Origin of the sequence: Aliiruegeria haliotis (assembly GCF_003003255.1) — a bacterium.
In the GTDB taxonomy this organism is placed as follows: domain Bacteria; phylum Pseudomonadota; class Alphaproteobacteria; order Rhodobacterales; family Rhodobacteraceae; genus Tropicimonas; species Tropicimonas haliotis.
In genome coordinates, this window is the sequence record NZ_PVTD01000013.1 from 1 (window position 1) to 54,963 (window position 54,963).

At 59.0% G+C, this 54,963-nt stretch carries 60 protein-coding genes and 4 pseudogenes (1 of these 64 only partly in view); 30 read left to right on the forward strand and 34 right to left on the reverse strand.

The annotated features are described in order from the left end of the window. On the reverse strand, positions 1-204 hold a 204-nt coding region (locus tag CLV78_RS20755), incomplete at its 3' end, for a putative quinol monooxygenase (protein WP_146136743.1). 102 nt (positions 205-306) lie between these two features. Here CLV78_RS20755 and CLV78_RS20760 point away from each other — a divergent pair. Next, positions 307-1,215, forward strand: coding sequence for a LysR family transcriptional regulator (locus CLV78_RS20760; protein ID WP_106207655.1), 909 nt, complete (start codon positions 307-309; stop codon positions 1,213-1,215). A 238-nt stretch (positions 1,216-1,453) separates the two neighbouring features. Here CLV78_RS20760 and CLV78_RS20765 read toward each other — a convergent pair whose 3' ends face one another. The 11 genes from CLV78_RS20765 to CLV78_RS20815 form a co-directional block, all read right to left on the reverse strand. After that, positions 1,454-2,083, reverse strand: coding sequence for a 2-dehydro-3-deoxy-6-phosphogalactonate aldolase (locus CLV78_RS20765; protein ID WP_106207657.1), 630 nt, complete (start codon positions 2,081-2,083; stop codon positions 1,454-1,456). Next, complete coding sequence (locus CLV78_RS20770) at positions 2,076-3,083, reverse strand: 2-dehydro-3-deoxygalactonokinase (protein ID WP_211301046.1); 1,008 nt, start codon at positions 3,081-3,083, stop codon at positions 2,076-2,078. The genes CLV78_RS20765 and CLV78_RS20770 overlap by 8 nt, the downstream gene beginning before the upstream one ends. A gap of 13 nt (positions 3,084-3,096) precedes the next feature. Next, entirely contained in the window at positions 3,097-4,398 is a 1,302-nt protein-coding gene (locus tag CLV78_RS20775; RefSeq protein WP_158263621.1) for a TRAP transporter large permease, read from the reverse strand. Further along, entirely contained in the window at positions 4,398-4,958 is a 561-nt protein-coding gene (locus CLV78_RS20780) for a TRAP transporter small permease (protein WP_158263622.1), read from the reverse strand. The genes CLV78_RS20775 and CLV78_RS20780 overlap by 1 nt, the downstream gene beginning before the upstream one ends. Positions 4,959-5,157: 199 nt before the next feature. Beyond that, positions 5,158-6,174 (reverse strand): TRAP transporter substrate-binding protein DctP, encoded by a 1,017-nt coding sequence (dctP, locus tag CLV78_RS20785; RefSeq protein WP_106207665.1) that lies wholly within the window; start codon positions 6,172-6,174, stop codon positions 5,158-5,160. A 219-nt stretch (positions 6,175-6,393) separates the two neighbouring features. Next, positions 6,394-6,849 carry an OsmC family protein gene (locus tag CLV78_RS20790; protein ID WP_106207667.1) on the reverse strand — a complete coding sequence of 152 codons (456 nt, stop codon included), beginning with the start codon at positions 6,847-6,849 and terminating at the stop codon, positions 6,394-6,396. Positions 6,850-6,993: 144 nt separating this feature from the next. Next, on the reverse strand, positions 6,994-7,884 hold the full coding sequence (locus CLV78_RS20795; protein ID WP_106207669.1) for an SMP-30/gluconolactonase/LRE family protein: 891 nt from the start codon (positions 7,882-7,884) through the stop codon (positions 6,994-6,996). After that, positions 7,881-8,090: a tautomerase family protein gene (locus CLV78_RS20800; protein WP_106207671.1), complete on the reverse strand. Its 210-nt coding sequence runs from the start codon at positions 8,088-8,090 to the stop codon at positions 7,881-7,883. Before CLV78_RS20800 ends, CLV78_RS20795 begins: the two co-directional genes overlap by 4 nt. Before the next feature lie 165 nt (positions 8,091-8,255). Beyond that, positions 8,256-8,987 (reverse strand): response regulator transcription factor, encoded by a 732-nt coding sequence (locus tag CLV78_RS20805; protein WP_106207673.1) that lies wholly within the window; start codon positions 8,985-8,987, stop codon positions 8,256-8,258. A gap of 29 nt (positions 8,988-9,016) precedes the next feature. Then, on the reverse strand, positions 9,017-10,246 hold the full coding sequence (locus CLV78_RS20810; RefSeq protein WP_106207675.1) for a GAF domain-containing sensor histidine kinase: 1,230 nt from the start codon (positions 10,244-10,246) through the stop codon (positions 9,017-9,019). 441 nt (positions 10,247-10,687) lie between these two features. Continuing rightward, positions 10,688-11,581, reverse strand: coding sequence for a LysR family transcriptional regulator (locus CLV78_RS20815; protein WP_106207677.1), 894 nt, complete (start codon positions 11,579-11,581; stop codon positions 10,688-10,690). Positions 11,582-11,666: 85 nt separating this feature from the next. Between CLV78_RS20815 and CLV78_RS20820 the strand changes: the two genes are divergently transcribed. The 5 genes from CLV78_RS20820 (at position 11,667) to tnpB (ending at position 16,434) form a co-directional block, all read left to right on the forward strand. Next, positions 11,667-12,284 (forward strand): glutathione S-transferase family protein, encoded by a 618-nt coding sequence (locus CLV78_RS20820; protein WP_106207679.1) that lies wholly within the window; start codon positions 11,667-11,669, stop codon positions 12,282-12,284. Positions 12,285-12,341: 57 nt separating this feature from the next. Next, the gene (locus CLV78_RS20825) at positions 12,342-14,426 is read left to right on the forward strand and encodes a 2Fe-2S iron-sulfur cluster-binding protein (RefSeq protein ID WP_106207681.1); all 2,085 of its coding nucleotides are present in this window, start codon (positions 12,342-12,344) and stop codon (positions 14,424-14,426) included. A 15-nt stretch (positions 14,427-14,441) separates the two neighbouring features. Further along, positions 14,442-15,344 carry an MBL fold metallo-hydrolase gene (locus CLV78_RS20830; RefSeq protein WP_106207683.1) on the forward strand — a complete coding sequence of 301 codons (903 nt, stop codon included), beginning with the start codon at positions 14,442-14,444 and terminating at the stop codon, positions 15,342-15,344. Positions 15,345-15,671: 327 nt separating this feature from the next. Beyond that, positions 15,672-16,250 (forward strand): IS66-like element accessory protein TnpA, encoded by a 579-nt coding sequence (gene tnpA / locus CLV78_RS24620; protein WP_245925218.1) that lies wholly within the window; start codon positions 15,672-15,674, stop codon positions 16,248-16,250. Further along, a complete protein-coding gene (tnpB, locus tag CLV78_RS20840; protein WP_281261160.1) occupies positions 16,159-16,434 on the forward strand; it encodes an IS66 family insertion sequence element accessory protein TnpB in 276 nt (91 codons plus the stop codon). The genes tnpA and tnpB overlap by 92 nt, the downstream gene beginning before the upstream one ends. Positions 16,435-16,605: 171 nt before the next feature. Here tnpB and CLV78_RS20845 read toward each other — a convergent pair. From CLV78_RS20845 to ctlX, 3 genes and pseudogenes are all read right to left on the reverse strand, one after another. Beyond that, positions 16,606-16,998 (reverse strand): annotated as a pseudogene (locus CLV78_RS20845) (Tn3 family transposase); the annotation flags it as partial. 127 nt (positions 16,999-17,125) lie between these two features. Continuing rightward, complete coding sequence (locus tag CLV78_RS20855; protein ID WP_106207689.1) at positions 17,126-18,190, reverse strand: ornithine cyclodeaminase; 1,065 nt, start codon at positions 18,188-18,190, stop codon at positions 17,126-17,128. Positions 18,191-18,199: 9 nt separating this feature from the next. After that, positions 18,200-19,138 carry a citrulline utilization hydrolase CtlX gene (gene ctlX, locus CLV78_RS20860; protein WP_106207691.1) on the reverse strand — a complete coding sequence of 313 codons (939 nt, stop codon included), beginning with the start codon at positions 19,136-19,138 and terminating at the stop codon, positions 18,200-18,202. 129 nt (positions 19,139-19,267) lie between these two features. On the opposite strand from ctlX, the gene CLV78_RS20865 reads away from it, so the two are divergent. After that, complete coding sequence (locus CLV78_RS20865) at positions 19,268-19,693, forward strand: Lrp/AsnC family transcriptional regulator (protein WP_106207693.1); 426 nt, start codon at positions 19,268-19,270, stop codon at positions 19,691-19,693. Positions 19,694-19,698: 5 nt separating this feature from the next. Here CLV78_RS20865 and CLV78_RS20870 read toward each other — a convergent pair whose 3' ends face one another. The 6 genes from CLV78_RS20870 to CLV78_RS20895 are packed head-to-tail and all read right to left on the reverse strand — an operon-like array spanning position 19,699 to position 25,189. Then, positions 19,699-20,601 carry a DMT family transporter gene (locus tag CLV78_RS20870; protein WP_106207695.1) on the reverse strand — a complete coding sequence of 301 codons (903 nt, stop codon included), beginning with the start codon at positions 20,599-20,601 and terminating at the stop codon, positions 19,699-19,701. A gap of 19 nt (positions 20,602-20,620) precedes the next feature. After that, on the reverse strand, positions 20,621-21,253 hold the full coding sequence (locus CLV78_RS20875; protein WP_106207697.1) for a cysteine hydrolase family protein: 633 nt from the start codon (positions 21,251-21,253) through the stop codon (positions 20,621-20,623). Positions 21,254-21,266: 13 nt separating this feature from the next. Continuing rightward, positions 21,267-22,070: an ABC transporter permease gene (locus CLV78_RS20880; RefSeq protein ID WP_106207699.1), complete on the reverse strand. Its 804-nt coding sequence runs from the start codon at positions 22,068-22,070 to the stop codon at positions 21,267-21,269. A gap of 1 nt (position 22,071) precedes the next feature. Further along, positions 22,072-23,019 carry an ABC transporter permease gene (locus CLV78_RS20885; protein WP_106207701.1) on the reverse strand — a complete coding sequence of 316 codons (948 nt, stop codon included), beginning with the start codon at positions 23,017-23,019 and terminating at the stop codon, positions 22,072-22,074. Further along, positions 23,016-24,080 (reverse strand): ABC transporter ATP-binding protein, encoded by a 1,065-nt coding sequence (locus tag CLV78_RS20890; RefSeq protein ID WP_106207852.1) that lies wholly within the window; start codon positions 24,078-24,080, stop codon positions 23,016-23,018. The genes CLV78_RS20885 and CLV78_RS20890 overlap by 4 nt, the downstream gene beginning before the upstream one ends. 23 nt (positions 24,081-24,103) lie before the next feature. Beyond that, positions 24,104-25,189 carry an ABC transporter substrate-binding protein gene (locus CLV78_RS20895; protein ID WP_106207703.1) on the reverse strand — a complete coding sequence of 362 codons (1,086 nt, stop codon included), beginning with the start codon at positions 25,187-25,189 and terminating at the stop codon, positions 24,104-24,106. 137 nt (positions 25,190-25,326) lie between these two features. On the opposite strand from CLV78_RS20895, the gene CLV78_RS20900 reads away from it, so the two are divergent. Continuing rightward, on the forward strand, positions 25,327-26,220 hold the full coding sequence (locus tag CLV78_RS20900) for a LysR family transcriptional regulator (RefSeq protein WP_106207705.1): 894 nt from the start codon (positions 25,327-25,329) through the stop codon (positions 26,218-26,220). 339 nt (positions 26,221-26,559) lie between these two features. Here CLV78_RS20900 and CLV78_RS20905 read toward each other — a convergent pair. Both CLV78_RS20905 and CLV78_RS20910 read right to left on the reverse strand, forming a co-directional pair. Continuing rightward, positions 26,560-26,942: pseudogene (locus CLV78_RS20905) on the reverse strand (integrase core domain-containing protein); the annotation flags it as partial. Continuing rightward, positions 26,923-27,507: pseudogene (locus CLV78_RS20910) on the reverse strand (IS30 family transposase); the annotation flags it as partial. The pseudogenes CLV78_RS20910 and CLV78_RS20905, both read right to left, overlap by 20 nt. Positions 27,508-27,884: 377 nt before the next feature. On the opposite strand from CLV78_RS20910, the pseudogene CLV78_RS20915 reads away from it, so the two are divergent. Continuing rightward, a pseudogene (locus tag CLV78_RS20915) lies at positions 27,885-28,645 on the forward strand (IS5 family transposase). A 146-nt stretch (positions 28,646-28,791) separates the two neighbouring features. On the opposite strand, the gene CLV78_RS20920 reads toward CLV78_RS20915, so the two are convergent. Together CLV78_RS20920 and CLV78_RS20925 are read right to left on the reverse strand one after the other, a co-directional pair. Beyond that, entirely contained in the window at positions 28,792-29,553 is a 762-nt protein-coding gene (locus CLV78_RS20920; RefSeq protein WP_106207709.1) for a helix-turn-helix domain-containing protein, read from the reverse strand. A gap of 7 nt (positions 29,554-29,560) precedes the next feature. Next, positions 29,561-29,845 carry a putative quinol monooxygenase gene (locus CLV78_RS20925; protein WP_106207711.1) on the reverse strand — a complete coding sequence of 95 codons (285 nt, stop codon included), beginning with the start codon at positions 29,843-29,845 and terminating at the stop codon, positions 29,561-29,563. Between the two features lie 499 nt (positions 29,846-30,344). On the opposite strand from CLV78_RS20925, the gene CLV78_RS20935 reads away from it, so the two are divergent. The 3 genes from CLV78_RS20935 (at position 30,345) to CLV78_RS20945 (ending at position 32,887) form a co-directional block, all read left to right on the forward strand. Further along, the gene (locus CLV78_RS20935) at positions 30,345-30,971 is read left to right on the forward strand and encodes a class I SAM-dependent methyltransferase (RefSeq protein ID WP_106207715.1); all 627 of its coding nucleotides are present in this window, start codon (positions 30,345-30,347) and stop codon (positions 30,969-30,971) included. A 204-nt stretch (positions 30,972-31,175) separates the two neighbouring features. Further along, positions 31,176-31,871: a hypothetical protein gene (locus CLV78_RS20940; protein ID WP_245925222.1), complete on the forward strand. Its 696-nt coding sequence runs from the start codon at positions 31,176-31,178 to the stop codon at positions 31,869-31,871. Between the two features lie 443 nt (positions 31,872-32,314). Further along, positions 32,315-32,887 (forward strand): GNAT family N-acetyltransferase, encoded by a 573-nt coding sequence (locus tag CLV78_RS20945; protein ID WP_106207719.1) that lies wholly within the window; start codon positions 32,315-32,317, stop codon positions 32,885-32,887. 19 nt (positions 32,888-32,906) lie between these two features. On the opposite strand, the gene CLV78_RS20950 is transcribed toward CLV78_RS20945, so the two are convergent. The 4 genes from CLV78_RS20950 to CLV78_RS20965 all read right to left on the reverse strand — a co-directional run bounded on the left by CLV78_RS20950 (position 32,907) and on the right by CLV78_RS20965 (position 35,884). Continuing rightward, complete coding sequence (locus tag CLV78_RS20950) at positions 32,907-33,770, reverse strand: DMT family transporter (protein ID WP_281261159.1); 864 nt, start codon at positions 33,768-33,770, stop codon at positions 32,907-32,909. Positions 33,771-33,953: 183 nt separating this feature from the next. After that, positions 33,954-34,244, reverse strand: coding sequence for a cupin domain-containing protein (locus CLV78_RS20955; protein ID WP_106207723.1), 291 nt, complete (start codon positions 34,242-34,244; stop codon positions 33,954-33,956). A 60-nt stretch (positions 34,245-34,304) separates the two neighbouring features. Beyond that, on the reverse strand, positions 34,305-34,931 hold the full coding sequence (locus CLV78_RS20960) for a LysE family translocator (protein WP_106207725.1): 627 nt from the start codon (positions 34,929-34,931) through the stop codon (positions 34,305-34,307). Then, complete coding sequence (locus CLV78_RS20965) at positions 34,928-35,884, reverse strand: DMT family transporter (RefSeq protein ID WP_106207727.1); 957 nt, start codon at positions 35,882-35,884, stop codon at positions 34,928-34,930. Before CLV78_RS20965 ends, CLV78_RS20960 begins: the two co-directional genes overlap by 4 nt. A 64-nt stretch (positions 35,885-35,948) precedes the next feature. On the opposite strand from CLV78_RS20965, the gene gcvA reads away from it, so the two are divergent. After that, positions 35,949-36,866, forward strand: coding sequence for a transcriptional regulator GcvA (gene gcvA / locus CLV78_RS20970; protein ID WP_106207729.1), 918 nt, complete (start codon positions 35,949-35,951; stop codon positions 36,864-36,866). Between the two features lie 94 nt (positions 36,867-36,960). Further along, a complete protein-coding gene (locus CLV78_RS20975; protein ID WP_106207731.1) occupies positions 36,961-37,623 on the forward strand; it encodes a VOC family protein in 663 nt (220 codons plus the stop codon). A gap of 58 nt (positions 37,624-37,681) precedes the next feature. On the opposite strand, the gene CLV78_RS20980 is transcribed toward CLV78_RS20975, so the two are convergent. The 3 genes from CLV78_RS20980 to CLV78_RS20990 form a co-directional block, all read right to left on the reverse strand. Next, positions 37,682-37,909, reverse strand: coding sequence for a hypothetical protein (locus CLV78_RS20980; RefSeq protein ID WP_106207733.1), 228 nt, complete (start codon positions 37,907-37,909; stop codon positions 37,682-37,684). 167 nt (positions 37,910-38,076) lie between these two features. Next, positions 38,077-38,334 carry a helix-turn-helix domain-containing protein gene (locus CLV78_RS20985; protein ID WP_106207735.1) on the reverse strand — a complete coding sequence of 86 codons (258 nt, stop codon included), beginning with the start codon at positions 38,332-38,334 and terminating at the stop codon, positions 38,077-38,079. A 124-nt stretch (positions 38,335-38,458) separates the two neighbouring features. Next, positions 38,459-38,710 carry a hypothetical protein gene (locus CLV78_RS20990; protein ID WP_106207737.1) on the reverse strand — a complete coding sequence of 84 codons (252 nt, stop codon included), beginning with the start codon at positions 38,708-38,710 and terminating at the stop codon, positions 38,459-38,461. A gap of 211 nt (positions 38,711-38,921) precedes the next feature. Between CLV78_RS20990 and CLV78_RS20995 the strand changes: the two genes are divergently transcribed. The 16 genes from CLV78_RS20995 to CLV78_RS21065 are packed head-to-tail and all read left to right on the forward strand — an operon-like array spanning position 38,922 to position 51,822. Next, a complete protein-coding gene (locus tag CLV78_RS20995) occupies positions 38,922-39,275 on the forward strand; it encodes a hypothetical protein (protein ID WP_106207739.1) in 354 nt (117 codons plus the stop codon). Positions 39,276-39,318: 43 nt separating this feature from the next. Continuing rightward, positions 39,319-39,939, forward strand: a complete 621-nt coding sequence (locus CLV78_RS21000) for a lytic transglycosylase domain-containing protein (RefSeq protein ID WP_106207741.1) — start codon at positions 39,319-39,321, stop codon at positions 39,937-39,939. Then, the gene (locus CLV78_RS21005; RefSeq protein ID WP_035252599.1) at positions 39,936-40,229 is read left to right on the forward strand and encodes a TrbC/VirB2 family protein; all 294 of its coding nucleotides are present in this window, start codon (positions 39,936-39,938) and stop codon (positions 40,227-40,229) included. The genes CLV78_RS21000 and CLV78_RS21005 overlap by 4 nt, the downstream gene beginning before the upstream one ends. After that, a complete protein-coding gene (locus CLV78_RS21010) occupies positions 40,222-40,500 on the forward strand; it encodes a VirB3 family type IV secretion system protein (RefSeq protein ID WP_008327373.1) in 279 nt (92 codons plus the stop codon). The genes CLV78_RS21005 and CLV78_RS21010 overlap by 8 nt, the downstream gene beginning before the upstream one ends. Then, positions 40,490-42,853 carry a VirB4 family type IV secretion/conjugal transfer ATPase gene (locus tag CLV78_RS21015; protein ID WP_106207743.1) on the forward strand — a complete coding sequence of 788 codons (2,364 nt, stop codon included), beginning with the start codon at positions 40,490-40,492 and terminating at the stop codon, positions 42,851-42,853. The genes CLV78_RS21010 and CLV78_RS21015 overlap by 11 nt, the downstream gene beginning before the upstream one ends. After that, entirely contained in the window at positions 42,850-43,017 is a 168-nt protein-coding gene (locus CLV78_RS24220) for a hypothetical protein (RefSeq protein WP_170111683.1), read from the forward strand. The genes CLV78_RS21015 and CLV78_RS24220 overlap by 4 nt, the downstream gene beginning before the upstream one ends. Then, positions 43,007-44,161 (forward strand): lytic transglycosylase domain-containing protein, encoded by a 1,155-nt coding sequence (locus tag CLV78_RS21020; protein ID WP_211301048.1) that lies wholly within the window; start codon positions 43,007-43,009, stop codon positions 44,159-44,161. Before CLV78_RS24220 ends, CLV78_RS21020 begins: the two co-directional genes overlap by 11 nt. After that, positions 44,161-44,970, forward strand: a complete 810-nt coding sequence (locus CLV78_RS21025; RefSeq protein ID WP_011102862.1) for a type IV secretion system protein — start codon at positions 44,161-44,163, stop codon at positions 44,968-44,970. The genes CLV78_RS21020 and CLV78_RS21025 overlap by 1 nt, the downstream gene beginning before the upstream one ends. Positions 44,971-44,986: 16 nt before the next feature. Further along, positions 44,987-45,640, forward strand: coding sequence for a VirB8 family type IV secretion system protein (locus tag CLV78_RS21030; RefSeq protein WP_106207745.1), 654 nt, complete (start codon positions 44,987-44,989; stop codon positions 45,638-45,640). Between the two features lies 1 nt (position 45,641). Then, positions 45,642-46,337, forward strand: a complete 696-nt coding sequence (locus tag CLV78_RS21035; protein WP_106207747.1) for a TrbG/VirB9 family P-type conjugative transfer protein — start codon at positions 45,642-45,644, stop codon at positions 46,335-46,337. Further along, positions 46,334-47,713 (forward strand): TraB/TrbI/VirB10 family type IV secretion system protein, encoded by a 1,380-nt coding sequence (locus CLV78_RS21040; RefSeq protein ID WP_106207749.1) that lies wholly within the window; start codon positions 46,334-46,336, stop codon positions 47,711-47,713. Before CLV78_RS21035 ends, CLV78_RS21040 begins: the two co-directional genes overlap by 4 nt. Positions 47,714-47,717: 4 nt before the next feature. After that, positions 47,718-48,704, forward strand: coding sequence for an ATPase, T2SS/T4P/T4SS family (locus CLV78_RS21045; RefSeq protein ID WP_106207751.1), 987 nt, complete (start codon positions 47,718-47,720; stop codon positions 48,702-48,704). Then, positions 48,701-48,895: a DUF4177 domain-containing protein gene (locus tag CLV78_RS21050; protein ID WP_067261120.1), complete on the forward strand. Its 195-nt coding sequence runs from the start codon at positions 48,701-48,703 to the stop codon at positions 48,893-48,895. The genes CLV78_RS21045 and CLV78_RS21050 overlap by 4 nt, the downstream gene beginning before the upstream one ends. Further along, complete coding sequence (locus CLV78_RS21055; protein WP_106207753.1) at positions 48,892-49,305, forward strand: hypothetical protein; 414 nt, start codon at positions 48,892-48,894, stop codon at positions 49,303-49,305. The genes CLV78_RS21050 and CLV78_RS21055 overlap by 4 nt, the downstream gene beginning before the upstream one ends. 12 nt (positions 49,306-49,317) lie before the next feature. Then, positions 49,318-50,394, forward strand: coding sequence for a TrbL/VirB6 family protein (locus CLV78_RS21060; protein ID WP_064260170.1), 1,077 nt, complete (start codon positions 49,318-49,320; stop codon positions 50,392-50,394). 30 nt (positions 50,395-50,424) lie between these two features. After that, positions 50,425-51,822, forward strand: coding sequence for a hypothetical protein (locus tag CLV78_RS21065; RefSeq protein ID WP_146136745.1), 1,398 nt, complete (start codon positions 50,425-50,427; stop codon positions 51,820-51,822). A gap of 53 nt (positions 51,823-51,875) precedes the next feature. On the opposite strand, the gene CLV78_RS21070 is transcribed toward CLV78_RS21065, so the two are convergent. Continuing rightward, complete coding sequence (locus tag CLV78_RS21070; protein ID WP_106207757.1) at positions 51,876-53,141, reverse strand: GIY-YIG nuclease family protein; 1,266 nt, start codon at positions 53,139-53,141, stop codon at positions 51,876-51,878. Positions 53,142-53,146: 5 nt separating this feature from the next. Next, positions 53,147-54,963, reverse strand: the 3' portion of a protein-coding gene (locus CLV78_RS21075; RefSeq protein ID WP_106207759.1) for a DEAD/DEAH box helicase. Its footprint extends 244 nt past the window's final position; 1,817 of the gene's 2,061 nt are visible here — the last part of the coding sequence; the start codon falls outside the window, past its right edge; its stop codon occupies positions 53,147-53,149.

Below are 54,963 nucleotides of genomic sequence, written 5' to 3' on the forward strand. Positions count from 1 at the left end.
CATGTGCTCTTGCCACAAATCGCGGCTTTCCCAGTTTTCATAGAAAGTGAAATGGGCGGGGTTCTCATTGTCCTGGTGCAGGTCGTAGTTGATGCACCCCTTTTCGCCGCGGGTGATCGGGATGAGCTTTAAAAGCTCGGCTTTCACGAGGTCGATCTTGTCGTCATTCGCATGGATGTTTGCGACGATGGTCAGCTTGGTCATGGTATGTTCCTTCGCGTTTGAACACTGTGCATCTAACCTAGCCGCTTGCCCCTACCGGATAAACGGCCTAGAAACGGGCATACAATCCGGAAAATCCGTTCAATGTTGATCGACAATATTCGCCTGTTCCAGGTAATCGCGGTGAAGGGAAGCCTTGTTGCCGCCGCCCGCGAAGTCGGGCTGTCGAGTACCACCGTGTCGGAACGACTCGCCGCATTGGAGGCGCACTACGGCGTTGTGCTATTCAATCGTACCACACGCTCGCTCAGCCTGACAGAAGAAGGGCGGACCTTGCTCGACGGTGCAAAGTCGGTGCTGGCCGAGATCGAAGATCTTGAAACGTGCATCAGGCATGGCGCGGATACGCTTTCGGGGCCGATCCGCATCAGTGCTCCGGTCGACCTTGGGCGCAGTATTGTGTCCGACATTGTCGAGCGATTTTCACAAAACCATCCCGCGATTTCGGTCGAGTTGTCCTTGTTTGACGGCTATGTCGATATCGTGGGGCAGGGATTTGATCTGGCCTTGCGGTTCGGTTCGATCTCCGACAGTTCTTTGCGGACCCGCAGGATCGGTAGCTATCGTCGTATCGTGTGCGCCGCGCAATCCTACCTGGAACAACATGGCACTCCGCAAACACCAGCTGATCTGACAGGCCACAACTGTCTGATCATGAGGTTCGGCAGCAGCCTGGATAACGTATGGCGCTTCGGAACCGGCGCGTCGGCACAGGAGGTTACGGTGCGGGGCGACAAAGTCGTCAATGATGGCTATCTGGTACGCCGCTGGGCTTTGGCAGGCCATGGCATCATTCTGAAATCCGAGCTTGATGTCAGAATAGACTTGTCAGCTGGCCGGTTGGTGGCCCTTCTTGAAGATTTCGCCGCGGCTCCGAATCCACTACAAGTCATGTTCCCGCCGGGTCGCGCTCAACCTCGCCGTGTTGGCGCCCTCGCAGACGCTCTTCGCGAAGGGTTCCGAGACTTCGAAAAGAATGCAAGTCGCGCTTGAATGATTAGAAAAACATGGCAGGCAGCAGGTCTTGTTGCCTACAGTACGGTTTGGCTTGAACAGCCCCTTGCATCGTGGGCGCCTACTACGTGAAACTTGCGGCAATAGGGCCATGATGCACGTCGAGAATTCATTGATGAGCTCTTGCACAAAACAGCTCATCAGACCACGGTGCTGGCCCCACCCACAATATCAGTCAAGACCTTATCTAAGTGTTAAGGGACCACCACATTCACCATCATCTCTCTAACGCCAAAGCGGCATCGACGAATTCTCTGGCGCGTTGCGCAACGTCTTCTATGGAATACTCTGGCTTGAAGAGAGCAGAACCAAGCCCGAATGCATTGGCTCCGGCTCGTCGATATTGGGTCATCCGGTCCGCAGTTATCCCACCAACAGCGACAAGCTGAGCACCTTTTGGCAGGACAGCGCGCATTGCTGTCACTGCCGACGGCGGGATCATTTCCGCAGGGAAAAGCTTCAAGGTTCCAGCTCCGATTTCAAGTGCCGCAAAGGCTTCACTGGGTGTCAATACACCTGGACACCAGGTAAGGCCCTTCGCCACCGCTGCAGAACCAAGAGCTGGGTTCATGTTCGGAGCTACGATTACGCGACCGCCTGCATCAGCCACCGAATACATATCACGTTCCGAAAGAACAGTTCCAGCTCCAACCAGTACCGTGTCCCCGAACCGCCGGGCGATCCGTTCGATGGATTCCAGTGGTGAGGGCGAATTGAGAGGCACCTCGATGACCCGAAATCCCGCTTCGACAAGCGTCTCGGCGGTCTCGATCGCTCGTTCGGGCTTAAGGCCGCGAAGTATGGCGATCAACGGCGCTTTTGCGAGTGCTACAGAAAGCTCACACATTGACTATCTCCGCTGCCCGCGCAATCAAATAGTGTCCATGCGCTACTGTGTCCTCTGAGAGGCGTTGGCTCGTTTTGCCGGCGATTTTTAACGCTGTCTCGTATCGGTCCGCTAGATCACAGCGGCCGACGATTGTAATGGTTTCATTTGTGTCGCCCCGAATTTGCGCAGCCTTGACCTCCGCGCCGATCAACATACCAGACAGAAAATCGGCGACAGCATTTCCCGCCATGCGACCCAGCAAAGGCAATGTCCGGACACGAAACAAATCGTGCAGGAGGTACGACTCTCTGGCAAGACCACACGAGACGCCCTGAGCAAATCCTTCAGGGTCGAATGGTCCGTCTCCAATCAAGGTACCCAGAATTGTGTGTCCTTTCAAGGCAGCGAAGACTTCGCCGGTCATGTAGGTTGCAAAGTCCTCTATCCTGCCTGCAGATACACGAACCCATTTACTATGAGTGCCTGGCATGACGAATATCCCGTCGGACATGCCAAATGCCTGCGCCCCGATGATTTGGGTTTCCTCTCCGCGCATGACATCCGCACCCGAAGCGTGATCTATGACAGCCCCGGTGATGAAATGTATATTCATCCGGCTTTCAGTATGGTGGGGAACAAGGCTTTGCGCCAGGCCGACAGTACCGAGCGGAAGTCGGGAGTAGGGTGTCTCAACCCAGCCATTGCGACTTGTGATCATCCCGGAGGCCAAGACCGGAAGCCCTCCGTAGGTGCTCCAACAGGCGATGAGCTGGTTCAGGACACTATCGAATGCACGATCCGGGACACTCGTAATGCCGCGTGACGATGCCACCTTATCCAATACCTCGCCGCCTGCACCAATCAGATAGGCTCGCAACGACGTGGTGCCCCAGTCAATGCCGATTAGCGCTGGTTCTGGTGAGATTTGTGACAAAGCCTTCGCTTCATGACCCTCGTCCCCATGCGAATGATGTTTGCGTGGCGTGGTGGGTCTGAAACTGGGAATTGGGTGGTTCATGTATTAAGACCTCTCAATATGCAAGCTCAGGCAGGAAGGTGGCGATCGCCGGGATCATGATGATCAGGACCAGGGTGATCACCTCCACCTGCAGAAACCACCAAATCCCGCCGAAGATCTCTCGCAGGGAGAAGGAGGGCACCACGCCTTTTAGCACGAAAGCGTTCAGGCCGACGGGCGGGGTGATCAGACCGATCTCCAGCGTCTTGACGATCACGATCGCCAGCCAGATCGGATGCGCCCCCAGCGCCACCAGCGGCGGCACGAAGATCGGCACCGTCAGGAACATTACAGACACCGGATCCACCATGCAGCCGAGCACCAAGAGCAACAGCACATAGATGCAGACGATCCCCATCATCGGCATATCAAGCGAAAGGATGAACTGCGATACCGCGCCGGAGGCCCCGCTGACCGCCAGATAGGACGAGAAGATCAGCGCACCAACGAGGATGATGAAGATCACCGAAGTCGTTTGTGCGGTGTCCAGAAACACCTCCCGCAGCATCCCGAAGGACAGCCGCCCGCGCAGCAGCGCGATCAGGAAAGCGCCCACGGCCCCGATGGCCCCGGCTTCCGTCGGCGTGATGATCCCGGCGTAGATCCCGCCGATCACGACGCCACCAAGGGCCAGAAAGCTCCAGACGCCCTTGAGCGAGTGCATCCGCTCCTCGATGGAGGCTTTCGGCAGCGCGGGGGCCAGCTCCGGGTTCCGGCTGACGCGAATGTAAATCATGACCAGATAGGCGAAGGCGGTAAGCAGGCCCGGAATGATGCCCGCGATCAGCAGCTTCGGGATCGATTCCCGCGCGATGATCCCGTAGACGATCAGGTTGATGCTGGGCGGGATCATCCCCGCCAGCGTGCCCACGGTGGCCACGCAGCCGGCAGCCAGCTTGCGGTTGACCTTCAGGCTCAGCATTTCGGGGATCGCGACGCGCCCAAAGACGGCAGTGGAGGATGTGGTCGAACCCGAACAGGCGGCGAAGGCAACGGCGGCGACGGTGGTTGCGAACACGACGCTGCCCTTCATATGCCCCAGCCAGGCGCGGGCGGCGCGGTAGATGTCCTGCGTGATCCCGGCCTTGGCGGCCACATGGCCCATGAGCAGGAACAGCGGCACGGCGCTTAAGGCGTAGCCTGATCCGATGTCAAACAGCCGCCCGCCGATGGTGTCGAGCGTGATCGTCGTGCCGCGGATGAAGGCAAAGCCCATTGCACCGGAAAGCAGCAAAGAGATGCCCACCGGCACACGCATGACCATCAGCAGGGCCACCGTCCCGAGCACGAGCGGAATTTGGAAGGTCTCGATCATCAGTTTGTCTCTTCTACGGCGGCGCCTTCGGGCGCGCCTTCGGCGGCGGCGGCTTCTTCGAGCAGCACGTCGTTCTTGATCAGGTCGATCAGCTGGATGAGGAAGCGGGTAGAGAACAGCGCCAGCCCGACGGGGATCCCGGCGCGCGCCCACCATGTCTTGACCTCGATGATGCCCAGAACGGTGTCGCCCATCACATAGGCGCTGAAGGCCGAAACGCCGCTTGTCCAGGTGAGGGCCCCAAAGAACAGGCAGGCGATGAGCAGATAGAGCCCCTCGACGATCTTCTTGGCGCGGTGGGGCATGTGGTCATACAGGATGCCCACGGTGATATGGGCGTCGCGGCGTTGGGAAAAGCCAAGCCCGAGGTAGATCAGGTAGACGAACATCAGGCTCACATATTCATAGGAGCCCGGCACGCTGATCCGGAAAAGCGCTCTTGCGAACACTTCGAGCACGGTGATCGACATCATCGTCGCCACGGCCATGGCAGAGACATAGCAGGCGATTTCTTCCAGCTTTCTCTGCAAAAGTAAGGCATTGCTTGCAAACGTTGCCATCGACGCATCCCCTCTCAAGGCCCCAGCCCCGATCCCATACCGCATTTCGCAGCCAGTCCCGAGTGTGCTGAGCCTTGCCGAATATCCTGGTGTTTCTTGTGATGTCTTCGTGGTGTTGCGCCACCCGCGCCTTCTTTGGCTTTGGCGGGCGGCGCATCTGGTGGTCTGAAGATAGCGCGAGGCTCAAATGCTCGCGATGTCAGCCACCGTGTTTGCTCAGGATTGCGCGGAAGTCGTCCAGCACAGCCTGACCGGGCAGGCCCTCGGCCTCACGGGCATCAGCCCAGTGCTGCCAGGCGGCATCGCGCACCGCGTCCATCTTGGCCTGCTCGGCGGGCTCCAGATTGACGATCTCGGTCTGCTCCATCAGGGCCGCGCGCGCCTCGACTTCTTCGGCCTCCAGAAGCGTGCGGGCTTTCTCGACGGTCTCGTTGCCGACCTGCTCCATGATCGCTTGAACGTCAGCGGGAAGCGCGTTCCAGGTGTCAAGGTTGATGGAAACCGGCATCGGGAAGTAGAACCAGTCCACGTTGTCCCAGTAGCTGAAGATCTCGCCGAAGCCGAAGGCATAGGCATCCGCCGGTGCGCCGATGATGGCGGCCGTCACCACCTTGCGCTCGGCAGCGGCGGGCAGCTCGCCCCACGGGATACCGTACACGGTGATGCCCAGCTCTTTCAGGATCTCAGCCGCACCGCCATGGGCGCGCACCTTGGCGGCCTTCAGATCGTCGATCGTGCGGATCGGGTCATGGGAAAGCAGCTGGATCGAGCCCCACTGGCCCGGAAACAGGTACTTCTGATTCATCGCGGTGAATTCGGCTTCCACCGCCGGAGTCTTGAACATCTCGTGGCCAGCCTGCGCGTGGGCCATCGGGTTGTCCGTCATGAAGGGCAGCGAGGTCACGTTAGCCAGCGGGAAGAGGCCCGGATTGTACACGGGGGAGAACTCGCCCATGTCAAAGGCACCGACCTTGATGTTCTCCGGTTGGCCCGACAGCTTGCCCAGCGGGCCGCCGAAGATCCGGGTGAATTCGACCCTTCCTTCGGTGCGTTTCTCCACCTCGTCCATGAACCAGCGCGTGGCAAGGTTCGACGGGCCAACTCCGGCATAGGCGTGGTACTTGAGGTTGATTTCCTCGGCCACTGACAGCGTCGGCGCGGCCAGCGATGCGGCTGCCGCCAATGCGCCGGCGCAGAGTGTCTTGATCAGTTTCATGTCAGGTCTCCTCCCTGGGGTCGTTCAGTATGGGTGACGATGTTTCGTCGTTTGGAAAGGGGCCCTTGGGGCAACCGGTACGCTCCCTTCGTGCGGAGGCCTGTGGGCTTGGTTTTCCTGTTGCTTAATCTGAAGGCAGTGGCTCTGGTCGGATACGGGGGATCACGCCCGGAAACTGCGGAAGCCCGCAGCCTCCGCGGGGCACATCCGCAAACCCGCTCACTTGCGCACCCAGCTTTCGCGGATCTCGCATCCGGCGCGGCGCAACAGGACGGAAACAGGGCATTTTTCCCCGGTGATCCGCTGCAGTTCGGCGATCTCGGCATCACTGGCGTCAGTGTCCAGAACCACGCGCAATTCGATCACCGGGAAGGGGGTGCCGATCTCGGCCTTGCCAAACACCCCCCGCGTATCGAAATGGCCGCAGATCTCAAGCTCCATGCCGCGCAGCTTGATCTTCAGAAGCCCCGCCACGTAGTTGGCGATCACATTGGTGCAGCCAAGGAAGGACGAAAGCATCGTCTCCAGTGGCGTGGCGAAGAGGTTGGTGCCGCCGCGCTCCGGCGGCTCGTCGGTCGTGACCACCTTGCCGCGCGCCACCATCTCGGTGCGGGCATGGGTGATCGCGTGGCCTTTCACGTCGATCTTGAACAGGTCTGGCATCACGTGCGCCATGTGTCTCTCCTTGTTTGGCAGGGCGGCCCTGCGGCTGGGGGCGTGCGTTCCGGCAACGGATCTCGGGTTGCACAAGCGGGAGGCTACACGCCACGAAACCCGTTGCCGAAAGGCCGGGCGGTTGCCCGCCCACCCCTTGCGCGCTCAGAACAGCGGCAAGCCCGGTGTCTTGACCTTGATGCGATAAAGCGCGGTGGATGAGGTGAAGTAGAGATCCGTCAGATCCGCGCCGCCCCATGCGAAATTCGCGGTGAACTCGGCCATGCGGATCACGCCCAGCGTCTCGCCCTCCGGCGTGATCACATGAACCCCGCCCGGCCCGGTGCAATAGACATTGCCCTTGCTGTCGATCTTCATGCCGTCCGGGTGGCCCTCGCCTTCGCCTTCCGTCACCTCGACCCAGACATCGCCGCCCGTCGCCGCGCCGTCCTGGGCAATGTCGAAGCGGCGGATATGCTTGCGCTCGGTGTCGTTCACGTAAAGCTGCTTGTGATCCAGCGAGAAGCACAGCCCATTGGGCTGCGCGAAATCATCGGCTAGCCGAGTGATCGCCTTGCCATCGGGCGTCACGCAGTAAACCCCCTGTGCCCCCATCTGGAGCGGCCGCTCGACGCCGAAATACTCCATCCGCCCGTAGGTCGGATCGGTGAAATAGATCAGCCCGTCCCGGCGCACGACGATGTCGTTGGGGCTGTTCAGCTCCTTGCCGTCGTAATGGGTGGCCAGCGTGGTAAGGCTGCCGTCCGCTTCGGTCCGTGTCACCGAGCTCGTGGCGTGCTGACAGGTCAGCATCCGCCCCTCGGCGTCATAGGTGTTGCCGTTGCCCATGTGGCTGGGCTTGCGGAAGGGCGCGACCTTGCCGTCCGCGCCAAGGCGGTAGAGCGTGTTGCCGGGAATGTCGGAGAAGGTGAGATGCTGCGCGACCGGGTGCCAGATCGGGCCTTCGGTGAACAGGAAGCCCCCGGCCACGATCTCCAGTGCCGCATCGGCATCGACGATCTCGTGCATCCCCGCCTTGCGGATCTCGATGCTCATGCCCCGGCCCTCAGTTCCTTCACGCGCGCGCCGCCCGCGAACCAATCGGTTTCATCGACCTCCTCGAAGGTGACCCAGACGTTCTCCTTCGGAATGCCCACCGCCTCGGCGATGGAGTCGGTAACCGCGCTCTGCACCTTGTCCTTGATGCCCTCCGGGTCATGTTCGATCACTTGTTTCACGATGCGGATATTGACGAATGGCATCGGCGCCCTCCCTTGGCCTCAAAGCTGCGCGGCCCCGGATGCGTGGCCGCCTTGTCCTGTGTCTAAGCCTCGGGAGGGGGGGTGGTCTGCGGCGAGTCGCGCAGGAATTTCGCGGAGACGCACGGCAGATTTGCGGGAACCCGCAAAAGGCGCTCGGGCGGGCCTTCAGCCTTGGTGGCGGCCGATCCAGACGCGCAGGTTTTCTTCTTCCTTGCGCAGGGCATCGGCGTTCAGGATCCCCCGCGCGAAGGCGAGCGAGATCGCCCGCGTGCGGGAATTATAGGTCGGCCCCCACTCGCCAGAGGGGATATCGCCCTTGTCCAACCCCAGCTTCTGGTAGAGGTGCTGCAACCGGCTCTGCGCGCCCCGCAAGGAAACATTCCGCCGCGCGGCCATGGCCTTGTCCGTCAGGCCAAGGCAGAGATCCACCAGCGCTTCATACTCAAGCTCGCTCAGGCCCTGCAGCCTGTCGCCCGCGCGCTGCTGCACCACGCGCACTTCGCGATCGATCACGCATTGCTCGGCGATGAACACCCCCTGCAGCGCCAGCTTCAGCTGCTCCGCAGGGGCGGATTTCAGCACGTAGCCATAGACAGCCGCACTGGGCACGATCTTGGTGATGCCGCGAATGTAGGCTTCCTCGGTGTAGTTCGACCAGAAGAGGATCTTGGTGTCGGGCTTCTTCGCCCAGATCGTTTTGGCCACCTCTACACCGGTGGCGCGCGGCATCTGCAGATCCAGCACCACGGAATCATACGCGCCGGCGTCAAAGGCGGTGATCGCCCTCTCGCCATCCTCGGCCAGGGTCAGCGCCTCCAGTTCCGCAAGCGTGTTGCGCGCGACCTTCTCAAGGAAATCGCGGTGGAGCTTGTCGTCCTCTGCAATCAACAGACGCATGCCTGGCCTTTCCGTTTCAGCGTTCAGAGTCACACCGGCAGCCCGTCGCCAGCCGACATTGGCACGCTGATTTCCACACGCGTGCCTTTCGGCGCCGGCAGCCGCTCGAAGCGCACGGTCGCCGATATCAGATCGGCCCGCGTCTTGATATTGCTGATGCCTCGGTTTGACAGAAGATCGGCTTCCGCGATCCCGGTGCCGCTGTCATCAATCTGCACCACCATCCTGTCGCCATGCTGGGCAATCAGCACATCGATGCAATCGCAATCGGCATGTTTCAACGCGTTGTTCACCGCCTCCTGCACGATACGATACATCGCCGTGCGCACCGTGTCCTGCAGCGTGTCCATCTGGTCGTCGGTCTCGTCCTGCACCGTCATTTCGATGCTGCGGCGCATGTGCTTCTGACAGCGCAGCAGATGCGCCTCGACGGCCTCCGCGAAACCGAACATCTGCAACACGCCCGGCTTCATGTTCTCGACGATCCCCCGCACCTCGTCGAGGCAGTGATCCAGCTCTTCCTGCAGAAGGTCGATCTCCTTCTGGGCCGCCGCCGAGCCGCCGTCGATGCGCGACAGCCGCCGACGGATCCGGGCCAGATCGGCCAGCGTCTGATCGTGCAGATCCATGCCAAGGCGCTGCCGTTCACGCTCCATGCCCTCGGTCAGCCGCAGCGCACCCAGCCGCAGGGCCGCCTCCCGCCCGTTGGCCTCAAGCTCCGCCATCGCTGCCTCCTTGGCCTCTTTGCCGCGTTCCAGCGCGAACAGATAGGCCGCCACCAGATCCGCCGCGCCCTGCGCGAGCCCTACCAGTTCTGCGTTGTAGAAATCGATCCGGTGGCTGGAAATTGCAACCGATCCGATCAGCACCCCCTGCACACGCAGGGGCACAACAATACGGCTATGCAAATTGGCGTCAAACAGCGGCTTGCTGTCAGAGCCGTCGAAATGCAGCCGTTCATCGGTCCAGGCGTCGCCCGTCAGGATGAAGGGCGTATTGCCCAGCAGCACGTCGCGGATTGGGCTTTCAGCGGTTGGCTTGGCGGGGTTCTGCGTATGGCTCCAAGAGGTATGCATCCGCGCCTCGTAGCAGATCTGCGTGCCCGAGGGGTGCAGCAGCACGATGTCCAGATGGTCATGGGCGATCAGCGCCCGCAGGCGGCTGGCAAAGACTTCCAGCACCAGTTCGTAGTCCGTTTTGCCGGCAATGGCCTGCGCGATCGACAGGTAGCACTCCAGAGCCTCTTCCGCGTTTGGCATAGATGCAATAAATCCTTCGCCCGCTTTTGAGCACGGAATGTATACTGTTTCCTGATTCACTTGAAACCTCTTGTGAAACGCGCGCTTTACAAGTTGGGCTAGTGACGCACTAAACGGCACCTTGCCACCCCACCAACTACTTTGGAACAAAGTCTTGAATGTCGGTTCGCTTCCAAGGTGAGAACAGTAAAGCCCGCACTTACCGTGCGGGTTTCCGCACGATATGTGGATCGAAAGCGGCGTGGGGGCGCCTGACGGATCAGCTCAGCGATCTAAGCTTGGGTAACTGTATTGCCGTTCTGACAATGGGTCTTGAAAAGGTCCCTACAGAAGTAGCGTGGAGGTAAATCCAAACCTCCTACCCGATCATCGTGAGTAGAAAGCGAAACTCGCTGCGGAGAAAGAAACTAGGTGGATTGAATATAACTTCTCGCGACGATTCTATGGTTTCGCAATGTCAGTCAACGTATTACGCCAGTATCTATGCCGCTCTGAGGTTTGATTACGAGTGTGCCAAATCAATGCCAAATCCAAACCATTCTGCTTCCATGGTGGCGATACGCTCGAGAGGTCAGGCGGTGCGAGCGGGGCAGGGAGGGTGGCGATAAGTGGCGTACCTCGGATCATGGCGAGCGCTGAGTCAAAATCGGCCACTTGCATCGCAACTTTACGTTTGCGGCCAAGTTTTGCAAGGCGGCGATCAATGTCAAAGCCTGCATCCGGCCCAAAGCCAACCCGCACATGGGCGCGCGCGCAGAACGCATCCAAGTCGTTTTCTTCTAAGGGATGCTTGGGATCAAAGAAAACAACATCCTTGGTCGAAAAAAGGTGCCGCCGCATCAACCCGTCACCCTCAGCAACCTTAGGCGGCATGATGGCCGCGTCCAAACTGCCGTCACGCAACTGGTCGATTACTTGATGGGCCGATCCAGTGGAGCGTAATTCGATGCTTAGATTGGGAGCGACTTTGATGGCATGTTCGATCAGCGGCTTGATCAAGAGCGCGCGTTCCACCGCAGTCGTTGCGATGCGTAGAACTCCGTGGTCGTTCTCCGGCACGTAAATCTGCGGTTCAAAAATTGCCTGTAGCTGCGCAAGGGCCGCTTCGGCAGCGGGAAATAACTCCTTTGCACGCTCGGTTGCCACAACGCCGTTGCCCTGGCGCACAAACAGAGGATCGCCCGTGCGCTTGCGCAAAAGTTCCAGCCAATAACTGACTGTGGATTGGTTCATATCCAGCATCTTCGCGGCACCGGATAGCGAGCCAGCTTGTTGAATCGTCAGCAGGATTTGAAGCTGCTGGCCGTCGATTGCAAGGTAATCAGAATTTTCCATAGTTCAAATCAACTTCATCGGATTTCCCGAAATCATAGCGCGCGTTAAACCGTCGGGCAACGGCTTCAACATCTAGGACATCACAATGAAACTTTACGGACACCCGCTGTCAGGCAACACCCACCGCGTTCAGGCTTTGCTTGAGCTTCTTGGCGCTGAGTATGAATACGTCACCGTTGATTTGAAAACCGGTGCTCATAAAGCCCCTGAATTTTTGGCTATGAACCCATTGGGTCAGGTGCCTGTTCTGACTGACGGCGATCTGGTGCTGCGGGATTCCACTGCGATCATGACTTACATCGCTGGCAAGTTTGATGAGGCAGGCCAGTGGTTCCCAAAAGACGTCACAAAACGCGCGCAGGTGCAGGAGTGGCTTTCCACGGCGGTCAATGAAATCCAGAACGGTCCATTCCTTGTGCGTGCGATCAAACTCTTCGGAGCGCCTGCGGATTTGGAAACTGTGACGGCGAAAACCGACGCGCTGTTCAAAGCTCTGTTTGAACCTCATCTGTCAAAACAAGAATGGCTGGTCGGTGACAGTGCGACAGCGGCTGATGTGGCGTGTTACGCCTATATCGCGCGCGTCACAGAGGGTGGTTATGACCTCTCTGCATATCCTGCGATCTGCAAATGGATTGAGCGTGTTGAGGCCATTGAAGGTCTGCCAAACATGGTGCGTATCGAAGACTTGATGGCGGGATAACCCTGTTTCTCGGGGTCGCTTTGGGCGGCCCCTTCGGTCCTTTGGCGGAGAATAATCATGGCATTGACAGGTTGGGATAAAGACGTTTCCCCGTATCACTCTGGGGAAATTGCGCTGCACCGTCGTCTGGGACGGGAAGCGAAGCAGGAAAAGATGGGTCGGTTCATTCACCGCCCTTATATGCCTGATCAGCACCGAGAGTTCTTTGCGCAGCTGCCGTTTTTCATAGCGGGAAGTGTTGACCAAGACGGTTGGCCTTGGGCGTCGATCCTGTTTGGCAAACCTGGATTTGTGTCGACACCTGATGACCGGACATTGCAAATTGCCGCGCTGTCTGTGGATGGGGACCCGTTTTTGGAAAACGCAGGCGAAGATGCGCCTGTAAGCTTTGTGGGCATTGAGTTGCCAACCCGCCGTCGCAATCGCGTCAACGGCGTCGTGCGCTCTGCGAAAGATGGCGTGGCCGTCGTGGATGTGGTGCAGTCCTACGGGAACTGCCCGCAGTATATCCACACGCGCGAGTTGGAATTTCACCGCGATCCAAAAGCTCCGGTTGATATCAAGCGTGAGGCTTTTGACAGATTTGATGATGCATCACGCGCGGTGATTTCAAAGGCCACAACCTTCTTTGTTGCAAGCCATAACCCGTATGATGATCAACGCGTGAATGGTGGCGTCGACGTCAATCACCGAGGCGGAAATCCGGGGTTTGTGAAGATCGACGGGAATACGCTGACGATCCCCGATTTCATCGGCAACTTTGCCTTTAATACTCTGGGCAACTTCATGGTGAACCCGAAGGCGGGATTGTTGTTCATCGACTTTGAAACCGGCGATCTGATTCAGCTTGTCGGACGCGCCGAACTGTTGCTGGACAAAGACGACGACATTGCCGCTTTCCAAGGAGCAGAGCGCGCATGGCGCTTCCATCTGGATCACGGACATCGTCTTGTGGGGGCATCTCCACTGACTTTCGCTCCAGGGGAGGCGTCTCCGAACACAAAACTTACCGGGGATTGGCAGCAGGCCCAAGAACGGTTGGCCGCAGAAAAGAGCCGCAATGATTGGCGCGCGTTTCGCGTGGTCAAAGTCGAAGATGAAAGCAGCGTGATCCGCTCTTTCTATCTGGCACCAGAAGATGGTGCCGCGACTGTAAGGCCCAAACCCGGACAATACCTGACGATCAAAACGCAACCTGAAGGAGCGGAGCGCCCGGTTATTCGGACCTATACACTGTCTTCTGCGCCATCTGATCCGCACTATCGCATTTCAGTGAAACGCGAAGATGCGCGCGGGGACCGGCCGGCGGGGATTGTTTCCAGCCATCTGCACACGACCCTGAATGAAGGCGATCTAATCGAAGCGCGAGCGCCAAAAGGGCAGTTCGTGTTGGATACGTCTGAGGCGCGGGCGGCTGTTCTGATAGGGGCAGGGGTGGGGATCACCCCGATGATTTCGATGGTGCGGCAGGCGGTGTCTGACGGGTTCACTCGTCGCTATCTGCGCCCGTTGACTGTCATCCATGCGGCCGCCAGTACTGCGGAGCGTGCTTTTGTTGGTGAGTTCAGCAAGCTTCAGAGAGAGACAGAGGGGAAGTTGCGCTACCTTTCTCTGATCGAAAACCCTGCCGAAGGTGAGGAAGCGGGTCGCGAATTTCATGTTGAAGGCCGTTTAAGCGCGGAGATACTTCAAAGTGTGTTGCCTTTGGCAGACTATGATTTCTTCCTTTGCGGTCCTCCGACCTTCATGCAGGCGGCTTATGACATTTTGATTTTGCTTGGGGTGCGCGATGGGCGCATTCGGGCGGAAGCCTTTGGGCCTGCGTCGTTGAAGCGGAAAGTGGAGATCGTGGACCAACCCGCGCAGAAAGAGCCAGCGCAGGCCGAGGTTCGCTTTGTCAGCCAGCCCACGGCGAAGACGTGGACGCCAGCGGACGGCACTCTTTTGGAGTTTGCCGAAACACAGAGGCTGACCCCGAACTTTGGTTGCCGCAGCGGTTCCTGTGGAAGCTGCTCAACCAAAATTAGATCCGGTGCGGTGAGCTACCGCAATCAACCGGAATTTCCGACCGAAGCCGGGGAGGCGCTGATCTGTTGCGCTGTGCCGGCTGATGACACGACCCCACTTGAACTCGATCTCTAATCAAGGAGTTAAGACATGACGACGCTTTCACGCCGTTCCTTCATCTGCACGAGCCTTGCCGGCATGGCTGCGGCAATCGCAACACCCGGTTTTGCATCCGGCACTCTAGACTTTGGCAAGGGTACATTGGTTGCTTTGTCCGATGGGTCGTTGACCGTACCGGGTCAAATGTGGCTAGGCGCAAGCGAGGCGGAGCAAGCTGAGCTGGGCGGCAAAGTTAAAATTGGCGCAAACGTATTCTTGGTTCGCCAAAATGACCGCATCATTCTCATCGATGGCGGTGCCGGTAATGGTGACTTTGTGACACAACGTTTTGATGATCTGGGCCGTTTGCCTGCGGCTTTGGCGGATGCGGGCATTGCGCCATCTGACATCACTGACATTGTCATCACACACATGCATATCGACCACTCTGGTGGCTTGATCGCAAATGGCAAACCAGCCTTTGAAAACGCGACGATCCACATCGACCAAGCGGAGTGGGGGTTCTGGACACGCGAAGGTTTTGCAGAACAAGCGCCAGAAGATTTCCGTCCAATGGTCATCGAAATTCAGAACATCGCTAAGATCATTGGTCACCAGATTGAGACCCATGACGGCACCAAAGATTTTGGCAACGGTTTGCGTGCAGTTCGCACATATGGTCACACACCGGGTCACAACAGCTTGGAGCTGGATCTGGGTGATGAGAAGCTTCTCATCATGGGGGACATTGTTGTGTCTGACAGCATCCACTTCAAAAACCCAAATGTGGGCTGGGCGCTGGATGGTATTCCTGAAGTTGCCATTCAGACTCGTCATCAGGTGCTTGGCCGTGCCGCAGATAAAGGCCTCGTGATTGCCGGAAGCCACCTGACTGCACCAGGTCTGGGTCGCGTTAAACGCGCAGGCGATGCTTATGAATTCCAGCCGCTGTAACGACGGCACTTGCGGGCCGGGCGTGTCCCGGCCTGCTACCAAGACTTAGTGAGACAGGATCATCTTTACGCGGTGGTCTAGGTCACGGCTGAGGTCTTCTGCGCTCCAACCAGCACGTCCGCGGAACATATACGCTCGTGATCATTACAACGCATGGCTGTGTGTGCCAGAGATAGGGCATCGTGGGACCAAGGTTCTAAATCTGCATACGATCGTGGATCCGTACACCAACAACTATTTACTAGCTGGGGTCCAGATTCATTGGCTTTCGCAGCCAGAACAAAACGGTTTCGTCGATTGTGATCATCTTATTCTCAGCCCTCTTGTATGCCTCCGGCGGAGGCCGTCCGACGAGATTACGGTGCTGGTAATAAGCCCGACCTTTTGGCCGACCAAAAGTTCAGACCTGAGATCGAAGTCCTTTCCGCCGTTGACGCTCCGCGCCGGCAGCAATGGAGCGATGTAGGTAAAATCCGGATCGTGGAGGAAAGCTTTGTGGGGCATCGCCAAGTCGCAGCGACAGCGCAGCGGCATGGTGTATCGCGCTCTCCTTTGACGATATGGCGGCGGCAATACCGGGACGTGGAACTTTGCGACGAGACCTCACCGGCATTTATCCCGTTGACGCTTTCGCCAGGGACGCCCGTGCCAACACCAGTCGCACAGTCTGGAGCCGACGATGTCCAGCTCGAAATCGTACTGAGCAACGGGCGTCGGCTCTTTGTCCCCTCCACAGTGGACCCCGAGATGCTGCCGGGCTTCTTCCGGTGCTGGAGGAGTGATGATCGCCTTCCCGGCGGGGGTACGCGTTTGGATCGCTGTCGGAGTGACCGACATGTGGCGCGGCATGAACACCCTGGCTCTGACTGTTCAGCAGGGTCTTGGGCGCGACCCGCATGCTCGTGAAATTTTCTGTTTCCGAAAGCGCAAGGGCGACCTGGTCAAACTGCTTTGGCACGATGGTGTCGGCATGTCGCTCTATACCAAACGGCTAGAAGCGGGGAAGTTCATCTGGCCAACCAGCGGGACCAGCGAAGCGGTGCAGATCTCGGCTGCCCAGCTCGGATATTTGCTGGAGGGGATCGACTGAGGTAATCCGCGCTGGACACAACGCCCCGCAAAGGCGGGATAAATTGGCCTCATCAGCCCCATTTTTATAGGTTTTGCGGTGCGTACGTATTAGGGTTCGGCGATCTCAGATGGCGTCCGTTGCGGATAGGGGCGGAGTCCTGCGCTAAGGGATTATTGGGGTGATTCTGGGTCATCTATACTCGCCGGTGATCAGTATGTGCGCCCATCCGAGCGGGGAGGCATGTGATATCAGGTCTTCTGGATCGTAAACTCCGGCTCTCCTGCGTTTGGCGATGATTTGACCGAGCTGATCTGTGTTCCAATAAATGATGAGCGCGGCCACGAGGTTCAGCCCGGCTCGGCGGTCATCCTGATCTCGGCTGGAACGGTCACGGATTTCACCCTGGCGATCGATGCGCAGGGCGTTTTTCAGAGCGTCGTACGCTTCACCTTTGTTCAACCCAATCTGAGCACGACGCTGCAATTCAGTATCGGTGAGCCATCGCGCGATGAAGACGGTGCTCTCAATACGCCCGACCTCGCGCAACCCCACAGCCAGTGCATTCTGGCGCGGATAAGATGATCATCGAATCGGCCGTAGGGATGGTCGGCAACGGGCGGGTGAAGCCCTCAATGTAAATCAAACCAATGGCCCAGCCGATTTCGAACAAGCCGACCAAAAGCAGGAACACCCATCCCAACTCTATCCCCTATGCTATGGTGATTTCGGGCTTTGCGCGCTGGAACATCCCGAACAGGTCGCGCGGATCGTCGGGATCTGCGATCATGTCGAGGCGGGTAAAGAAGGGCGTGCCCCGGATCGCCCTGGCGACATAGCGCAGGGCGCTGAAATCCTCGATGGCGAAGCCTACGCTGTCGAACAGGGTGACCTGCTGGTCATCGTTGCGGCCCTGCGCCTGACCGGTGATCACTTGCCAAAGCTCGGTAACAGCGTGATCGGGGTCCAGCTGCTGGATTTCGCCTTCGATCCGCGTCTGGGGCGGGTATTCGACAAAGATCGACGACCGCAGCAGGATGTCACGATGCAGTTCCGTCTTTCCGGGGCAGTCGCCGCCGATGGCGTTGATGTGCACGCCGCTGCCCACCATGTTATCGGTCAGGATCGTGGCATACTGCTTGTCAGCGGTGCAGGTCGTGATGATCTGAGCGCCTTCGATCGCCTCCTCGCCAGAACGACATTCGACCACTTTCAAACCGCTCTGCGCCAGGTTCGCCGCACAGCGCGCGGTGGCCGAAGGGTCGATGTCAAAGAGCCTCACGGTATCGACACCGCAGACGGCCTTGAAGGCAAGGCACTGGAATTCCGACTGCGCACCGTTGCCGATCATGGCCATGGTCCGCGCTGATCTGGGCGCAAGATGCTTTGCGGCCATGGCGCTGGTCGCGGCCGTCCGCAGCGCGGTCAGAAGAGTCATTTCGCTCAGCAATTTCGGATAGCCTGACTCGACATCCGCCAAGAGGCCAAAGGCCGTCACCGTCTGCAAGCCTTCGGCGGTGTTCTTGGGGTGACCGTTGACATACTTGAAGCCGTAGGTCTGCCCGTCCGAGGTCGGCATCAGCTCGATCACGCCCACATCGGAATGGCTGGCGACGCGTGGGGTTTTGTCGAACAGAGGCCAGCGGCGGAAATCGGCTTCAATCTCGGCAGCCAGGTCGATCAGCACCTTTTCGACGCCGATGTGATGAACCAGACCCATCATGTGCTCAACGGAGACAAAGGGAACATAGGCAAGTTTCGAGGGTAGGGGGGACATGGGGTTTCCTCAGGCCGTTTGTGGGGTGCGGGCGCTCAGATGCAGCCCGGCAATCATGCAGCGGACGGATCCGCCCGCGTGTTCGATAGTAGGAATATCCAGCGGTAGCAGGGACACATGGCTCTCCAGCGTTTCGCGTTGTTCGGCATCGAGCGACCGCAGCGCCCGCGACGACAGCGCCAGAACCAGCCCCTCTCGCCCCTGCAACTCGATTGCATTGCCCGCAAAATCTGCGATCTGGGCATGGCTCAGTTCGATGATGTCACGTTCGCCACGGCGGAGCCGTTCGGCCACCTCGCGGCGGCGCGGTGCATCGGGAATGGAGTCGAGCCCGATCATCGCGAAATCGGTGCCGATGCACATCAGAACATTGGTGTGATAGATCGGCTTGCCATTTGCATCGACGGCATCAAAGACCACCGGTTCATAGTTGAAATGGGTGCAAAACCGCTCCAGCAGGATCTCGCTAGTCCGTTTCGACCGAGCGGCATAAGCGACCCGCTCCAGGTGGTCGATGACCATGGCGCCGGTGCCTTCGAGGAAGAGGTTGTCCTGTTCCAGCCCGGAATAGTCGATGATGTCCTGCACGCGGTAGTCACGCTTGAGCATCTCCAGCACATCCTGTCGCCGTTCGCCCCGACGGTTTGGCGAATACATCGGGTAGACAGCGACGTGCCCTCCGGTATGGGTAGAAAACCAGTTGTTCGGAAAGACTGAATCCGGGGTGTCGGTGCCCTCGTCCTCGAACAGGTGAACATGCACACCGACAGCCTGCAATGCCTCGGCGGCGCGGGTGACTTCGGCATGGGCGGCTTGTGCCATGGATGCGGCATCGCTGGCGGTATGCGTCTGGAAATGGTTGTCGAGTGCGGTTTCCGCGTTCGGGGTGAAATGGTGCGGGCGTATCATCACGACCGAGGTCGGGGCCTGAAGCGAGGAACGGGGCATGGGGCGAGGCTTTCCTGTGCAAAACTGTTCCCAAAACCTATCCGGCCGGGTTGACGAATTGCATTGCCAAGATGATAGTTTTGCGAAAACAAATTGCACAAATTGCTTACACGGGATGTGAGAGTTGCTATGCACGTCTACGACGATCTCGACCGCAGGCTGATCACTCTTCTGCGCGAAGACGGGCGGGCGCCCGTATCCAAGCTGGCGACAATCCTCGACGTGTCCCGGGCAACGGTACAGGCGCGGATCGACCGGTTGCTGGACAGTGGCGCAGTGCTGGGCTTCACCATCCGCGCCCGCGAGGACAGCGGACCGCAGGGCGTGCGGGCGATCATGATGATCGAAGTCTCGGGCCAGTCGACGACGCAGGTGATCCGCTCTTTGCGCGGTATTCCGGCTCTGCATCAGCTGCATTCTACCAATGGCAACTGGGACCTCGTCGCACAGCTCAGCGCTGAAAGCCTGGCAGATTTCGACCGGGTGCTGCGCGAGGTGCGCGGCATCCCAGGCATCACCAACAGCGAAACCTCGATCCTGCTGAGTTCGGTCTAGGTGTGTCATAAGCGAGCGTCCGGTCTCATGTCCGGTAGCCTGGCCACTATCAACCCCGAGACGAAGATGATGGCGATGCCGATCCAGCTGGTTGCATCCATCGCGATGCCCCACAGGGCCAGGCCCCAGAAGGCCGCGAAAACAAGGAAAGAATATTCGTATACGGCAACCCGAGCAGGTCTACCGATCCGATAGGCTTGCGCGATCAGCGTCACGGCAATCACCGCGCCCGCCGCCTGAAACAGGGTCAGCCACAGGAAACGGAACGTCACCGGTGCCCACGGACGCGTCAGGAATGTCTCGCCCGGAGCAAGCATCGTGACGCAGACCATTCCAAGGCTGAACAATCCGATGGTGGCAAAGACGCCAAGCGCCAGTGCCACGGGGCTTTCCTGTGCACAGATCTCGCGCGTCAGGAGCATTCCGAAGCCGTAAAGCGCCCCCGCCGCGAGGGGCAGGACAGTCATGACTGACAGCGCCGCCGCGTCGGGCCGCAGGACCAGCAGCGCCCCACCAAAGCCGCCAAGGACGGCCAGCACATGCAAGCCGCCGATCCGGGCGCCGAACACCATTGAGGACAGGAGCAACACCCAGATCGGGGCGCTGAAGAGACCCGCACCCGCCTGAGCCACCGGCATCGTCCCAAGCGAGGCAAAGTAAAACAGAAGACCTGCCGATACTGCGGCACTTCGCAGGGCAAGCCGCCCCCAGTGTTTCGGTCGCACCGAAACACGCAGGGCGCGCCCCAGCAATAACAGGAGCGGCAGCGCGAAAAGCGTGCGGAAGATCTGGAACTGCCACAGCCCGGCCTCCTCGGCGACCGATGCGACGAAGGTGTCGATCAGACTGAGGATCGCAGAGGCTGCCAGCGCCAGAGCCGCTGCCTGAAGTTTGGTATTTGCCGTCATGGTCTCTTGGCTCGGGAAATCAGGTCGCCGCTTTTCCGTCCATTGCGGCCAGAACTTCGTCCAGCGATCGGATGGCGCCATGTTGCAGGTATTCCATCGCGTTCAGCGAGGCCTGATGTGCCGCAAGGCTGGAACCTGCGACGCAATCCTCGATCACCCGGCAGAAGTAATCGCCCTGATGCCCGTCCACGAATGTGTAATGCACGCAGACATCGGTAAGCCCGCCGGTGAGCAGCAGGGTGTCGACCTTGAGACCGCGTAGCAGGATTTCCAGGTCGGTACCGTAGAAGGCCGAATAGCGGCGTTTCTGGATCTTGTAGTCATCGGGGCGGATGCCGAGTTCGTCGCTGGCCAACTCGGTCAGCGGATTGCTGTCGAGGCAGTGGACATCCTCGTCGCCGTCGGTTTCGCGGCCCATGTCCACCAGGTCAGCCCGGTGGATCTCCTGGATGAAGATGACGGGAACGCCGACCTCGCGCGCGCGGTCGATTGCGATTTTGGTGCGCGCCATGCGGTCCGCATAGTCTGGCATATGCGCGATGGAACGCTTGTCATCCGGGATCGGCGCAAAGGTCGATTTCTGGATGTCGATGACTATCAGGGCGGCTTTACCCTCGATCAGGGCGCGTTTGTTGGGTTTGCCGTTCAGCATGGTAGTTTCTCCGTCAGGACGATTTGCTTGTATCGGCCCCAAGCAGTTGGGGCAGGTTTCCGAACCGCGCGATCAGGGAAAAGACCAGCGCGGAAATTGCGAGGAAGGTAATGGCCCCGACGGCCATGGTCGGGGTGAACCCGTTCCGCAGCGAGTTGAAGATCTGCACCGTTACGGTCGAGTATCCCGAGGCCGAGACGAAGAAGATCACGATGAACTCGTTGAAGCTGAGCACGAGCGCAAAGAAGAATCCCGATGCGGTAAAGGGCATCATTTGCGGCAGGATGATGGTGCGAAAGGCCGTGGTCTCGCTCGCGCCCATGGTCGCGGCCGCATCCAGATGGGCACGGTCGATGGATTGTAGCCCGATCGACAGCGTGGTCAGTGGCAGGGCCAGGAACAGGATCGTATGGCTGAGAATACCGGACCACAGGTCGCCAAGCGCACCCAAATATCCCCAGAAGAACACCAGCCCGACACCGAAGACGATGGGCGGCAAAGCAAAGGGCATCGATGCCAGGCCTGCGACAAGCTTTGAGGCTCGGCTGTTGCGGCGCCAAAGAGCGTAAGCGATCGGCCATGCAGTCAGCACAGCGAGCGCCGCGCTGGAGAAGGCCACGACGAAGGAGGTTTGCAGCGAACGGACCCAGATTTCTTCGATCAGGAAGAACTCGGCAAAGCGGGCGAGTGTAGGGTCTTCGGGCGGGAAGAACATCGTGCGCCCGCCATTCAATGCCGCAAGGCAGACGACAAGAATCGGAAAGATGATCCAGAGCGCGGCAAATCCCATGAAGGCGCGTGCAAGGAGTTTTCCCATCTCAGTGACCTCCGGTCTTGGCAGACAGGAAGCGCTGTCCGATAACCAGAACCGCTGCGGCTGTCAGCAGGAGCACCACCGCCTGCGCGGATCCGAAGGGTGCGTTCAGCGTCGATCCCCGCACCGCCTCGTAGACCGAGATGGACAGCGTGTGCTTCGACGGATCGGCAAAGACGGCGATGGTGACGTAGGCACCCAGCAGGAACACGAAGAGCAAGAGTACGGCGCCCACCAGCGGCGTCCGGACCATCGGCATGACCACTGTGCGGACGACCGTGAAGGGGCTGGCGCCCATGGTGCGGGCGGCCTCGACGACCTCGCGTTCGATTTTCGAGATCGGCGGATAGAGCAGGATCACAGCGTAGGGCCAAACCAGATAGGTCAGCGTCAGGATTGTGGCGAATTCGCTGGGCTTGAAACGCACGTTGCGCGGCGTCGCCAGCCCCCATTCGCGCAAAAGATCCAGGCCGCCATTTTCTTTCAGCCAATCGGTCAGCCCCGTTTCCTGGAACACCATCGGCAAGCCAGAACGGTTCGACATCAGGATGTCCCAACCCATGACGATGAAGACTTCGGAGAAGGTCAGGCTGCACAGGAAGAAGACGAGCCAGACCGTTTGCGCCCGGCGCGAGCCCCGCGTCATCAGCCAGACAAATGGGAAGGCGGTGGCAACAGCGAGGATTGCGGCAACAAGCGCATACCATACCGAATACCAGAGGTATTTGAGGTACAAGAGCGACACACTGTCGGGATAATCGGTGCCGACGAAGAAGCGGCGGTAGTTGGTCAGCTCGAAACCCCAGACCCACGCCGCGCCCTCGACCTTGTGGCCAAAGCTGATCGCGAAGACCAGTAGGAACGGCACGACGGCCAAGACCAGAACCGCGGCGACATGCAGCACGCCAATGCCCCTGAGGACGGAGCGCTGTGGAAGGGTGGACGCGGTCATGCTGCCTTGCTCTCGATTGCCGGCAGCAGGTGCAGGGTGTCGGCGGGAAATTCCACATGCACGCGGTCGCCGATGCGGACGGTTTCATGGAAGCTGCCGGGGATCTCCGCCGTGACGTGTCCGGCCGGTGTATCAAGATGAACCTCGCGCGCCACGCCTTCGTCGCGCACGAATGTCACCGTGCCGGGAAGGCCGTTCGCGGCCGGTACGCTATCGGACAGGCGCACCGCTTCGGGGCGGCAGAAGAGGGTCACCGCACGGCCCGCGCCAAAGCCGCCGTGATCGGCGACGGCAAACTCGGTGTCACCCAGACGGACGCCGCGCTCGGTCGACAGACCTTGCAGCAGATTGGCATTGCCGATGAAGGAGGCGACAAAGGCGTTGGCGGGTCGATGGTAGATTTCCTGGGGGGTGCCGACCTGTTCCACGCGGCCATGGCTCATCACTACGATCCGGTCGGCCATGGTCATCGCCTCGCGCTGGTCATGGGTGACGACAATTGTGGTGATGCCAAGCCGCTGCTGCAAGAGCCGCAACTCCATCTGCATGTCATTGCGCAGCTTGGCGTCCAGTGCGGACATTGGTTCGTCGAGCAGGAATATTTCGGGCTCCTGCGCCAGCGCGCGCGCGATTGCCACCCGCTGACGCTGACCGCCGGACAATTCGCCGACCCTGTTCTGCCCCTTGTCGCCGAGCTGCACCAAGTCCAGCAATTCTTGAGCCCTTGCCCGTCGGGTCGCAGCATCTACCCCGGCAATGCGCAGACTGTAGGACACGTTGCGCGCCACGTTCAGGTGAGGAAAAAGCGCAAAAGACTGGAACACCATGCCGAACTTGCGTTTTTCTGCCGGCAGTGGCGCGATGTCTTGCCCGTTCAGCAGAATGCGTCCCTTCGTCGGGCCTTCCAGACCGGCGATCATCCGCAAGAGCGTGGTCTTCCCGCAGCCGGAGGGGCCGAGAAGCGCCGTTAGTTTTCCCGCCTCGAATGTCAGGTTCGCGCCCTGCACGGCGACGAAGCTGCCAAACTCCTTGCGGACATCTTCGAGAATAAGATCAGACACTTCCTCGGCCCCCTTCATCCGCATCAGGCCTGAGAGACCATGCGGTCCCAGGCTTCGTTGATGAAGGTCTCGTCATCCAGGTAGACCTCGTAGGGCACATGGATGGCGGGTGTTCCGGTCACGGCGGCCAGTTCGTCACCCGACAGTCCGGTCGACGCAGCATCGACGACCGGGGCGGTGCCGATCATGCGCGACATGATCGCCTGCGTTTCCGGCTGGCAGGAGAAGGCCATGAATTCATAGGCTTCGTCCTGCTTGTCCGAGCCTTGCGCCAGCGTCCAGGAATTGAAGTCGATCACGTTGCCCTCGCGCGGGAAGATCGACTTGACCGGGTGGCCATCGGCGGCCATCAGCCCCGCGACGTCGTGGAAATACATTCCACCCACCACGTCGAAATTCTTCAACGCCTGTTCCATCTGGCTTTCGCCAGTGTACCACAGCGCGACGTTCTGGTGCAGTTCGGCAGCCTTCTCAACGGCGGCGATGATACCGTCGTGGGTCCGCAGCGCGTCGGTGCCGCCCAGGAAGGTTGCGGCGACCACCTCGAGGAAGTGGAAGTTAACACTCTTGGGTAGGCCGAGGCTGGCCTCGAAACGGCTCGAGTCCCAGAAATCCGCCCAGCTGCTCGGTTCTTCGGTGATCTCGTCGGTATTGATGACCATCGAGTAGAAGAAGCTCAGCGCACCGACGCCAAGTAGACTGTCACCCTGGCGAGAAAGGAAGCTCTCGCCTACATTGTCGATGCTCGCGATCCGGCCGGGGTCGATCGGCGCAAGGATGCCGCCAAGGCGCCCCGCCTTGATAATGTTCACCGGCGTGTGCATCGACAGATCAGCGGGGATGTTCCCGGCGGACAGAGCCTGGCTCATTGTCTGCAGCCAACTGGTCGAGTCCGGCTGCGTGACGCTCTCCACGGCGATACCCGTGGCTTCGGTAAACACGGGGTAGACGTGCTGTTTCAGGCTGTCTTCGAAGTAGCCGCCATAGGATCCGATCTTGATCAACCGGCTCTGTGCGATAGCCGGCGCGGCAAGCATGCCGGTGCCGGCAAGAACGCCAACGCTTGCGGAGGTCTTCAGAAGTTTGCGACGGGTGATGGATGTGGTCATGTCGTTTTCCCTTGTTGCTGAAGTCGCTTGGTTCGGTTGGTCCGAGTTCTGGAGCTTCAGAAAATGGTAAGGTGCGCGGGTTGCGAGACAAAACGCGAAGATCTGGCGCTCAGCGTCGTTTTCCGCTACGCTGAGGCATGACCCGTTCACTTCGCCACCTGAACTCCTTGCGCGCCTTCGAGGCCGCCGCCAGACATTCGAGCTTTGCCAAGGCGGCAAGCGAACTGAACGTCAGCCACAGCGTCGTCAGCCAGCACGTAAAGAACCTCGAAGAGTGGTTCGGTGCCGACCTGTTTTCCCGGTATGGCAACCGGGTAGAACTGACTGCGACAGGACGGGCCCTGATGCCGCAGGTGGCGAGCGGGCTGCAGACGCTGACCGACGCCTGTGAAGCGATCCTTCGCAAGTCGCAATCTGGAGCGGTCATCGTTAGTGCCGAACCCGCCTTGGCCTCGCTCTGGCTTCGCAAGCACATCACCGAGTTCTGCGCGCTTTATCCTAGGATCGAGGTGGACTTGCGCCCCGCGTGGACACCGGAACGGATCACAGACGGTCAGGCTGACATGATCATCCACTTTGCCACCCGATTGCCCGCTAGCGGGGTTGAGAAGACCGACCTGTTTCCGATCGACGGCTACCCCGCGGCAACGCCCCAAGTTGTGAACAGGCTTATGAATGCGAGCGGCACTGTCGACTGGTCCAGGGCCGCGCTGGTGCACGACAATGGACGGGAGACCTGGCACAAGTGGTTTGCTGCGAACGAACCTGAAGGCGATGCTTGGCGAACCGGGCGAGTTTATTCCGACTTGTCTCTTGCGATTGATGCGGCCGTGGACGGCGAAGGTGTGATCCTAGCGGATGACATCCTGTGCAGGCAGGAAATGGCGTCCAACCGGCTCGTCCCTTTGGACGGACGCTTGGTGCGCTGCGTTTGGTATCAGGTTGCCCTGCCGCGAAACGCCGCTCGAAAACCCGCCGCCGAAACACTGCGCAACTGGTTGCTGGACAAGACACATGCGCTGCGGGATTGAATGATCGTTGAGGCATGGATGTCTGGTGTTCACATTGGCAGGATTAAGTTGATAGCGTGCAGCTTGGCGGTCAAAGTTCACCGAGGGTATTTTCAGGTTGATGAAGGTTGCCCAAACGTGGAGACACGTAGATAAAGTGAACATTCCTGAGCGTTTATTCAGCATAAGCTTCACTGTCGGATCCTGACATCTGCCGGAGCTATCGCAGCACCAAAGTTTGGCAAGTAAAGCTACCTGGATATCTCCCCAGCCAGCACCGCTCGTCCGTGCACCGCCAAGGTTGCTGAAAACCTCTGACTGAACCGCCCCGGTTTTGCCGGAGACTGTTGAGTTCGTATTTCAAGCTGCGATTTTGTCTGACTTCAAGGCTTCTTCGTATTTCTCCTCGGCTTCGATTGGCGTGATGTATCCGAGCGGCGCAAGCAGGCGTTCCTTGTTGAACCAACCGACCCATTGCAGGGTTTCCCACTCAACCTGATCTTTGGACTTCCATGGCCCCATCCGATTAATGACCTCTTTTTTGAACAGGCCGATGATCGTCTCGGCCAGAGCGTTCTGCGCATTCAAATGATCCCCCGGATCATTTGATCCGCTGCGCGGACCTGCTTGAACTCGTAGCTGTCGCCGACACTGCCGACGGAAGGCTCCAGCCCGGCATCTGCCAGCCGTTCTGAGTATCTGATCGAAACGTATTGGGCGGTTTCAACCGATCGTCGCAACACCTTCGATCATATCCTTTTTGAGCAGCCGGTCGAGAGCCTCTGCTGGTGTTTGCCAATCGAGTGTTTTGCGAAGGCGCGTGTTTAGAGCGTTGGCAACGGCGCTTAACTCGTCAGCACCATGCTTGCTGAGATCAATGCCCTTTGGGAAGTACTGGCGGAGCAAACCGTTGGTGTTCTCATTACTGCCGCGCTGCCATGGGCTTTGAGGATCGCAGAAGTAGATCTCGAGACCTGTGTCAATCCGCAGCTGCGCGTGTTGGGCCATTTCGGCACCTTGATCCCAGGTCAGCGAGCGACGCAATTGAGCAGGCAGGCTACTGATCGTCTCGGTGATGGCATCGCGGACGGCTTCGGCACCGTGACCGGCGAGGGCTGGTCCGTTCTTGACTGGTTTGCCTGTACCGTGTCCCTTCATGCGTGGCAGGTGCAGGAGCATGGTGAAGCGGGTCGTGCGTTCGACCAGCGTGCCGATCGCTGAGCTGCCGAGGCCGAGAATGAGGTCTCCCTCCCAATGACCAGGAACCGCTCTGTCGCTGATCTCTGCTGGGCGGTCGCTGATCATCAACACAATATCCGTCTCATGCTGCTTAACCCAGATGCGAAGGCTGTCCCGACTATATCCAACTTTCTGAGAGATCGACAGAATTGCCGCCGATCTACTCGCGTATTCGCTCTCGTGATCCAGAACCATCCGCACCGCTCTGGCGCGTAGTTCCTCTGGATAACGTGTTCCGTTCTTTGTCTTTCCCATGACCCAGTATCCTTACTTCTGGGTCTCCGGCAAACAAGGGGCGGTTCAGACATCAAAGCCAGACAGATTCATCTTGAACCCGATCCACCAAATGCCGGGACTAGGACGTGTTGACAAAAGGGATTCACAGGGCGCGCTGATCGTGATTCAAGCTGGTATCTGCGATGGAGACCAGCTTGGCACGAGACCTGATGTCGGACGAGGAATGGGCGTTCTTTGAGCGTTTCATCCGGACAGTCCGCGCCCCGAACGGGCGCAAACCTTCCAACCACCGCCTTGTTCTTGATGGGATTTTCTGGATCGCGCGCACAGGCTCTCCCTGGCGCGATCTGCCGGAAGAGTTCGGCAAGTGGTCAAGTGTCTACCGCCAGTTCCGACGTTGGACGCTGGCGGGGCTCTGGGAGCAGATCATGGACGCCCTGAACGAAAGCGGCGTGGTCCCGCACGCACTGCAAATGATCGACAGCACCGTGGTTCGCGCCCATCATCAGGTAGCGGGCGCAAAAGGGGGACTCCGCAACAGGGTTTTGGCCGTTCGCGTGGCGGCTTCTCGACCAAGATCCATCTCCTCGTCAATGCAGCAGGGCTGCCCATGAGGACCGAGATCACAGCGGGGCAAACCTCCGACTATCTCGGCTTCGATCTGGTCATGGTCGACAATTTGCCGACACCGAGTGTTCTGCTGGCCGACCGAGGCTATGACGCTGACAGCATTCGGGAAACCATGGACAAACGGGATGTCCTACCGGTCATTCCGATGCGCAAGTCGCGCAAAAAGCGCGTTGGCGTGGACCGATCACTATACCGGCTGCGCAACCTGGTCGAACGGTGCTTCAACAAGCTGAAGAACGCCCGCCGCGTCGCCACCCGCTACGACAAGACTGCGGAGAGCTTCCTCGGCTTCATCGACATCACGTCAATACGCCTTTGGGTGCGCCATTTGTCAACATGACCTAAACACCTATACGGTGACAGGTATTTTCCAAAAGAATTTGGTATCAAAGAAAATTGGAACGTTCGAAACTGCCGTCTATTTCTGCCAATATATCCACAAACCGAACGTGAGCGCCACAATATGAAAAAGCTTGCCGACGTTACTCACTTTGTATCTACACGTGTCCTTCTGAAGTCACGTGGGGCCATGCCGGAAAATTCGCGGAACGCTGCATTGAAAGCTGAGAGTGAACTATACCCCACATCCCCGGCTATTCGCAGCACTTGCAAATCTGTACCGACAAGCAGATCAACTGCCCGGATCATCCTTAAGCGTCTGTGTACTTGGGACCAGGACATGCCGACCTCTTCTGCCATATGACGGGCAAGCGAGCGTTCAGAAGCGCCCGCGACGGCGGCAACATTTGCAAATGAAAGCGGTTCGGCAAGATGCGCCTCTGTATATGCGATCGCGTTGCGAACCGCGGAACTGCGCCCCTCTGGCTGCCACAGATCGGATGGCAGCGCAGCGATTTCGGCACAGTGATCCATCAAGGCGCGGAAAAACGGTTCGGCCGTCGGGTCTGTCGACGCCTGCGTGGGCCCCCAGCGGCGTGAATGTTGAATCATTGTTCGCGCCATCTCGCTCATGGTAAAAATTAGCGTACGAGTTGGCATGGCAGAGGCAAAACCAGGCTCAAGCAGCACCGAGCACGAAGTCATCGGTCGATTCACGATCACGTCAACGGGAGTTTTGGCCGGTATCCATGCCGCAAAGGCGGGCGGCAACGTCCAGCGCCGCCCGTCTACTCTTATGCGGATCGCACCCTCTACTGCGTACAGCAAATAGTCTCTGTCGAATTGAACCGTCTTTTTCGGCTGAGGCTCAAAGCTGCGGTGAAAGCAATAGGCAGGTGCATCGGTCATTGAACAGTTAGCCGTCTACAGAGGCAACGGTCGTGATGGGTGGTGCCGTCATCATCGGCTTTAGCGACTTACCAATTTCGGCGAAGGCGGCTGATCCACGGTAGGCGTCGAATTGTTCCATCGATGCCCATTTCTGAACGATCACGATTGAGGCGGCATCATTCGACGAATAGATGGTGTAAGTTTGGCAGCCAGCCATTGCACAGACAGCTTGTGCAGATGCCTCGAAGGCGGCAATGGCGTTGTCGAGCGTCTCGGCAGAGAACTTTGCTTCAACAGTTATGAGTTTCATTGGTTTCTTCCTTGAACTTTCTGGCTAGAACCAATCCCTACGTGTGATTTTCTTTGGCGTCTCGCGCCGCTCTGCCAAGTACTGGCGCGAAGCGGCCAACCAGATAATGTCTCAGTATCGTGAACGTAGGCTGCATCGCCCAGCAGGACGACGCAGCCTACGTTGGCCATCTGAGGCAACTAGGTCAATTGCCGATTGCAACGCGGTTTGGCGAGATCGCGCGGGAATATGGCAGGCCGACGAAAGATTTGCTGGGTCAGATTGTGGCATGTCAAACCCTTAAACCTGGCTCGGACTTGAGACATCGAGAGAAACCTATGATGGACGCATTTATCTTTTCCAAGGTCACCGGCATTCCCGCGTTGGTCACAAAAGGGTCGCTGGTGGTTCTGACGGCCCATGCGGGCATTCGGCGCTGGTCAACTTGTATGCTTTTCAGCGGTGGCAGATTGCTATTCCTTGTCGCTGGTGACCCGCTTCTTGGATCAGAGCGTGTGGCATGACTGGTCGTGTTTTTGGCCAAGGACCTTCGGCCTATGATGCAGCTGCATCATGGTGGTCCGAGCGTCTCTCTGTTCTTAAGTATCCTGAAGCTTACAGTGGCCTTTGTCATACTGCGCTTAATGGTCATTTGCTTAGTCGCGTCGTTGATATTGGGACAGGAGGTGGAGACCTTGCGCGTGCGGCCATTGGCGCCTGTCCGTCAATTGAAACTTTGCATCTTGTTGATACCAGTGCCCGAATGCTTGAAGCGGCACAGGCTGCGCTGCGAAGTGTGGACGGCCCTGATGTTACAGTTGAGCAAACGGATATGGAGTTGCTACAGCCGTGCCGTTCGTTTGACATCGCGCTGGCTGGACATGTAATCGAGCATGCCTCTGATCCGGTTTTGGCGCTGCGCCAACTGGCAGGTTTGGTGCGGCCCGGCGGTGTCCTTCTGTTGGTTGTAAGCCGCCCGCACATCTGCCAGTTTCCTATCTGGCTTCGTTGGCGGCACCGCTGGTTCTCTGAAACGCAGATGCGACGCATGACCAAAGAAGCGATGCTTGGTGCGGTTGACTGTATGCCATTAGCCGCAGGTGTTCCGGCGCGGACAAGCCGTGGCTACCTCATCGCGGTCCCATAGGTGCAGACATTCGAGAGAACCCATTGTTGGTTGGGAACGGCGGCAAGGCAAAACTGTCTTTAAATGCACGCGGACCCTACTTTCACACCCCAACCTGCAGATTTCATAATATTAACATAAACTTCATTATGCGCCGCTATACTTAATGTTGCGATAATATATGATCGTATGTATGCTGGGCTCCTGTCACGGAGGCTCCTTAGCATGCACCATTTACTCAAGAATCTCCTCCCCTCGATCGCTGTCGCTTTGACTGTGACAAGTTTTGCGCTGCCGATACCTGCGCGCGCGCAGACTTACCCGATCGATTGCGCGATACTCTTGTGTCTGTCTGGCGGTTGGCCAGCTTCAGTACCATGCGCCCGGGCTCGCGCCGAATTCATCCGGCGGATTACGCCTTGGCCGGTGGAACCGCCGCTGCAAATCTGGCGTTGTCCTATGGGCGCCTCCTATGAGAGCGATCAGCTGTCAAACAACGCTGGCCGCATCTTTGATGTCGTGTACCGGCCCGACAACCGCCGACCGCTCCAATCATTACTAGTCGACGATCTCGTACCAATCGACGAGGCACTTCGGCTCGTCCAGAATCGCGCGGACATCGATATCAGCGGACCTGAGTTCAACTTCGTGCGGTCTATTCGCGTGTTCGATGTCAGGTATGCACGACAGCACGAGTCCGGGCGCGATGGGGATTGCAATCGCAGCGCAATCGTGGTCCTCGGCACCTACGGGACCCAAGGGGATTTCTCCTGGCAACGATCTTCCACAACTGCCCTGCCCGAGGCCCATGTGGGACTTGAACGTTGGGGCCAGAATTGTCCGGGTATCTACCACCGATCTGTCTTCGTCGATTGGCGTGACTATGAGGGCAACTACGGCTTCGAACAGGTGAATTACTGACAAGACTAAGTGACGCACCACGCTAGAGACAAAAGATTGCAGAAAAAACTGTGTGGCGCTGCAGGTCGTCGTTGAAGTTCGCCATGTCGCAACAAAGACAAAGCCAGTAGAAATGTTGTCGGGAGGTTCCACAACGACCCCAACGCACTAGGTTTAAACAATGAACGAATGGCCGCTTCAACGGATTTCCGCAACCCAGTCCCTCAGCGGGTGCCTGATGTTGCGAGTTTGAGTCCGGCATAGAGAAAAAAGCATCCGAGGGTCGCTTCTATCCAACCCCGAAAGCACTCATAGGCTCTGCGGATCGGGTTGGAAGAAAGGAGCAGCGCATATCCAACATGTCCCACAAACGAGATCGCGAACGCTCCTCCGATAAAAAGTAGCAAGGCCGAACTGGGCGCGTTCCCGACACCGCCGAGGTACCGATATCGCAATGCCGATGAATGACCGATCCAGCGAAAGGCAAGCTTGAAGACTTGAAGCTTCGTTGCCAAACACAGTTCATGAAACATCAGCATGCAAAATCCAACTTGAGCGTTTTGAAACTGGCCGAAATGAGCCGCGTACAACTAGCTGCACTGGCCTCATTGCAGGTTGCGCGAGATCAGGAAGATCTTGGGGGCACGTTCAAGGCGTCAGTGAACGAATGGAAAAACGCAGATGCCGATCAGATTCTGGGGCTGGCATTCTACCTTGGATCGGATCCTGTCGGTATCGTCCTTCTCAAACGATTTGCGCTTTCGCCTTCTTGGGTGCCGGATGAGGCCATCTCTCTTCATGGCCTGAAAATCGGGAAGGAGTTTCAGGGGCGCGGCTTGGGGCGAGAAGCCTTTGGATTGGCAATCGAAGCGGCGAAAGCGTATTGGCCATCTGCCAGACAACTTGTGCTGGCGGTAGATGCTGGCAATGAGCCCGCCCTCTCCGTCTATAAGGGGGCTGGAATGCGCGACAGCGGACCGATCTTCAAAGGCCGTATCGGGTATGAGCACCGGTTGGAGTTGGATCTCAAAACATAATCCCAGTCGGTTTGCCGCGTCAGACCTTCTTGCGTCGTTTCGTCAGAACCAGTCCGCCTCCGACAATCAGGGCCGCCCCCAAAACGGTACGCGTTGCGGGGATCTCCGTAAAAACGATAAAGCCAATGATCGCGCTCCCAACCAATTCCAGGTAGACCAGCGGCGACAGCGTCGATGCATCGGCCAAGCGAAACGCCAGGATCGTCAGCATGTGGCTAAAAACCGAGAAGAGTCCAATCACCGCGAATAGCCAAAGCATCTCGGTTTGAGGCGGTGACACTGTCGCCATAGCTTGCGGCGTCAGCAGCAGAGTTCCCACGACACATTGAAATGTAAGGACCTTGATCGGGTCGCTGCCCAAAGACGCTTGTCGCGTCGTGACCAGATAAAGCGCAAAGAAAACGCCTGCGCCAAAGGCCAGAAGTAGGCCAACGTCCACGTCACTCGTTGGGCGTAAGACGACGAGCGAACCGGCGAACCCAAGTGCAAGGCTCAGCGCCTTCCGGCGTGTCATGGCCTCTCGAAGGACCAAGACAGACAGAGCAACAGCAACCACGGGTCCAGCGAAATAGGCGCTTACGGCCTGGGCGATCGGAATGCGCGCAAGTGCCAGGAAATAGAGTGTCATTGCACTGACAAGAAATATGGTCCGCAACAGATGTACAGGTCGGCCTTCAGTCGGAAGAATGGCGCGCCCATGCAGCCAAAAGGCGAGCGGCAAGACGAAGAGAGACGCTGACGCATAGCGTGCCCATGCAATGAAGAGCGGTGAATGCTCCGTGCTCAGGTATTTCGCCGTTCCGTCGACGATGGGAACAGTCAGCATCGCAATGGACATCAACAAGATGCCGCGACCGGATGGGTGCGTTGAATTAGTGGTCACAGCAAACAACTCTCGTGATGATCAAGTTTTTGATTTTGTGAGAAACGGCATATCGGCAGCCCGATCCCGACCAAATCGTATTCGAATGCATTTTCGCCTACCGCGCCATATTGAACTTCCAGACCATGGGGTAAGGCACCTCGCGCTGCATTCGCGCTTGCACGGCATAATGGCCTTTTGCAGTCAGCTCTTCAGCTCGATTTCAACAAAGATCATGGGGTTTGCGCCACGATGAACCACGTTGTGTTCGACGCCTTCTGAGCGGCAATAGGCTTCGCCAGCCGGGACATCGACTTCGCGGCTGGTGTCTCCGGGTTCTTCGAGGTGAAATTCGCAGTCCGTGATTGCCGTCACAACGTAATCGTGGCCATGAACATGCCAGCCCGTCTCTGCACCGGGTGCGAAGCTGAATCGTGTTACCCTCACACGCTCATCATCTACGAGCACCTTGGCTGTCGCCTTCGGTCTGTTCATTTTACTGATCCTATCTCCACACCGGTTTTTCAATTTCCAGCTTGCCGTGACCCACGTGCTTCAAGCGTCGCGCAAGGTTTTCAACCCAAGCATGAACGCCGCACCGATCAGAAAGACGCTGCCCAGCCGATGCACGAACGCGGTCGCTCTTCCCTTGAGACGGGCGGCAATCCAGCCGGCACTGGCGCCGTAGGTGCTGAGGAAGGTTCCATCGACAATCAGATAAGTGACCGAGAGCAGCACGAACTGAGGCACGAAAGGCTGGCTAGGGTCGATGAACTGCGGAAAGAGCGCTGCAAAGAACACCACCGCCTTGGGGTTCGCGGCAGAGGTAAAGAACCCCTGGCCCCATAGCGCGCGGCGGGATGCGCTGCGCGCCGCACCCATGTCCGACTTGGCATGATCCGCCTGCCGCCACATGCGCATGCCCATCCAGAGCAGGTAGCCGACGCCAAGCCATTTCACGATTTCCAACGCGTGCTGCGAGGCAACAAGGATCGCCGCAAGACCCAGTCCCGCCGCAAGCATCTGCAATGCGTTCGCGGTCAGGTCGCCCGCTGCGGTGGCAAGCGCGGGCCTGAACCCATGGGTCATGCTGTTCGACAGCATCAAAAGGTGGCTCGGCCCCGGTGTGATCATAAAGGCCAACACCGTGGCAAGATAGGTGAGCCAGATTTCAAAGCTCATAATTCGGCTCCCTTTTGTTTGGCAACGGTGCCTTGGTGTTTCTCCACTCTTATTGAATAGAGCACCCCGAACAAGACGGCCGCGCCCCCAATCACGGTCGCTGTCGAAGGGATCTCAAAGAAGACCAGAAACGCCAGAAGCGGGGCCAGGGGCGTTTCCAAGGCACTGATCAGCGCGGTTTGGCCGGAAGGCACGCGCTTGGCCCCTTCGGCCAAGGTCACCGATGCGATGGCAAAGAGCAGACCGAACGCCGCAAGGATCGCAATCTCAAAAGGGGCGGTTTGCAAAGGCTGCCCAAAAATGAAGGACGGTGGCAGCAGGAACAGGGATTGCATCACCGAAGGGCCAGCCCCCGGCGTTTCGGGGTACACACGGTAGATCACCATGATCGTCGCCATGACCAGCGTCATCACCAGAGCCAGCCCATCACCGATCAGGTTGAGACTTCCGATTGACCCCGACACGATTACACCGACACCCGCTATCGCGAGCAATGCTCCGATCAGCGTGCGTCGCGTGATCCGCTCGCCGATCGCCACCCAAGCCATAACCGCGGCAAGCAGGGGGGCAGCGGCGTAAATCAGGGCGACATTGGCAATAGACGTCAGCTTGAAAGCGGGAATGAAGGCGGCCGCCCCCACTGCACCGATGACGCCCACGGCCCAACCTGCTCTGCCCATCTTACCGAACTGCGCGCGAAGCGACCCTTGCTGGAGTGTCCAGGCGGTCGTGAACAGCGCGGCGAACAGGCCACGCCAGAAGATCACCGCCCACGCCCCGGCCACCACACCCTTGGTGAAGATCCCCGCTGTGCTGTAGGTAAGCGCCGCGGCGATCAACAGGATGACCCCCGTGGCATAATCGGATCGTTTGGAGGTCATTTTGAGTCCTGGTGAATCAGTTTTTCTGCGCGACGCATCAACAGAATGAAGGCTAGAGCTAACTATTCTCATTAAACGCTTTTTGACAAACCAGATATTCCGCCATTATACAGTAGAATTTCTAAGGTATTATCTTATGCATCGACTCCCACCCCTGAATGCTCTGCGCGCCTTCGAAGCCGCCGCCCGTCATCTCAGCTTCAAAGAGGCCGCACAGGAATTGAACGTCACGCCCGGAGCCGTGAGCCAGCAGGTGAAGTCACTTGAGGATTGGCTGGGAACCAAGCTTTTTCACCGCCTCACGCGCGCCCTGACTCTGACACCGGCGGGACAGGCGGCCTTGCCGGACTTGACAGAGGGCTTTGACAGGCTCTCCATGGCTGTTGACCGGATGGCCCGGCACAGCGAAGGGGCCGAGTTGAGCGTAAGCGTCAGCCTGTCTTTCGGTGCTTTGTGGTTGGTGCCGCGTCTAGACAGGTTTCGCGCCCTTCACCCAGAGATAGAGATACGGATCGATGGAACGGACAAGCGCGTCGACATAGCACGGGGCGAAGCGGATGTCGCGATACGCTACGGGCCCGGCGGTTATCGCGATGTTCGTGTCGATACGCTTTTCCCCCAGTTCAATGCTCCGGTCTGCAGCCCCGCGTTGATCGAAGGCACTGCACCGCTGAAAACACCACAGGACCTGTCACATCACACGCTTTTGCACATCGACTGGAAGGATGCCGAGGCAAGCTGGCGCATGTGGTTGCTCGCGGCCAACGCTGCCAGCGTCGACAGCACCAAAGGCCCGCGCTTTTCCGAGGAAAGCATGGCGGTGCAGGCAGCGATTGATGGTCATGGCGTCGCCTTGGTCGGCGACAAGCTGGTAAGCGATCATATCGCTGCGGGCCGGCTGATATATCCTTTCGGGGCTGAGCACCGCACACCACTGACCTTTGCCTATTTTGTTTTGACGAGGCATTCGGACGACGTGTCATCGAACGTCGCTTGTTTCAGAGATTGGCTACTCGCCGAAGCAGATCCTGAATTGGAAAGAGCCGCTCTATGACGCTTTCAGGCTCGTAGCAGGACCGCATGATGGCCACTTCAAATGTGAAACCTACCTCACGCATACTGGGGCTTCTGATCGGAAGGAAAACGCGATGCATTACAACCTAGGCAAGGCCGAACTCGATCACATCTTTCTGATCGTTCGAGATGAAGCTCAGGCGCGTTCCATGATGGACCAAGCCGGATTGCGGGTGAACTACAGCCGCGTACACCCAGGGCAGGGAACACGGAACATCTGTGCCTGTCTCGACGATGTTTTTATTGAACTGCTCTGGTCCGACGGCAGTGAGGTCTCTCAAGCGACAAGGCAAGTCATACTGAATGATCGATGCAACGGCCTCGGGTCTCCGGTGGGGATTTCTTGGCGGGGGAAATCGCCGATCGACGCCTCTGACGGCGGCACGGTTCCTTATTTCGCCCCCTTTCTTCCGGCAGGTGTCAGTATCCCAGTGGCATCGAAGAGCCTGGACCTGGCTTTACCATTCGTCTTTCAAACCCCAGGCGGCACGCCACCGATCGAGCGAACAGATGGGTTGGTCGGGGACCGTCAATCGCCTGAGTTGGCGACGCTCGGAAAGTGTAAACTGTTGGTCCGAGACCCGAAGCACATTCGGGACTTCTTAGCACCATTTGAAAAGATTGAGGTCCAAGAAGGAGCTCCCTCCATGCAGTTTGAATTGTTGCGACCTGACGGGTCAATCGGAAGAGTCTTTAGCTGGGCTCTATCTGAACGTGTACAGCCAAGTGGCGCATAAGTGACTGGTCCGATCCAAGGTTCGACAGTCGCCATCAATAAAACAGTCAACCTTGTTATCAATGTAAATCGCCCCTTCCGATCTGCGTGAGCGCGTCGAAGTCAATTTCCTGTTTCTGTTCGGCAGTGAGATCCGGTCGGATTTCCGACACCGGCTGAGGCCCGTAGACGTCCCACATCACCGCATGCGCGCCTGTCGTCCATCGATACACCCAACCAACAATGCTGCAACCATCGGTCCCGATCAGATTGGCGATCGCGACGCCCTCACCTTTATCATCGTTCACTGTTTACTGACTTCCTGCACTGTGGCGCTGAATTTGCGGCATGGTGTCATAAGGCGCTTACTCGCGCCGCAGGCCGCACGTAGTGGATGTTGGCTAACTGCTCTTTGTTGAGGAGCTCACTTCACATGGGCACGCACGCAGCGGCACGTCCCAAAATTTCTTTTCTGTCAAATTCTATGGTCGGGCTCCGTGGCGGCTTCAACGATCGCCAGAACCTCGAACGGGTCAAAACCGATGGCACGCGCCAGAACGACCAGCTCGACAACGTCGACCCGGCGCTGGCCGCTCTCAAGGCGGGCAATGAGGGATTGGTGGCATCTGAGCCTATCTGCCAACTCTTTCTGACCAAGGCCCGCTTGAACACGGGCGTCGACCAACGCCCGACAAAGTGCCACCTGTCCCTTGCTTCTGATTGTTTTTGCCACGCGTCACATACCTTTTGTGACGTCGCTAGCGGATGAAATCTGTTATCTAAAAAGTAGATATTTAAGGGTGTTATCGGCGTCTGGTTTCCATGGGCTGCAAATCTGATGCATGCCCAGAGGCCCATCAATCCCCCACCAGCTCCAGAAACCGCCCGTAATCCTGGCTGACTTCGCGGGCTTCCTCAAGAGCACGCGCACGCTCCTGCTCGAGGCAGCGGAAGTAGTCCTGAATGTCGGTGATGTAGACCTCAAAGTCCCGCCGGATGATGTCGGCATAATCCCTGGCCGCTTGCGAATCGCTTGGCACGAAAGGACGGGATGGCGCGAAGCAGGATTCCGCCAAAACCGGCCCGGGAATGCAGATCAGAAGGGCCATAGCTTGCAATGGGAGCAGGCATGTCAACCTAGGGTTTCTCAAACCTGTTATCTCCTTGATCGCGGACACTGGCCGTGACTAGTGTTTGCGTGACTTAACTACAGCCAAAGCACGATATTACATCTTGCGGTTGATAATATACTATCGTAACTCTGGGCTTCAAGTGGGAATGCCCGGGCGTTGCGCGTTTGAAGAAAGCGTGAGCCGGGCCATGAACTGGGACATCGAAGCACCAAATGTGGTTACGGAAGCACGTTTCCGCGAACTCGTGGAAAGTGGCTATAACGCTGAAATCCTGTGTCAGGAGTCGGCACACAAGAAGGGCCCCAGCTACTATGGGGTCTGGATCATGCGTGTGGTCTCTGACGAGGGCGTGGAGAAGCTGCTGGTCACGGCCCGTACCCGAACGACTTACAACGACATCAAGATCCGCGAGTTCAAAACCATCACGGGCGTGGTGTCCTTCCTCATCGGGATCGGCTTCTCCCATGCCGATGTTCCGCTCGAAGAAGGCCAGCGGACAACACACAAGCTGGCTGCGCCCGACAAAGGCGGCAGCAAGTAGCCTTCTTCTTTTCTGGTATCTCGCGGGACCAGCCACAGCCCAGATGGTGCTGGTCATGGAGAGCGATGGCTCTCTGACCCCGTCCCGCTCCCAGGACAGCTTTGCTCGCAACTACAATGACGGCATCGGCCAGGGGTCGGCGGCTGATGAGCTGGCAATCCTCGATGAAGATGAACCAGCCGTTGAACCTGACGCGTTGCGTTTTGCAGCCCTTGCTCGGCCTGCCCCACTGCCTCGCGCCGATGTTCTGACGGCCATCGAGGCCACCGCGCTTCGTTATTCCGGACATCCCGGCCTGCGCCGCGCCGACCTCTCTGTTCGGGATTGGCTGACCCTCTACCGCGCCAATATCGAGATTGAGAGCGCTTATCGGCAAGATGCGGTCTCGAGTGCAGGTGCCATCGGCCTTGGTCAGTTGATGCCAGCGACGGCGCGCGACCTCGGTGTCGATCCGCGTGATCCGATGCAGAACCTCGACGGCTCCGCCCGCTACCTCGCGATGATGTTGGAGACATTTGGTGATCCGCGTCTTGCGCTGGCCGCCTACAACGCCGGACCCGATGCGGTCCGACAGTATGCCGGCATTCCCCCCTACAGAGAAACCCAGAGCCACGTGACCCGTGTCATGGCCGTCGTGGCCCGATTGGAAGGATCAAATTCATGAAGCACATATCTAACCTGTTTATTGCGTCGCTCGCGCTCTTCCTGCTCGTCGCAGAGCCTGCGCTTGCTCAAAGCATCGATCTCTCCCCGATCCAGAGCTTGTTGCAGGGCATTGTCGATGCGCTGACCGGTCCGCTTGGCGTTGTCATCGCGACGCTGGCCGTGCTGGGCGTCTTCCTGAGCTGGTTCTTCAATATCATCGACCTGCGCCAGGCGCTCTGGGTGCTGGTCGGCATCGCCGGCGTCGCAGCTGCCCCCACGATTGTCGCGGCGGTCTTTGCCGGTGGCTGAGCGCTCGCCCCTCTTTCTGGGTCTCGTGCGGCCGCCGAAGCTTCTGGGCCTGCCCATCATGTACGCGATGGTCTGGCTCTTTGGCTCGGTGCTCCTCTTCGTCTGGGTCCAGCACATCGCAGTATTGGGCGTGGCCGCCCTGCTCTATCCCGTACTTTGGAAGGCTGCGGACTGGGACCCGCGTTTCATCGACGTGATGATGACAGCGCTGCAAGAGACGCCGCCCACGCGGAACCGCAGCATTCACGGCGGGGACAGCTATGCCCCGTGATGCTGCCCTTGATCTCCGCACAATGACGCCGGACTGGTATGCCCGCGAAACCCGCCTCGCGCATATGCTGCCTTACGTCAGCCTGGTCGATGACCGCACCGTGCGCACGCGGGTGAACGAGCTCTTCCAGTGTATCCGGCTCGACGGGGTCAACAGCTACACGACCGATGACGCCTATCTCGACAAGGTGACGGCGCTCTTTGCCCGGATCATCGCGCAGCTGGGGCCTGAGTTCAGCTACTACGTCCACAAGGTCTCCAAGGCGATCACGCCGGACCTCGAACCCGTGCGTGAGGACAGTTTTGCGGGCGAGGTGGACCGTCTCTGGCGCACGAAACTCGAGACCAGCGGCCTGCGCGACAAAACCTTGACGCTCACCGTCATTCATCGCCCGCCTCCAAAAAGCGTCCTGCCGTTCCTGAACCGCAGCGCGCCGGGTCGTCTCAAGGAGGCCACCGAAAAGCGCCTGCGCCGTCTGGGCGAGGCCGTGAACGTGTTCCTGTCAGGCCTGACGGAGCTGAACCCGCGTGTACTCACGGCCAAAAGCGGCGAACTCATCGGCTTTCTGGGGGCCCTCAACATTGGCCAGGAACTGCCGCTCTATCCGGCAAACACCTTCGGCTTTCTGTCCTTCAACGTCGCCAACACGCGCGTGACGTTTCAAGGGGATCACTTCGAGCTTTCCGAAGGCGTCGTGGGCCACCGCTACGGCAAGAGCTTCACCATCGGGGAATACTCGGAAGGCACCTCCTGCACCATGTTCGACATGCTGAACCTGCCTGTCGACATGATCGTCACCCATTCCTTCACGCCGATCAATTCCAACCTCATGGCGGGGCGGATCAAGCGGCAAAAGCGCCAGATGCAGGCGAGCCAGGACGCGGCCCTGTCGCTCATGGAAGCGCTCGATATCGCCGCCGATGATCTCGAGGCCAAGCGCCAGAGCTTTGGCGAGCACCACATGGTCGTGACGATCTTCTGCGATACGATCGATGAGCTGCAGACGCTCAGCGCCGAGATCGTGAACGCCGCCGCCGCCGAAGGCGTGAAGATGATCGGCGAGCGGGTTGCGGCCAAGGCGCATTACCTCAGTCAACATCCCGGCAACCAGCCCAAGCGCGTGCGCGCCAGCGCGATCACCAATCGCAACTTCGCTGACTTCGCAGCGTTTCACCGAACGCAGCTTGGCAAGCCTCCTGGGAAGACCCCCTGGGGCCGGGTCATCACCTATCTGCCGACCCCCGAACAGAGCGCCTACCGGTTTTCCTATCACGAGCAAGGCTCGCCCGACAAAGAACCGACCAGCGGGCATACGCTGATCATGGGACGACCCGGGTCAGGCAAGTCGGTCCTCTCGGCCTTCCTCATGACGCAAGCTCGTCGAGCAGGGGCGCGGATCTTCGTCTTCGACTACCGTCTCGGTATGGAGATGGCGGTCCGCGCCAATGGCGGGCGCTACGCGTCTTTGAAAGCCGGACAACCCACCGGCCTAAACCCGCTCTGGACCGAGACCGATGCGCGCGGCACCGCCTGGCTCTCGGACTGGCTCGCCACCCTGCTCTACCGTGCCGACAAGCCGCTGACACCGGCACAGACCAACCGCATCCAGGAAGTCGTGCGGCAGAACGCGCAGGCCACAAACCCGGCCCTGCGGAACTGGCGGGATTTCGCGTCGCTCTTTGTGTCCACCGATGATGGCGGCGATCTTCACCAACGCCTGCTCGAATGGACGGAAGACGGCCGCTACGGCTGGATCTTTGGCCAGACCCTGGAAGACACCTTCTCGCTCGAAGGCGATGTGGTGGGTTTCGATCTCACCGGCATTCTCGACAGCGAGGCCGAGAAGGAACGCATGGCGGTCCTCTCCTATCTCTTCCGCCGGGTTGAGCGCGAGATCGAGGATCGTCGCCCCACAATCATCGTGATCGACGAGGCCTGGAAGGCGCTCGACAACGCGTATTTCGCCGAGCGGCTGTCGAACTGGCTGGTGACCGCGCGCAAACAAAACACTGTCGCGGTGATGATGACGCAATATGCAAGCCAACTCGAACGCACCCGGACCGGCAAGACCATCGTCGAAGCCGTTCCGACGCAGATCCTGCTCCCGAACATCCGCGCCCATGCCGCCGACTACGCGATGCTGAACCTTTATGAGAAGGAACTCGACGTGCTTCTCAACACCGGCAGCGACAGCCGCCTTGCTCTCATCCGCGATGATCAGGGCTCCATCGTCGTCGATGCCGATCTGAGTGCTCTCGGACCCAATCTCACCATCCTCGGCGGCATGGAAAAAGGCGAAGCGCTCGTCGGTGCCGATTACCGCGACCGCCCTGATTTCTGGAGGCTTTCATGACCCGTATTCTTTTAGCTGTGGCAGCGCTCGGCGCGCTGGCCTCCTGCGCCCAGTACCAGGAACCGCAGGCCAATTGCTTCACCTTCCTGGCCTCGACGGCACCCACAGCACCTGATTGCACCTTCTCGCCCCTCGGCGCACCGGAGGGCGACGTTGAAGTCTAGCCTGCCCCATATCCTCGTGCTTTGCCTGCTGCCCGGTCTTGCCCTATCCCAAGGTGTGCCGACCAATGACAGCGGGCTGACCGCGCGCGATATCGTCGAGACCGGCGATCGCGAGGCTGACTTGGCCGTTCAGGCGGACAAGCTTGCCGTGCGTGAACTCATTGCCGAGATCGAACGCGAACAGTTGGAAACCCTGCAACGCATCCTCGATGCCCAGACCAGCTTCGGCGGTCAGGGCCTGCCCGCGATGATTTCAGAGCTGGAAAACGGAAGCGGCGATCCAGTCCGTTCCGTCGAAGCGGTCTACGGCAATGCCGACATCGACCCCAATCCCGGCGGCGCACAGATGTTCGGGGATGCGGCAGAAAACATCGAGCAGCTCATCATCCGCGTGGCTCAGGAGACCAGCGGCTTTGCGGGCGTGGGCCGCGCGGGCCTCTCCCCGGTTCAATGGCGCGCACTCCTACAGGCGCTCATCTGGCAGGAAAGCCGCTTCACCATCGGCGCGCGCTCGCCTGTCGGGGCCTTCGGCCTCACCCAGATCATGCCCGGCACGGCCAGCGATCTCGGCATCAACCCGGAATACTACGACAGCCCCTACCTGCAGGTGCATGGCGGCGCGCGCTATCTCGCGACCCAGCTCAATACCTTCGATGGCAACATCATCAACGCGCTCGCGGCCTATAATGCCGGGCCCGGCCGGGTCTTTGAATATGGCGGTGTCCCGCCCTTTGCCGAGACCCAGCACTACGTCCAGGTCATTCCTGAACGCTACAATCTCTATCTGAGCCGCATCGGTGGGATCGAAGCGCTCGGCACGATCGATCCGGCGCTTCTAGCCAATGCCAACCTCTCGATCACCGGGCATGGCGCGGCCTTCTATGGCAACAACTCACCTGCCGCGATCCGGCAGGCTGCTCTGCGGATTGCGGATATCGTCGAGCGAATTTCCGAGACCGAAGACGTTCAGGAGAGCGTCGCGCTCAACACCTATGCTCGCGCCGAACTCGTACGCCTCGTCGCCGCCCGCATCCGGCTTCAGGCGGCGCGGACCCGTGTCCTGAGCGCAGAAGAATTGGCGCAGGCCAGCGCCCGCATGGCCGAGGGCGCATTCATGGAATTTACGATCAGGGAGATAGACTGATGAGAGACTTACTCGTGAGGACGGCCTTGGCCACGACGCTTGGGATCGGTTTGTATGTCGGCACCCTGTCCCCTGCCCTGTCACAGGGCGTACCCGTCGTCGACACCCAGAACATCGCGCAAAACATCCAGCAGCTCCGGCAGATGATCGAAGACGAGATCCTGCAAAACGAGCAGCTGACGCAGCTCCGCGAACAGCTTGCGACACTCACGGACCAACTCGCGGAGCTGCAAAGAACCTATGAAGCACTTACCCGCCTTGCCGAGCTTCCCGAGATCATCCGCACCGAGATGGAGGACGAGCTGAACGGCCTGCTCGATCAGGAGTTCGGCGATATCCTCGCCACCATCGAGGCCATCAAGACGGGTGATTTCTCCGGCCTGTCCGGCTCCGGTGCGGGCGAGATCGAAACCCAGATGGACCGGGTGCTGGCCGATCTCGGATTTGACGACGACACCCTCTCGGAAATGGCCACCAGCGGAAATCCTGGGGCCAATCGTGTGGCGACGCAAGCCACGACCGGCGCGCTCGTCTCGGCAGCTGCCCAGAACAGTTATGAAGACGCGGGCCAATCGCTGGAACGCGTCGACCGCCTCGTCGGGCTGATCGATGACATGGACGAACTGAAGGAAAGTATCGACCTCAACACGCGGGTGACGGCGGAGCTGGCAATTGCCCTTGTCGCCATGTGGCAGCTCGAAGCGGTGCAGACCGTGGGCGACGGCACAGGCGGCGTGATCGATGCCGCAACCATCGCCGAGGAGCAGCGGTTTATGGACTTCACGCTGCCCGAGTTGCGGGCAGACTGATCAAGGGTTGTGACAGGTGGCGAGTGAACAAGAAATCATCGAAGAAGAGCTGGTCTATGGTGCGCTGCGCCGCGAACGGCTCTGGCAACGCCTTGGCCTGATGGGCCTTGTCTTCGGTGTCATCGGCTGTCTGAGCGCCGCGGCTGTCTCGATCCTCGATGTCGACCCGCCCCCCGTCGTTGTCCCCTATGATCCCGCCACCGGCTTTGCACTCCCCGAAGCCTCGGTCGGCGCCTCCTCGGTGACCGCCAACCAGGCGATCATCGAGGCGGAGGTGTTCCGCTATGTGACCGACCGCGAGGTCTACAACCAGCTCGACAACGATCTGCGCATCCGCAGCGTTCTGCGCCGCTCGGACGGAGCTGCCGAGAGCGGGCTGCGCCAGATCTGGAACAGCGCCAACGAGAATTATCCGCCGACGGTCTATGGCCCCAATGCCCGGCTCGACGTGGAAATACTCAGCATCAACCGGATCGGAACCAACCGCGCCACGGTCCGCCTGCGCAAGCGCCTGACCTCCATCAATGGCGTCCAAACCGGGCTTTTCACCGCCACGCTTCTCTTCGAGTTCCGCCCCGAGACTCGCCGCTCCATCGATGAGGTCTGGACCAATCCTTTTGGTTTTACGGTCCTCGAGTATTCCGTCCGCTCCGACAGATTGGAGAATTAGTTTGCTTAAGAAGGCCCTCGTAACAATTGTGCTTGTGCTGCTGCCCGGCCTCGCCTTCGCCGAGGCCATCCCGCGCGGTGGCCCCAATGACAACCGGGTGCGCTTGGCCACCTACGAGGAAGGTCAGGTCTATCGCCTCAATGTCTCGTTGACCCATGTGACCACCGTTGAGTTCGGCGAAGGCGAAAGCATCCGCTCGATCATTGCGGGCGACACGGAAGGCTTCGAGATCGACGGCGTGCCCGGCGGTCAGGCCTTCGCGATCAAGCCTGTGGCGCGCGGAGTGCATACCAATGTGACCGTCTACACGAACAGGCGCAGTTATTACTTCAACGTCCAGGAGACCCGCAGCCCGACCTTCTACGTGGTGCAGTTCCGCTACCCCGAAGACAATACGCGGCCCACACGTGCCATCGCGGCCCAAGCGCCGAACTATAATTACGGTGCCAGCGCGCGGACCGAGTTCACCCCCACCCGTGTCTGGGATGACGGGACGTTCACGTATTTCGAATTTCCGCGGAACGCGCCGGTGCCTGCGATCTTCCGCTACGCCAATGGCCGTGAGCGCACGGTCAACACGCAAGCCACCGAGGACGGCGTGATCCGGGTTTCAGGCGTGAACCGACAATGGGTGCTGCGGATCGGGGAGGTGGTGGTCTGCATCGAGGCCACACCACCTGCGGGGGTGGGCTCATGAGCGATACTGGAAACGCGGACCTCGAAAAGCGCCTCGCCGCTCTCGAGCAAGGCAAAGGCGCGAGCTCACCCCCTGCCCCACGGCGCTCACCGCTGCTCGCATTGGTCGTCGTCCTCGTGATCGGCGCAGGCGGCTCCCTACTCTATCTCATGTCCCAACCCGAGGAAGAGGAGGCGCTGCCCACGGCCACGCCGGACGTGTTCCAAAACGAGGGCGACGGGTTCGGCGCCATCGAAACCCTCCCTCCACCCGAGCCAGAGGTGGTGTTGGTCGCACCGGAACCAGCAGAACCGAATGCCGAGCTTCTGGCGCAGCTCGCAGCCCTTCAGGCCCAGATCGAGGAATTGCGCAACGCGCCCGAACCCGTCGTCGAGGAAGACACGGCTGCGGCCGAGGCCATCGACGCGCTGACCGCACAGATCGCCGGCTTGCAAGCCGCATCCGAGGCCGCGCAACAGCAGTTCCGGGATGAACTCACAGCGCGCGATCGCGAACTGGAGCAACTCCGCATGGACCTCGAACTCGCGCAGCTCGAGGCCAACCGACCGCTGCCCGCACCCATTGGGCCCACCGAGGACGAGTTGCGGGCGCGGGAAGAAGAGCGGCTGCGGCGCGAGGAGGAAGCAAGACGTCTCGCGGAACTCGAGCGCCGCGCGGCCGAGGAACGCGCCTTCCAGGACCGCCGCATCACCTCGCCCACCATCGCTTTTGGCGGTGCCTCCGGAGCGAATGAAACGGCATTGACAGAGCGCACCTTCGGCGAGGTGACGGATTTCGTGCTGAACGGCGCGTTGCCCACGTCGGTGACGCAAGCCGAGGTCATCGCCAATCCCTCCAACACCATTATCCAGGGCACGATGATCCAGGCCGTGATGGAAACCGCCCTCGACAGTTCCCTGCCCGGCCAAACCCGGGCCGTTGTTTCCGAAGACGTGTTCAGTTTCGATGGCGCGCGCCTCCTGATCCCACGCGGGTCCCGTCTGATCGGACGCTATCGCTCGGGCGTCGATATCGCACAGCGCCGGGTCACCATCGCCTGGGACCGGATCATCCTGCCCGATAATCAGACCGTCCAGATCAGCTCCTTCGGGGGTGATGAGTTGGGTCGCTCAGGTGTGACCGGCTTTGTCGATACGCGCTTTGATGAGCGTTTCGGTTCGGCGGCGTTGATTTCTCTGATCTCAGCGGCCCCAAGCGCCGCCGCTGCCAATGTGCAAGACGAGACCGCAGCGGATGTGCTCGAAGACGTGGGCGATGATCTGGCCGATGCCACGGACAGCGTCATAGGCGATTACCTCTCCATCGGACCGGTCATCTATGTCGACCAGGGCGCCCGCGTCACCGTCATGGTCGACCGCGATCTGGAGATATTCTGAGCCCATGTCGCTGAGCTATCTCGAAACCTCGCTCGACCGGATCGACGCCGCCGCACGCGACGATGTCATCGAGATCTGCATCAACCCCGATGGCAGCTGCTGGGGTGAGTTTCAGGGCGATCACTTCATGCGAAAGCTGGACCAGGCGTTGACCGCAACCGAAGTGAAAGACCTCGGCAACCAGATCGCCTCCTCTGCCAACACCACGATGAGCAAGGACCGCCCCATCGTCTCGGTCTCGATCACTTACAAGGGCCGTCCGATCCGCGCACAGGTCATCACCCCGCCTGCCGTGCTCTCGGCCATGTCGATCAGCCTTCGGTTCTTCTCGAGCCTGCCGCTCGAGGGAATTGCGCTTGATTTCCTTTTTGGCAAGGAACGCAAACTCGAAGAACTCCGCCTCGAGAAAACCCGGAAATTGCGCGAGGTCGTAGCGGCGGGCGTGATCGACGATGCCCTCGCCTTCTGCGTCGAGAACAAGCTCAACATGATCGTCTCGGGTGGCACCTCCACCGGCAAGACCGTCGCCGCGCGCAAGATCCTCTCGCACGTGCCATCAGAGGAACGCATCGTCACCATCGAGGAAGCCGCCGAGCTTCTGCCGACCCAGCCCAATGCCGTGACCCTCATCGCCAATCGCGATGCGGAGTTCCAGACCGCCGATGTGCTGCTCACCGCAACGTTGCGCATGCGCCCCGACCGGATCATCCTGGGCGAGGTGCGCGGCAAGGAAGCCATGACCTTCCTCGAAGCCATCAACACGGGCCATGGCGGCTCCATGACAACGCTTCACGCCGAAACCCCGCAACTTGCCGTGCAGCGTCTGGCAATCGCCGCACTCAAAACCGAAATCCCGATGACCTATGCCGACATGATCCAGTACATCGAGAACTCCATCGACGTGATCATCCAGGCCGGTCGCCACGACGGCAAACGCGGCATCACCGAATTCTATCTCCCCGGCGCAGACCAGATCGGAGCTTCCCAATGAAGACCTTTGAATATGAAATCCTCAGTTTCCCCATGACCCGTAAGACCAGCCTCGCTGACATGCAGGCCAGCCTGAATGCCAAAGGTGCAGAAGGCTGGGAGGTCGTGTCGATCAGCTCCTCGGAATTCGCCAACGTGGGACACACTGTCTTCCTGAAGCGCGAGACCACACCCGCCGGAGCCACGGCATGAGGCAGGCGGGCTGTACCCTCGTACTGACTACGCTGGTCCTGGGCCTGACGTCGGCACCCGGCTTCGCTGAGCGCAATCTCGTGCCGACCCTCGAGCGCAGTTTCGACGTCTGTCCAGACCGGCCCGCTGAACCCATGTGGATGCAGGAGATCCCCCTGCGCCAAGCCTATCAGCGCGTGTTGGTACAGGATATCTACCGCGCCCAAAACCTCGAGCGCATCGTCGAGAGCGGCAACTGCGATTGCGAGACCCGCTTCCCATCTTGGGGCGCGGCCGAGGAGGTGTTTCGTGAGCGCCACGCCAGTGACGAACGCTGGGAGATGCTGGAAGCTTCCGACTCCTATAACCGGCGCGCCAACGAAGTTCGCCTTGAGGCCAAAGCCATCTGCGAAGCCGCAGGCAATTGGTAAGGCTGATCCCCGATGAGCGTCGTCACCTATTTCGTTGAAACCTCCCAGGGCTATCTCGACACCGCCGCAGAAACCCAGTTCGGGTCCGTTGCGGCAACGGTCGGCACGCTTCTGGTGCTGGGAACAACACTGGTGGTAATCCTCGTCTTCCTGAACATGATCTACCAATACAAGGCGATGGACGGCCGCACGGCCTTCTGGCTCGCGGTCAAGATCGGGTTGATCGGGATATTCGCGACCAACTGGGTGCAGTTCAACGCCCTCTCCTCCGCCATCCTGGCCGGCATCGACAGCATTGCGGGGGCGCTTGTCGCCTCGGTCGGTGGCGGAACCCCGGGTCCCTCTGGCACGTTCGCGGAAGAATTCGACCGGTTGATCGCCGAGTTGGGGGACTATTTGAACGCCGCTGGTTCCGAGTTGAACTGGATGGCCGGCGCCATGCTCGACATTGTCGGGGTCCTCTTGCTCTCGATTCTCGGCGGACTCGCAGCCTTCATACTCGTGGCCTCGCGTTTGATGATCGCACTTCTGATCGGGATCGCTCCAGTCATGATTTTCCTGACCCTCTTCGAAGTGACCAAGGATTACTTCGCGCGCTGGCTTTCGGCGCTGGTTTCCTTCGCGCTCTACCCCATCGTCGTCGCCGGCGTGTTCGCAACAATCACTGGCGTCTCTTCCGCTCTGATTGGTGAGCTTGGCGACCCGGAAGGGGCATCAAATATCGGTGCGCTCATTCCGTTCTTCATGATGGTCCTCATGGCCAAGGGCTTCATCATCGCCACGCCGTTTATCGTCCGTGCGATCTCGGGAAACATCATGATGCCCGCCCTCTCCGGTGGCCTTGGTGGCGGCTATAGCTTCGCCCGCGCTGCAATGGGCAGCCAGCAGGCCTACAACCGCTATCTGATCGGCGGTGCCAGTGGCGCCGAATACGCAGCCCTCAGGGCGCGGCAGTTTTTTGGTGTGCAGCAGATGCCAGTGCGGCAAGGCATGGGACAGACAGGTCAGGCAAGCGGCACTGGGTCACCGGGGGCCGGGTCTCAAATGCTGGCGCAACTGGCCCGGTTGGGAAGGCTGGGGCGACGATGATGACGTTTTGTTTTGCAAGGCCGCTGAGCCATGGATGAACGAGGGTCCCATAAACATTCACCAGTAAAAACGGTACCATTGGAGCTGGTGCAAACAATCCTACGTTCAGCAGTCAATAGAAGATCTGTCGGGCTTGAAGAGGCAATACGGGTTCTGGATTGCGATGCACATCACGCCAACCGCGTCTTGCGCCAAATGGCCGAGGCTGGGTACTTGGAGCCTGCCGACATCCTTGACGGTTTGTTTTATTGGCAGCTAACGCCGAACGGAACTCGCCTGGCACTGGAACCCAAGCGAAAGCGCATCGGGCGCGATAAGGTTCAGATCATCATTTCTGAACTTCTTGCTCGGGCCAAGGTCATCAACAGCGATCCGAACCGCCTGCAACGTATCACATTGAAACTGTTCGGCAGCGCGCTTGAGGAGCGTTTCGACTACGGGGACGTAGATGTTTCGATTGCGTATATGCGGCGCCAACTCGGCGATATCGAACGAGAGCGCATCGAAAACAGACTGAAAGCCCGTCAAAGCAAGTCAGACCGCCAATCCTTTCACGGACGTCTCATGGGGGCGGAACGTCAGGATACGCGCGAGATCATGGCGTTCCTGAAAAAGGGTCTGCCACATCTTTCGCTCATGAATGATGATCCTATGGACCTCGGGACACCGTATCTTTGGCTGGTCGACCACGACGTGAAGACAGACAGACCAATTGATGTTTCCGACGATATCGTTCGACCCAACCGGCCTTCGATCCTCGACCAACACCCGAGAAAATCCCTACCGACCATCACACTGCTTGAAGCACGACACAGAACCATTTCTGCGAGTACCAAAGTTGCGATTGATGACATGCAAATAGGTTTGGAGGACGCAGCCGCGCTCGAGGAACAAATGTGGTCTCCAAAGGTCACGCGCGAAGGCGCTTTCGTTGCTAATGACATCAGAAGTGAGAAGCGGGTCAAATTCGCCGGGTTTCAGCATTTATGTTCGATCTGGAAAAAAGACCTAGGCGGCGTAGCGATGTTGAAGGAAGCCCTCGACTGGTGCGATGAACATAAGGTTTGGGTCAGAGACCTATTCCCGAGAGTTTCAATCCAACGGTCCGACCGGACACATATCATACGCCTCGGGTGGGGCCATGACCTGATCTATTTCAATGTCGGTAGCAAATCGACAACTGGGAGCCTGTTGCCTCGAAATCGAACACGCGTTTCCAAAATTGACTTGGCCGGAGCCTATGCGGTCGGCAGGGCACTTTCGAAAATGTATGACGAAAGTAGGTCCGCGAAAATGCCTTGGTTCAGCGCCGAAATCTTGCTTCCCCTGGTGGAGGTTGAAAAGCTCCCGGATTTCCCGCGGCTGCATGAAGCTGGCGCGTTCAAAGAAGGCGCCTTTCAAGGCCTGCGGGAGGTCACCTTCTTCTGAGCTCGGATCACGCGCCCTACTCCGCACGAACCTGTTTCAATAGAGAAGCACGCCTAATTGCCCGGCTCCACCTTGACGATCAACTGGCGTTGGCTGTCGTACCTGTACTCGTGCAACCTGCGTTCCTGAATGAGCTGAACGGCTTGGCTCACATGCTCAGGGAGCACGTAGAACCATTCTCGAGGATGGACCGCCTTGCCAAACCGGTCCGTGATCACAAGACCCTGCGGACGCGCTGCATCAAAAAAGCGATGCAAAAGGTCTTCGACCTTCATGCGCTCCAGATTGTGCAACTCGTAGGTGGCGACAATCTCTACAGGCGCGAGCAGGAATGTTGGGTCGTTCTTCGCATCAGCAATACGCCTCCGGACTTCCTGACTGGTCACACCGACCTTGTGCAGGATCCTTGACACTTCTGCGATTTCCGGGGCTGTCGACAGGCTTCGCGCCACATACACTGTGCCGGTGACCGCCATGCTATCCTGATCCCATTCCGGATCGAGCCGCCCAAACCCGGCTCTTTCGACAATCCGTGCGGTCTTATCCGCTGCGAGCGCTTTGCGGAATGACGATGATAGGGGATCATTCTCCATGCCATTGGAAAAGATGATCCGTAAACGGTGATCCGGCTTACCGCTCCTGCGCGACAGTTCTGTTTTTTCGGCGACATAGACAAGGAGGCCGCGATGAATGAAGAAATCGCCTTCATAGACCGTGATCTCAACATTGTCCTGAACCGGGAGAACCTTTCGATCTCCGGACTCGAGCTTCGACTGCATCTCGGCAAAGCCGTCTTCGAAATGTTCGAAATCCGGACACGGGAACATGTCAGCCCGGTGGTCAGGCAACTGACGCTCTGAGGCTGGCGTCACGTTTCGGATGTTGAGAACTGCATCGTGCACGTCCAAGTCATCATCGCCGAAGATGTCGTCGAGGCTGGCCGGAACTTCCTCGTCGGCAACTTCTTCGCGCCAATCGGGCTCAGGCTCAGCCGGAGACTCCGTTTCGGGAATGGTTGCGGTCGATACCACTGGATGGCCATGCCCAAGCAGCCGGTTCCGGTCTGCCGCCATCATCGCAGCCGATGGACTGGTCCGAATTGAACGCCAGATTGTCCCGAGTTTCATCTCCTCGAGGTCCAAGCTGTTGTCGTCCGGAATCCGACCGTTCGACTCGTAGAAAGCATTCACCTGCGAGACGATCTCGGCGTTTCGAGCATCTGGTGTTGCCGCCGCGCCGCGGTTTGTTTCCTTAATGTCGAGAAGCCCGAATTCATCCGGCTCTTCGAAGATTTCATCGAGGGATCGGTAGCGCGGCATAGGGCTCAGGTTCCCGACTGAGCCGCTCGCTGGCGTTCGGCCTTTTTCGTCTTGATGTATGCGTGAGCCTCCGCAAGGCGCTTCTCCAATGGATCGGCCGAATGCGGGTTGGGTTCGCGGCCTTCCTGCGCCCGAAACCGCTTGATGCGCGGCCACAGCGTCAGAGCTTCTTTTTCGGTCATCTGGATGCGCTGTGAAATCATCGCGTCCTGGATCGTCTTCAAGAGTGGCGTGTCGAAGGCACGCGAGGCGACGTCGAAACCTTCCTTAAACGGGTTCACGCTGTCGATCAGGTCGATATCCAGTTCGCGCACGTTCACGAACCGTTTCACCATGTTCATCAGCGACAGGTTTTCCGACGGCTCAGCATCGTACTCTTCGCCTTCTTCAGCAAACCCGCCATCTTGCGATGCGCGTTTTGCCATGCCGATCAGGTTCATCCGCGCTGCGAGGTCCTGACGCACAGATTCTGTTTCGTCATCGGACAGGTTTTCGTAGGTCGTCTCGATGATATCCGTCAGCACCATCTGAGTGGCGACTTCCGGGGCCACATCATCCGCGACAACGCGCCGGTCCATTGCTTGGCAAGCCTTGGCCACGAGTTCGTTCATGTCGTTTTCGACAATCGCACGGGCGCGGGCCGTAGGCGGCTCCATTAAGCCCTTGATCCCGATATGCACAGTGCCGTCTTTCATCGTTTCCACAGGCGCGCGGATATCCCCGTCTTCTCGGCGATAGAATTTGAAGTTGGGTGCCAGCACCTGCTCCATCAGCATCGCACCCGAGATTGCCTTGAGCATGTCGTTGACCGCGTCGGCGACGACTGTTGTTTCCACACCGGGCTCGGCGACCAGGTTGGTGAACTGGGCATGGGGCTTTCCAGGTGCATCACGGGTGGCCCGGCCGATGATCTGGACGATCTCCGTTAGCGAATTCCGATAGCCGATGGTCAGCGCGTGTTCGCACCACGGCCAGTCAAACCCTTCTTTGGCCATGCCGAGGGCGATGATGATATCGACCTTGGCCTTATCCGCTTCGTCGTCTCGCTTGCCATTAGGACCCTTCGTCTCTTCCTGCAACGCGGCCTTGATGCCGTCGCGCCCGTCACCGTCATCCACGAGGTCGGCGATCTTGAGAACCTTGCCGTCCGAGGCGCGTTTCACCAGGTCGAACCCGGTGTCCGGATCCCGGCCAACGTGTTCACCGATGGCGCCCATGATCAAACCGACCTCATCGTGCTTTTCTCCGAACGCTTCGGCCGAACCGCGATGCGGGATATGGATGATCGTTTTCCGGTCGGTGTCGAGCACATCGGGGATCGCCGAGATATACCGCCCCCGATAGAACGAATAAGAAATCCCCAGCGACTTCAGGTGCTCGTATCCCTCAAGCTGCTCATAGTAGCTATAGGTGATGGACTTGAACCGCGCCTCATCCTCGGGCCGCAGGACTGGCACGCTGTCTCCCCGGAAATAGGACCCGGTCATCGCCATCATGTGGGCTTTCTCGCGGGCCAGCAATTTGCGGAGGATCTCACCCAGACGGTTGTCATCCGCCGCTGCAACGTGATGGAACTCATCGACCGCGATCAGGAAATCGTCAAACGCCTCCACACCGCGTGCCTTCTCGATCGCGTCGAAGGCAAAGCGGAACGTCGCATGGGTGCAGACGATCACACGGGCGTCGCTGTCCATGAAGGCTTCGAACGCTTTCACCTTCTGAGACTTCGCCATGCCGTCTTCGCCAGACAGGCAAAGGTTCCATTGCGGCTCCACGTGCCAATCGGCCCAGAAACCGTACGAGGTCAGGTCGGTCGAGCGGA

Excerpts from the sequence above, each read along its gene's own strand:
- dctP (WP_106207665.1), bottom strand. The coding sequence starts at position 6,174 with ATGAAACTGATCAAGACACTCTGCGCCGGCGCATTGGCGGCAGCCGCA.
- CLV78_RS20855 (WP_106207689.1), bottom strand. The coding sequence starts at position 18,190 with ATGTCCCCCCTACCCTCGAAACTTGCCTATGTTCCCTTTGTCTCCGTT.
- CLV78_RS20960 (WP_106207725.1), bottom strand. The coding sequence starts at position 34,931 with ATGAGCTTTGAAATCTGGCTCACCTATCTTGCCACGGTGTTGGCCTTT.
- CLV78_RS21055 (WP_106207753.1), top strand. The coding sequence starts at position 48,892 with ATGAGGCAGGCGGGCTGTACCCTCGTACTGACTACGCTGGTCCTGGGC.
- CLV78_RS21065 (WP_146136745.1), top strand. The coding sequence starts at position 50,425 with ATGGATGAACGAGGGTCCCATAAACATTCACCAGTAAAAACGGTACCA.
- CLV78_RS21005 (WP_035252599.1), top strand. The coding sequence starts at position 39,936 with ATGAAGCACATATCTAACCTGTTTATTGCGTCGCTCGCGCTCTTCCTG.
- CLV78_RS20945 (WP_106207719.1), top strand. The coding sequence starts at position 32,315 with ATGACCGATCCAGCGAAAGGCAAGCTTGAAGACTTGAAGCTTCGTTGC.
- CLV78_RS20995 (WP_106207739.1), top strand. The coding sequence starts at position 38,922 with ATGAACTGGGACATCGAAGCACCAAATGTGGTTACGGAAGCACGTTTC.
- CLV78_RS21060 (WP_064260170.1), top strand. The coding sequence starts at position 49,318 with ATGAGCGTCGTCACCTATTTCGTTGAAACCTCCCAGGGCTATCTCGAC.
- CLV78_RS20815 (WP_106207677.1), bottom strand. The coding sequence starts at position 11,581 with ATGGAAAATTCTGATTACCTTGCAATCGACGGCCAGCAGCTTCAAATC.
- CLV78_RS20760 (WP_106207655.1), top strand. The coding sequence starts at position 307 with ATGTTGATCGACAATATTCGCCTGTTCCAGGTAATCGCGGTGAAGGGA.
- CLV78_RS20875 (WP_106207697.1), bottom strand. The coding sequence starts at position 21,253 with ATGCTGAACGGCAAACCCAACAAACGCGCCCTGATCGAGGGTAAAGCC.
- tnpA (WP_245925218.1), top strand. The coding sequence starts at position 15,672 with ATGCCTCCGGCGGAGGCCGTCCGACGAGATTACGGTGCTGGTAATAAG.
- CLV78_RS20955 (WP_106207723.1), bottom strand. The coding sequence starts at position 34,244 with ATGAACAGACCGAAGGCGACAGCCAAGGTGCTCGTAGATGATGAGCGT.
- CLV78_RS20820 (WP_106207679.1), top strand. The coding sequence starts at position 11,667 with ATGAAACTTTACGGACACCCGCTGTCAGGCAACACCCACCGCGTTCAG.
- CLV78_RS20775 (WP_158263621.1), bottom strand. The coding sequence starts at position 4,398 with ATGATCGAGACCTTCCAAATTCCGCTCGTGCTCGGGACGGTGGCCCTG.
- CLV78_RS20895 (WP_106207703.1), bottom strand. The coding sequence starts at position 25,189 with ATGACCACATCCATCACCCGTCGCAAACTTCTGAAGACCTCCGCAAGC.
- CLV78_RS21015 (WP_106207743.1), top strand. The coding sequence starts at position 40,490 with ATGCCCCGTGATGCTGCCCTTGATCTCCGCACAATGACGCCGGACTGG.
- CLV78_RS20900 (WP_106207705.1), top strand. The coding sequence starts at position 25,327 with ATGACCCGTTCACTTCGCCACCTGAACTCCTTGCGCGCCTTCGAGGCC.
- CLV78_RS20800 (WP_106207671.1), bottom strand. The coding sequence starts at position 8,090 with ATGCCATTCGTCAATATCCGCATCGTGAAACAAGTGATCGAACATGAC.
- CLV78_RS20830 (WP_106207683.1), top strand. The coding sequence starts at position 14,442 with ATGACGACGCTTTCACGCCGTTCCTTCATCTGCACGAGCCTTGCCGGC.
- CLV78_RS20810 (WP_106207675.1), bottom strand. The coding sequence starts at position 10,246 with ATGCCAAACGCGGAAGAGGCTCTGGAGTGCTACCTGTCGATCGCGCAG.
- CLV78_RS20920 (WP_106207709.1), bottom strand. The coding sequence starts at position 29,553 with ATGACCGATGCACCTGCCTATTGCTTTCACCGCAGCTTTGAGCCTCAG.
- CLV78_RS20795 (WP_106207669.1), bottom strand. The coding sequence starts at position 7,884 with ATGAGCATCGAGATCCGCAAGGCGGGGATGCACGAGATCGTCGATGCC.
- CLV78_RS21000 (WP_106207741.1), top strand. The coding sequence starts at position 39,319 with ATGGTGCTGGTCATGGAGAGCGATGGCTCTCTGACCCCGTCCCGCTCC.
- CLV78_RS20940 (WP_245925222.1), top strand. The coding sequence starts at position 31,176 with ATGCACCATTTACTCAAGAATCTCCTCCCCTCGATCGCTGTCGCTTTG.
- CLV78_RS20780 (WP_158263622.1), bottom strand. The coding sequence starts at position 4,958 with ATGGCAACGTTTGCAAGCAATGCCTTACTTTTGCAGAGAAAGCTGGAA.
- CLV78_RS21045 (WP_106207751.1), top strand. The coding sequence starts at position 47,718 with ATGTCGCTGAGCTATCTCGAAACCTCGCTCGACCGGATCGACGCCGCC.
- CLV78_RS20990 (WP_106207737.1), bottom strand. The coding sequence starts at position 38,710 with ATGGCCCTTCTGATCTGCATTCCCGGGCCGGTTTTGGCGGAATCCTGC.
- gcvA (WP_106207729.1), top strand. The coding sequence starts at position 35,949 with ATGCATCGACTCCCACCCCTGAATGCTCTGCGCGCCTTCGAAGCCGCC.
- CLV78_RS20805 (WP_106207673.1), bottom strand. The coding sequence starts at position 8,987 with ATGCGTCTGTTGATTGCAGAGGACGACAAGCTCCACCGCGATTTCCTT.
- CLV78_RS20935 (WP_106207715.1), top strand. The coding sequence starts at position 30,345 with ATGACTGGTCGTGTTTTTGGCCAAGGACCTTCGGCCTATGATGCAGCT.
- CLV78_RS20880 (WP_106207699.1), bottom strand. The coding sequence starts at position 22,070 with ATGGGAAAACTCCTTGCACGCGCCTTCATGGGATTTGCCGCGCTCTGG.
- CLV78_RS20975 (WP_106207731.1), top strand. The coding sequence starts at position 36,961 with ATGCATTACAACCTAGGCAAGGCCGAACTCGATCACATCTTTCTGATC.
- CLV78_RS20870 (WP_106207695.1), bottom strand. The coding sequence starts at position 20,601 with ATGACGGCAAATACCAAACTTCAGGCAGCGGCTCTGGCGCTGGCAGCC.
- CLV78_RS20790 (WP_106207667.1), bottom strand. The coding sequence starts at position 6,849 with ATGGCGCACGTGATGCCAGACCTGTTCAAGATCGACGTGAAAGGCCAC.
- CLV78_RS20965 (WP_106207727.1), bottom strand. The coding sequence starts at position 35,884 with ATGAGAATAGTTAGCTCTAGCCTTCATTCTGTTGATGCGTCGCGCAGA.
- CLV78_RS24220 (WP_170111683.1), top strand. The coding sequence starts at position 42,850 with ATGACCCGTATTCTTTTAGCTGTGGCAGCGCTCGGCGCGCTGGCCTCC.
- CLV78_RS20885 (WP_106207701.1), bottom strand. The coding sequence starts at position 23,019 with ATGACCGCGTCCACCCTTCCACAGCGCTCCGTCCTCAGGGGCATTGGC.
- CLV78_RS20765 (WP_106207657.1), bottom strand. The coding sequence starts at position 2,083 with ATGTGTGAGCTTTCTGTAGCACTCGCAAAAGCGCCGTTGATCGCCATA.
- CLV78_RS20770 (WP_211301046.1), bottom strand. The coding sequence starts at position 3,083 with ATGAACCACCCAATTCCCAGTTTCAGACCCACCACGCCACGCAAACAT.
- CLV78_RS21040 (WP_106207749.1), top strand. The coding sequence starts at position 46,334 with ATGAGCGATACTGGAAACGCGGACCTCGAAAAGCGCCTCGCCGCTCTC.
- CLV78_RS21070 (WP_106207757.1), bottom strand. The coding sequence starts at position 53,141 with ATGCCGCGCTACCGATCCCTCGATGAAATCTTCGAAGAGCCGGATGAA.
- ctlX (WP_106207691.1), bottom strand. The coding sequence starts at position 19,138 with ATGCCCCGTTCCTCGCTTCAGGCCCCGACCTCGGTCGTGATGATACGC.
- CLV78_RS21050 (WP_067261120.1), top strand. The coding sequence starts at position 48,701 with ATGAAGACCTTTGAATATGAAATCCTCAGTTTCCCCATGACCCGTAAG.
- CLV78_RS21025 (WP_011102862.1), top strand. The coding sequence starts at position 44,161 with ATGAGAGACTTACTCGTGAGGACGGCCTTGGCCACGACGCTTGGGATC.
- CLV78_RS20825 (WP_106207681.1), top strand. The coding sequence starts at position 12,342 with ATGGCATTGACAGGTTGGGATAAAGACGTTTCCCCGTATCACTCTGGG.
- CLV78_RS20865 (WP_106207693.1), top strand. The coding sequence starts at position 19,268 with ATGCACGTCTACGACGATCTCGACCGCAGGCTGATCACTCTTCTGCGC.
- CLV78_RS20925 (WP_106207711.1), bottom strand. The coding sequence starts at position 29,845 with ATGAAACTCATAACTGTTGAAGCAAAGTTCTCTGCCGAGACGCTCGAC.